The sequence below is a fragment of the Streptomyces sp. NPDC002886 genome (assembly GCF_042888445.1).
Lineage (GTDB): Bacteria > Actinomycetota > Actinomycetes > Streptomycetales > Streptomycetaceae > Streptomyces.
Window position 1 is genome coordinate 500050 of the sequence record NZ_JBIAPV010000002.1, and the last position, 57224, is coordinate 557273.

General features: G+C 72.3%; 48 protein-coding genes (1 of these 48 running past the window's edge). 24 read left to right on the forward strand and 24 right to left on the reverse strand.

From position 1 onward, the window contains the following. From ACFYYB_RS08440 to ACFYYB_RS08450, 3 genes are all read right to left on the reverse strand, one after another. Positions 1–437, reverse strand: the beginning of a protein-coding gene (locus ACFYYB_RS08440; protein WP_389434007.1) for a hypothetical protein. It extends 1216 nt beyond the left edge of the window; the window shows 437 of its 1653 coding nt (coding positions 1–437); the start codon lies at positions 435–437; the stop codon falls past the left edge of the window. Continuing rightward, a complete protein-coding gene (pelF, locus tag ACFYYB_RS08445; RefSeq protein WP_389434009.1) occupies positions 434–1948 on the reverse strand; it encodes a GT4 family glycosyltransferase PelF in 1515 nt (504 codons plus the stop codon). The genes ACFYYB_RS08440 and pelF overlap by 4 nt, the downstream gene beginning before the upstream one ends. Before the next feature lie 199 nt (positions 1949–2147). After that, positions 2148–4172 (reverse strand): hypothetical protein, encoded by a 2025-nt coding sequence (locus tag ACFYYB_RS08450; protein WP_389434010.1) that lies wholly within the window; start codon positions 4170–4172, stop codon positions 2148–2150. Between the two features lie 345 nt (positions 4173–4517). On the opposite strand from ACFYYB_RS08450, the gene ACFYYB_RS08455 reads away from it, so the two are divergent. The 6 genes from ACFYYB_RS08455 (at position 4518) to ACFYYB_RS08480 (ending at position 14017) form a co-directional block, all read left to right on the forward strand. After that, entirely contained in the window at positions 4518–6050 is a 1533-nt protein-coding gene (locus ACFYYB_RS08455) for a leucyl aminopeptidase (RefSeq protein ID WP_327307089.1), read from the forward strand. 296 nt (positions 6051–6346) lie between these two features. Then, entirely contained in the window at positions 6347–7735 is a 1389-nt protein-coding gene (lpdA, locus tag ACFYYB_RS08460) for a dihydrolipoyl dehydrogenase (protein WP_250742547.1), read from the forward strand. Positions 7736–7791: 56 nt separating this feature from the next. Then, positions 7792–9567 carry a 2-oxoglutarate dehydrogenase, E2 component, dihydrolipoamide succinyltransferase gene (sucB, locus tag ACFYYB_RS08465; protein ID WP_389434012.1) on the forward strand — a complete coding sequence of 592 codons (1776 nt, stop codon included), beginning with the start codon at positions 7792–7794 and terminating at the stop codon, positions 9565–9567. Positions 9568–9778: 211 nt separating this feature from the next. Continuing rightward, a complete protein-coding gene (locus ACFYYB_RS08470; protein ID WP_266881726.1) occupies positions 9779–10402 on the forward strand; it encodes a GntR family transcriptional regulator in 624 nt (207 codons plus the stop codon). A gap of 244 nt (positions 10403–10646) precedes the next feature. Beyond that, complete coding sequence (gene aceE, locus ACFYYB_RS08475) at positions 10647–13331, forward strand: pyruvate dehydrogenase (acetyl-transferring), homodimeric type (RefSeq protein ID WP_389434013.1); 2685 nt, start codon at positions 10647–10649, stop codon at positions 13329–13331. A 167-nt stretch (positions 13332–13498) separates the two neighbouring features. Next, on the forward strand, positions 13499–14017 hold the full coding sequence (locus tag ACFYYB_RS08480) for a DUF4240 domain-containing protein (RefSeq protein WP_243330439.1): 519 nt from the start codon (positions 13499–13501) through the stop codon (positions 14015–14017). A 48-nt stretch (positions 14018–14065) separates the two neighbouring features. Here the strand turns inward: ACFYYB_RS08480 and ACFYYB_RS08485 are convergent, their stop codons facing one another. Next, entirely contained in the window at positions 14066–14836 is a 771-nt protein-coding gene (locus ACFYYB_RS08485) for an SDR family NAD(P)-dependent oxidoreductase (protein ID WP_389434015.1), read from the reverse strand. Between the two features lie 87 nt (positions 14837–14923). On the opposite strand from ACFYYB_RS08485, the gene ACFYYB_RS08490 reads away from it, so the two are divergent. Then, on the forward strand, positions 14924–15577 hold the full coding sequence (locus ACFYYB_RS08490; protein WP_389434016.1) for a TetR/AcrR family transcriptional regulator: 654 nt from the start codon (positions 14924–14926) through the stop codon (positions 15575–15577). A gap of 26 nt (positions 15578–15603) precedes the next feature. On the opposite strand, the gene ACFYYB_RS08495 is transcribed toward ACFYYB_RS08490, so the two are convergent. Further along, positions 15604–15921 (reverse strand): MazG-like family protein, encoded by a 318-nt coding sequence (locus tag ACFYYB_RS08495; RefSeq protein WP_389434018.1) that lies wholly within the window; start codon positions 15919–15921, stop codon positions 15604–15606. Between the two features lie 107 nt (positions 15922–16028). Then, complete coding sequence (glnA, locus tag ACFYYB_RS08500; RefSeq protein ID WP_389434020.1) at positions 16029–17438, reverse strand: type I glutamate--ammonia ligase; 1410 nt, start codon at positions 17436–17438, stop codon at positions 16029–16031. A 184-nt stretch (positions 17439–17622) separates the two neighbouring features. Here glnA and ACFYYB_RS08505 point away from each other — a divergent pair, with 184 nt between their 5' ends. After that, positions 17623–18090, forward strand: a complete 468-nt coding sequence (locus tag ACFYYB_RS08505; RefSeq protein ID WP_389434021.1) for an RDD family protein — start codon at positions 17623–17625, stop codon at positions 18088–18090. Between the two features lie 123 nt (positions 18091–18213). Here the strand turns inward: ACFYYB_RS08505 and ACFYYB_RS08510 are convergent, their stop codons facing one another. The 5 genes from ACFYYB_RS08510 to ACFYYB_RS08530 all read right to left on the reverse strand — a co-directional run bounded on the left by ACFYYB_RS08510 (position 18214) and on the right by ACFYYB_RS08530 (position 21662). Next, on the reverse strand, positions 18214–18912 hold the full coding sequence (locus ACFYYB_RS08510; RefSeq protein ID WP_327307081.1) for a DUF4191 domain-containing protein: 699 nt from the start codon (positions 18910–18912) through the stop codon (positions 18214–18216). Positions 18913–18922: 10 nt separating this feature from the next. Continuing rightward, a complete protein-coding gene (locus tag ACFYYB_RS08515; protein WP_243329800.1) occupies positions 18923–19120 on the reverse strand; it encodes a hypothetical protein in 198 nt (65 codons plus the stop codon). 247 nt (positions 19121–19367) lie between these two features. Next, on the reverse strand, positions 19368–20315 hold the full coding sequence (gene lipA, locus ACFYYB_RS08520) for a lipoyl synthase (RefSeq protein ID WP_385377614.1): 948 nt from the start codon (positions 20313–20315) through the stop codon (positions 19368–19370). Between the two features lie 110 nt (positions 20316–20425). Continuing rightward, positions 20426–21223, reverse strand: a complete 798-nt coding sequence (gene lipB / locus ACFYYB_RS08525; protein ID WP_389434024.1) for a lipoyl(octanoyl) transferase LipB — start codon at positions 21221–21223, stop codon at positions 20426–20428. 88 nt (positions 21224–21311) lie between these two features. After that, positions 21312–21662 carry a hypothetical protein gene (locus ACFYYB_RS08530; protein ID WP_389434026.1) on the reverse strand — a complete coding sequence of 117 codons (351 nt, stop codon included), beginning with the start codon at positions 21660–21662 and terminating at the stop codon, positions 21312–21314. Positions 21663–21835: 173 nt separating this feature from the next. Between ACFYYB_RS08530 and ACFYYB_RS08535 the strand changes: the two genes are divergently transcribed. After that, positions 21836–23335, forward strand: a complete 1500-nt coding sequence (locus tag ACFYYB_RS08535) for a regulator (RefSeq protein WP_389434027.1) — start codon at positions 21836–21838, stop codon at positions 23333–23335. Between the two features lie 146 nt (positions 23336–23481). Here the strand turns inward: ACFYYB_RS08535 and ACFYYB_RS08540 are convergent, their stop codons facing one another. From ACFYYB_RS08540 to ACFYYB_RS08550, 3 genes are all read right to left on the reverse strand, one after another. Continuing rightward, on the reverse strand, positions 23482–24732 hold the full coding sequence (locus tag ACFYYB_RS08540; RefSeq protein ID WP_389434028.1) for an FAD-dependent oxidoreductase: 1251 nt from the start codon (positions 24730–24732) through the stop codon (positions 23482–23484). Positions 24733–25044: 312 nt separating this feature from the next. After that, a complete protein-coding gene (locus ACFYYB_RS08545) occupies positions 25045–25962 on the reverse strand; it encodes a TIGR01777 family oxidoreductase (RefSeq protein ID WP_389434029.1) in 918 nt (305 codons plus the stop codon). Positions 25963–26050: 88 nt separating this feature from the next. Continuing rightward, positions 26051–26719: a VIT family protein gene (locus ACFYYB_RS08550; protein ID WP_389434964.1), complete on the reverse strand. Its 669-nt coding sequence runs from the start codon at positions 26717–26719 to the stop codon at positions 26051–26053. 116 nt (positions 26720–26835) lie between these two features. On the opposite strand from ACFYYB_RS08550, the gene ACFYYB_RS08555 reads away from it, so the two are divergent. Next, positions 26836–27951 carry a PP2C family protein-serine/threonine phosphatase gene (locus ACFYYB_RS08555; protein ID WP_389434031.1) on the forward strand — a complete coding sequence of 372 codons (1116 nt, stop codon included), beginning with the start codon at positions 26836–26838 and terminating at the stop codon, positions 27949–27951. Between the two features lie 142 nt (positions 27952–28093). Beyond that, positions 28094–28879 (forward strand): polysaccharide deacetylase family protein, encoded by a 786-nt coding sequence (locus tag ACFYYB_RS08560; RefSeq protein WP_389434033.1) that lies wholly within the window; start codon positions 28094–28096, stop codon positions 28877–28879. A 3-nt stretch (positions 28880–28882) separates the two neighbouring features. Here the strand turns inward: ACFYYB_RS08560 and ACFYYB_RS08565 are convergent, their stop codons facing one another. Continuing rightward, positions 28883–29146 (reverse strand): hypothetical protein, encoded by a 264-nt coding sequence (locus tag ACFYYB_RS08565; protein WP_327307072.1) that lies wholly within the window; start codon positions 29144–29146, stop codon positions 28883–28885. Positions 29147–29252: 106 nt separating this feature from the next. Between ACFYYB_RS08565 and ACFYYB_RS08570 the strand changes: the two genes are divergently transcribed. Then, positions 29253–29636 (forward strand): ArsC/Spx/MgsR family protein, encoded by a 384-nt coding sequence (locus tag ACFYYB_RS08570; protein ID WP_389434035.1) that lies wholly within the window; start codon positions 29253–29255, stop codon positions 29634–29636. Here the strand turns inward: ACFYYB_RS08570 and ACFYYB_RS08575 are convergent. The 3 genes from ACFYYB_RS08575 to ACFYYB_RS08585 form a co-directional block, all read right to left on the reverse strand. Beyond that, complete coding sequence (locus tag ACFYYB_RS08575; protein WP_389434036.1) at positions 29633–30745, reverse strand: serine hydrolase domain-containing protein; 1113 nt, start codon at positions 30743–30745, stop codon at positions 29633–29635. The two genes, ACFYYB_RS08570 and ACFYYB_RS08575, sit on opposite strands and share 4 nt — an antisense overlap. A gap of 171 nt (positions 30746–30916) precedes the next feature. After that, positions 30917–31861 (reverse strand): 2-dehydropantoate 2-reductase, encoded by a 945-nt coding sequence (locus ACFYYB_RS08580; protein ID WP_389434038.1) that lies wholly within the window; start codon positions 31859–31861, stop codon positions 30917–30919. Then, positions 31858–32565: an NADPH-dependent F420 reductase gene (locus tag ACFYYB_RS08585; RefSeq protein ID WP_389434040.1), complete on the reverse strand. Its 708-nt coding sequence runs from the start codon at positions 32563–32565 to the stop codon at positions 31858–31860. The genes ACFYYB_RS08580 and ACFYYB_RS08585 overlap by 4 nt, the downstream gene beginning before the upstream one ends. Positions 32566–32784: 219 nt before the next feature. On the opposite strand from ACFYYB_RS08585, the gene ACFYYB_RS08590 reads away from it, so the two are divergent. Further along, entirely contained in the window at positions 32785–33357 is a 573-nt protein-coding gene (locus ACFYYB_RS08590) for a hypothetical protein (RefSeq protein WP_389434042.1), read from the forward strand. Positions 33358–33432: 75 nt separating this feature from the next. Here ACFYYB_RS08590 and ACFYYB_RS08595 read toward each other — a convergent pair whose 3' ends face one another. Beyond that, a complete protein-coding gene (locus tag ACFYYB_RS08595) occupies positions 33433–34362 on the reverse strand; it encodes a Gfo/Idh/MocA family protein (RefSeq protein WP_389434966.1) in 930 nt (309 codons plus the stop codon). 279 nt (positions 34363–34641) lie between these two features. On the opposite strand from ACFYYB_RS08595, the gene glnII reads away from it, so the two are divergent. The 4 genes from glnII (at position 34642) to ACFYYB_RS08615 (ending at position 39280) form a co-directional block, all read left to right on the forward strand. Beyond that, positions 34642–35661, forward strand: coding sequence for a glutamine synthetase (glnII, locus tag ACFYYB_RS08600; protein ID WP_250743581.1), 1020 nt, complete (start codon positions 34642–34644; stop codon positions 35659–35661). 148 nt (positions 35662–35809) lie between these two features. Beyond that, a complete protein-coding gene (locus ACFYYB_RS08605; RefSeq protein WP_389434044.1) occupies positions 35810–36289 on the forward strand; it encodes a hypothetical protein in 480 nt (159 codons plus the stop codon). Between the two features lie 433 nt (positions 36290–36722). Further along, entirely contained in the window at positions 36723–37313 is a 591-nt protein-coding gene (locus ACFYYB_RS08610; RefSeq protein WP_389434046.1) for a winged helix-turn-helix domain-containing protein, read from the forward strand. A gap of 182 nt (positions 37314–37495) precedes the next feature. Further along, entirely contained in the window at positions 37496–39280 is a 1785-nt protein-coding gene (locus ACFYYB_RS08615) for a serine/threonine-protein kinase (RefSeq protein WP_389434047.1), read from the forward strand. A 48-nt stretch (positions 39281–39328) separates the two neighbouring features. On the opposite strand, the gene ACFYYB_RS08620 is transcribed toward ACFYYB_RS08615, so the two are convergent. Beyond that, positions 39329–40819, reverse strand: a complete 1491-nt coding sequence (locus ACFYYB_RS08620; protein WP_389434048.1) for a PepSY-associated TM helix domain-containing protein — start codon at positions 40817–40819, stop codon at positions 39329–39331. Positions 40820–40900: 81 nt separating this feature from the next. After that, complete coding sequence (locus tag ACFYYB_RS08625) at positions 40901–41683, reverse strand: hypothetical protein (RefSeq protein WP_389434050.1); 783 nt, start codon at positions 41681–41683, stop codon at positions 40901–40903. Between the two features lie 66 nt (positions 41684–41749). Between ACFYYB_RS08625 and ACFYYB_RS08630 the strand changes: the two genes are divergently transcribed. From ACFYYB_RS08630 to ACFYYB_RS08660, 7 genes are all read left to right on the forward strand, one after another. Beyond that, complete coding sequence (locus ACFYYB_RS08630) at positions 41750–42076, forward strand: hypothetical protein (protein WP_389434052.1); 327 nt, start codon at positions 41750–41752, stop codon at positions 42074–42076. A 42-nt stretch (positions 42077–42118) separates the two neighbouring features. Then, on the forward strand, positions 42119–42934 hold the full coding sequence (locus tag ACFYYB_RS08635; protein WP_389434053.1) for a tyrosine-protein phosphatase: 816 nt from the start codon (positions 42119–42121) through the stop codon (positions 42932–42934). Positions 42935–43035: 101 nt separating this feature from the next. Next, the gene (locus ACFYYB_RS08640) at positions 43036–44964 is read left to right on the forward strand and encodes a hypothetical protein (RefSeq protein ID WP_389434055.1); all 1929 of its coding nucleotides are present in this window, start codon (positions 43036–43038) and stop codon (positions 44962–44964) included. A 102-nt stretch (positions 44965–45066) separates the two neighbouring features. Next, positions 45067–46017 carry a metal-dependent hydrolase gene (locus ACFYYB_RS08645; protein ID WP_389434056.1) on the forward strand — a complete coding sequence of 317 codons (951 nt, stop codon included), beginning with the start codon at positions 45067–45069 and terminating at the stop codon, positions 46015–46017. After that, a complete protein-coding gene (locus tag ACFYYB_RS08650; protein ID WP_389434057.1) occupies positions 46014–47066 on the forward strand; it encodes a PDR/VanB family oxidoreductase in 1053 nt (350 codons plus the stop codon). Before ACFYYB_RS08645 ends, ACFYYB_RS08650 begins: the two co-directional genes overlap by 4 nt. 35 nt (positions 47067–47101) lie before the next feature. Then, positions 47102–47845, forward strand: a complete 744-nt coding sequence (locus ACFYYB_RS08655; RefSeq protein WP_389434059.1) for a TetR/AcrR family transcriptional regulator — start codon at positions 47102–47104, stop codon at positions 47843–47845. A 39-nt stretch (positions 47846–47884) separates the two neighbouring features. Further along, positions 47885–48430, forward strand: a complete 546-nt coding sequence (locus ACFYYB_RS08660; RefSeq protein ID WP_389434061.1) for a GNAT family N-acetyltransferase — start codon at positions 47885–47887, stop codon at positions 48428–48430. A gap of 21 nt (positions 48431–48451) precedes the next feature. Here ACFYYB_RS08660 and pulA read toward each other — a convergent pair whose 3' ends face one another. The 3 genes from pulA to alc all read right to left on the reverse strand — a co-directional run bounded on the left by pulA (position 48452) and on the right by alc (position 57146). Next, on the reverse strand, positions 48452–53833 hold the full coding sequence (gene pulA, locus ACFYYB_RS08665) for a pullulanase-type alpha-1,6-glucosidase (protein ID WP_389434063.1): 5382 nt from the start codon (positions 53831–53833) through the stop codon (positions 48452–48454). A 41-nt stretch (positions 53834–53874) separates the two neighbouring features. Further along, positions 53875–55641, reverse strand: a complete 1767-nt coding sequence (locus tag ACFYYB_RS08670; RefSeq protein ID WP_389434065.1) for a carbohydrate-binding module family 20 domain-containing protein — start codon at positions 55639–55641, stop codon at positions 53875–53877. Positions 55642–56006: 365 nt separating this feature from the next. Beyond that, a complete protein-coding gene (alc, locus tag ACFYYB_RS08675; protein WP_389434066.1) occupies positions 56007–57146 on the reverse strand; it encodes an allantoicase in 1140 nt (379 codons plus the stop codon). Positions 57147–57224: the final 78 nt, after the last annotated feature.

Below are 57224 nucleotides of genomic sequence, written 5' to 3' on the forward strand. Positions count from 1 at the left end.
GTGAGGGGCACCTTCCAGGGGTCGAGGACCTCGTCGGGCTCCGGGAAGGAGCGCGGCACCCGGGCGTAGAGCTCCTCGGCGAGGCCGAAGGAGTCCTGGCGCCCGTAGGCGAGGCGGATGTGCTCGTCGGTCATGCCGTCGGATTCCAGGACGGCGGCGATCTCGTCGGGGTGGACGGCGGCGGCGATGAACACGTCGAGGCGCTCGGCGAGTTCGTCCATGGGGTCGGGGGCCGGTCCGTCGCGTCCGTCGCGTCCTTCGCGTCCGTCACGTCCTTCGGGCCCGTCGCGTCCCTCGCGGCGCGGCCGGGGGATGCCGGGCAGGGCGTCGGCCGGGTCGGCGGCGGGCGCCGTGCCGCGCCCGGCGGCCGCGGCGTGGGCGACGGGCACCCAGGTCCCGTCGGGACCGGGCGGTTTGAGCCAGAGGGATCCGCTCACCACAGGCTCCCGTCGGCGGCGAGTTCCTTGTACCAGGGGTCGGCGAGGCGCTGGGTCCACTCGTCGCCCGCGTGGACGGGCAGGACGGGCTGGCCGGCGAGCTCGCGGTAGATGTGGCGGAAGCCGTCCACGGACTGGTGGAGCGTGAACTTCTCCACCACCCGCTTGCGGGACATCCGGCCCAGTTCCGCACGGCGTTCGTCGTCGCGGAGCAGGGCGAGGGTGGCGCGGGCCATGGTCTCGGGCTCGCGCGGCGGGACGACGAGCCCGGTGTCGCCGACGGCCTCGCGGACCCCGCCCACGTCGGTGGAGACGGTGGTGCGGCCGCAGGACATGGCCTCGATGATGGAGAAGGGGAAGCCCTCGCTGATGGAGGAGAGCATCACGATCGAGCCGGCGCCGTAGGCGCGGGCCACGTCCTCGATGCGGCCCTCGTAGGTGATCCCGTCGCTCACCCCCAGTTCGGCGGCCAGTTTCTCCAGCTTGAGCTTGTAGTCCTCGCAGCCCGCCGGGACCGGGCCGAACAGGCGCAGCCGCAGGGCGGGGAGCTCCTCGCGCATGAACGCGTAGGCGCGGACGAGGGTTTCGAGGTCCTTGATGGGGTCGATGCGGCCGCACCAGCTGAGGGTGGGGACCTCCGGTTCGGGACCGGCCTCGGGGAAGGCGTGCGGGTCGACGCCGTTGTAGACGGTGCGGATCCGCTCGGAGTCGGCGCCCCCGCGCTCCTCCCAGCGGCGGTTGTACTGGTTGCACGGGGTGATCAGGTCGGCCTGGCGGTAGCCCTCGGTGTTGAGCTCGCGGTAGAAGCCGAGCATGAGGGCCTTGACGGGCCAGCGCTGTTCGGCGCTGCGGTAGCCGAGGTAGCGCTCGCGGAGGTAGATGCCGTGCTCGGTGAGGAGGAAGGGCACCTCGTCGAGGTACTTGGCGGCGAGCGCGGGGAGGGTGGCCAGTCCGCTGCTGACGGCGTGCGCGACGCTGTCGGGCGGGATCCGCACGGACAGCGGGCGCAGTGCGTGTTCCAGCAGGTCGGTGGCGGTGAGCGCGTCGTGGATGGTGGGCTCGGCGGTGGCGGTGACCAGGCCGGGGCGGGTCCAGACGGTCATCAGCAGGCGCAGCACCGATTCGGAGCGCAGGGCCGCGGCGAGCCGCCCGGAGCGGGCCAGCAGGGCCAGCTCGCGCAGGGATGCGGAGAATCCGCCGCGCGCGGGGTCGAGCAGGGAAAGCAGGAAGGTCTCGTAGGTCTCGGCGAACGCGCGTTTGGCCTTGCCGCGCAGCCCGGAACGGAGTCTGCGGGCGGGCGGAGCGCCCCAGAGGGGAACGCTGGTGTGGCGGTAGACGTTGCGCGGCAGCTCCCAGGTGACCGGCTCGCGTCCGGAGCCGGTCAGGGCTATGACGTTGAAGTCGACCTCCGGCATGCCGCGGACCAGCTGGTCGCACCATGTGCTGACGCCCCCGTGGACGTGCGGGTAGGTGCCTTCGGTGAGCATGGTGACATGGCGCCCATGGCTCATGCGGTGTGTCCCCCCAAGGACGGAAAAGGGGCCGGCGCCCGTGGTTGGCGGAGCGCCGGCGCTAGGTGGTTCGCGTGGCTGTCTTGGTGCGTGCCCGCCCCGCCGGTCGGGGCGGGCCGGGCGCCCGGAGCGTCAGAGTGCGCGGAGCTTCGGAGCGCCCGGGGCTTCGAACGCCCGGAGCTTCAGAACGCCCGGAGCGTCACGGCATGTGCAGCGTGACGGCGCTCTGGAGCAGCTCGGGGGCCGTCCAGGCGGAGCGGGTGCCGGCGTAGGCGGTGCCGAAGTCGGCGGTGCCCAGCAGGAGCTGCTTCTTGGTGCCGGTGGGCGCGGTGAGCGGGGCCACGACTCCGGAGGGCGCCTTGACGGTGACGTCCTTGCCGATGCGGTAGGCGGTGACCTGGTTGGCGGCGACCGCCGCGTTCCAGGCCGCGCGGCGCTGGAGCTCGACGCCGGTGTCCTTCATGCTCTGGTTCACGAGCGGCGCGCTGGGCGCGTAGAGCGCGCGGTAGCCGTCGAGGACCTGGTTGAGCACCGGGTAGAGGGTGCGGTCCTCGGCGAGGTTGGACTGGTGGACGTAGTGCGGGCGCGGGTCGTTGTTCAGGACGTGCCGCATGGCGGTCCTGGCCTCGGCCGGGACGATGTAGTCCAGGTAGCCGTTGGTGGCGTCGAGCGGGGCCGGCAGGCAGGTGGAAGTGCCGGGGTTGTCCTCGCAGATGCCGCTGCCACCGTCGGCGCGGCTGGTGTAGATCCAGTTGTACTCGTCGGCCATCTCGGAGTTGGTGCCCGTGTTGTAGTACACGTTCATCGGGTACCGGGGGACGGTCAGTGCGGCGCCCACGGGCCGCTGCACGGGCTCGCGGGAGTTGTCGCTGCCCGCCCACTTCACGCCGTTGTCGGCGAGCGCGCCGGCCAGGTTGGGGTTGTCCTGGGGCTGCTGCGGGAGGGTCTTGAGGCCGGAGTGCTCACCGGTGACCAGTTCGGTGCGGTCGGTGGTGATGCCCTTGGCGGCGGCCCAGTTGTTGTTGTCCCGGATCTGGGCCGAGATCTCGGCGCGGCTCATGTAGTTGATCGCGCCGGCGCTGTTCTTCGTGCAGGTCCACGGGACGGTGGTGGTGTCCTGGACGCAGCCGAGGAACGGGTGGGTGTAGGTGTGGTTCATCCACCGGTACTTCGCCCGGTCCGCGACCAGCTGGGCCGTCAGGGCGTCGGTGTTGCCGTTCTCGGCCTTCCACTCCTCCCCCGCGCCCGCGTTGAAGAGCATGTCGAGCTTGAAGTTCTTGGACGTCTGCCACTGCGCCGCGTAGACGGCGTCAGCGGCCGTCATCCGGATCGTGGACTCCTTGCCCTCGCCGCCGGCGCAGGCGTAGTCGCCCGGGGTGCAGTTCAGGTCCTTGTTCCAGCGGGCGTCGGGGGCGAAGACGTCGTCGACGTGGACCGCGAAGTAGTTGCGCTCCTGCCCGAGGTGGACGCCCTGGGTGACCCATTCGACGATGCCCCGGGCCAGCAGCCGGAACTGCTGCTGGTACTGGTTGTAGCCGAAGGTGACGACCAGTTCGCTGCGTCCGTCGTGGGTGTACTCGCCGACGAGCGAGGCCCGTCCGGAGCCGACCGGGGCGTCGAGGTAGCTGGTGTAGCCGGTGCGCGGCTTGGCCATAAACCCGTAGCTCTCGGGGATCAGCGCCGAGTTGTCCTCGAAGGCGACCTGCCCCCCGAGATAGCCGAAGGGGCCGGCCTTGCCGGCGGTGGTGACGGCGGCCTGCGTGCCGTCCAGGGTGCCGCTGTAGCCACCGTTGTCGGTGTACTCCAGGCCGACGCCCGGGTGTGCCCAGGTGTACGCGTCGACCTGGCGGATCCCGTACGCCGTCTCGTACGCGGTGAGCGCGGCCATCTCGGCCGAACCCTCCCCGAAGGGGTTCTCGTTGGGCAGCACCACGCCCTGGAACTTGGCGCGCGGCCGGCCGTCGACCGTATCGGCGAGGAACGCCGCGTTGACGACGGGGCGGCTGCCGCTGCCCAGGTCGACACGGGTGTACGGAACCCCCGTGTCGCGGAGTTCCGCCGTGATCGCCTCGACCGAGGACCCGCCGTCGTCGACGACGAGCACCCGCAGGTCGATCCGCGGAGTCACCGCGGCCTGCGCGGACGCTCCGGGTACCGCAACGGATGCTATGGCGGCCGCGAGGCAGACGGCGGCGAGCCTGTTCATCCGGTTCTTGTGGACCATTTCGGCCTTTCCCCCCGCAGATCCTCGACTTCGGTCCGCGGCGTGGGGCCGGACCGGGGAGGCTTCTGTGGAAATGATGCAAAGGAACCCCGCGTCCCCTTGCGAGAGTGGTCCGAGTGTTTCGGACCTCGTCAGGTCCACGGGGCAAACGTGGGACAGAGGCCACAGATGGGTGAACCGCACGGCCGCTTGATCGAACAACTTGCCAAACCTTCGAGTGGCGTGCGGACGAGTACGTGCGCGTAGGCTCGTTTCCGGCGGCCATCGGGCCCGAATACGATCGCTACGGATGGCCGTCCACCCACTCGGCCCACACCACCAAAACGGAAGCGAGAATTCACCACCGTGACTGCTCTGACTCTCAGCACTGCCGGACCGGCGACGCTGCGCGCCGACGCCCTCGTCGTCGGCGTGGCGAAGGGCCCCAAGGGCCCCGTCGTCGCCGCGGGCGCCGAGGCCGTGGACAAGGCGTACGACGGCAAGCTCGCCGCCGTGCTCGACGCGCTCGGTGCCTCGGGCGCCGAAGGCGAGACCACCAAGCTGCCGGCACCGGACGGCCTCAAGGTCCCGGTCGTGCTGGCGGTCGGACTGGGCGCTCTTCCCGACACCGACGAGTCCTACGACGAGGAGGCGCTGCGCCGCGCCGCCGGCGCCGCCGCCCGCGCCCTGCACGGCACCAAGAAGGCCGCCTTCGCGCTCCCCCTCGACGACGCCTCCGCCGTCACCGCCGTGGCCGAGGGCGCGCTGCTGGGCGCGTACGCCTTCACCGCCTACCAGGGCGGCGAGAAGAAGGCCGCCGGCAAGAACGGCGGACCGAAGCAGCCGCTCGCCGAGATCGCCCTGCTCGGCGCCAAGCCGCGCGACAAGGAGCACAAGGCCGCGGCCGAGCGCGCCACGATCCTCGCGACCGAGATCAACATCGCCCGTGACCTGGTCAACACCCCGCCGAACGACCTCACCCCCGAGGCCTTCGCGGCGGTCGCCGGCGCGGCCGCCAAGGAGAACGGGATCAAGGTCCAGGTCCTGGACGAGAAGGCCCTGATCAAGGGTGGCTACGGCGGCATCATGGGCGTCGGCAAGGGTTCCGAGAACCCGCCGCGCCTGGTGAAGCTCACCTACACCCACGCCAAGGCGGAGAAGACCCTCGCCTTCGTCGGCAAGGGCATCACCTACGACTCCGGCGGCATCTCCCTGAAGCCGGCCGGTCACAACGAGACGATGAAGTGCGACATGGCCGGCGCCGCCGCCGTCTTCGCCTCCGTGGTCGCGGCCGCCAAGCTCGGCCTCCAGGTCAACGTCACCGGCTGGCTCGCGCTCGCCGAGAACATGCCCTCCGGCTCGGCCACCAAGCCCGGCGACGTGCTGCGCATGTACAGCGGCAAGACGGTCGAGGTGCTCAACACGGACGCCGAGGGCCGTCTGGTCCTGGGCGACGCGCTGACCAAGGCCTCCGAGGAGAACCCGGACGCGATCGTCGACGTGGCGACCCTGACCGGCGCCATGGTCATGGCCCTGGGTGACCGCACCTTCGGCATCATGGCCAACGACGACGCTTTCCGTACCTCGATCCACGAGATCGCCGAGGAGGTCGGCGAGGCCTCCTGGCCGATGCCGCTCCCCGAGGACCTGCGCAAGTCCATGGACTCCCCCACCGCCGACATCGCCAACATGGGTGTCCGGATGGGCGGCGGCCTGGTGGCCGGCCTCTTCCTCCAGGAGTTCGTCGGCGAGGGCATCACCTGGGCCCACCTCGACATCGCGGGCCCCGCCTTCCACGAGGGCGCCCCGTACGGCTACACCCCCAAGGGCGGCACCGGCTCCGCCGTCCGCACCCTGGTCCGACTGGCCGAGCGCACGGCCACGGGCGACCTGGGCTGACACCCGGAAGCCGAGCTCCACGCGGGCCCCGGCCGTGATCAGATTTTCTGATCGCGGCCGGGGCCTGTTCGCTGCCAACGAAATCCGTAGGTTTCTACGCTGCGGTAACCCCCGGTTCGGGCAGAACGACCTGACCGAGGGCAGGCCCGGCGTCCCGCGTTCCGCCGACAAATGCGAAGATGGGTTCTCGGCAGGACAGGGCCCCCACCACAGGGCCGAAGAAAAAGCGGCCGTATACCAGCCGCCGCCCGGTCACAGAGGACCGGTGCTCGGCGCACATGCATGGAGGACGTGACGTGGCGAACGACGCCAGCACCGTTTTCGACCTAGTGATCCTCGGCGGCGGCAGTGGCGGTTACGCTGCCGCACTGCGCGCATCCCAGCTGGGTCTGGACGTTGCCCTGATCGAGAAGAACAAGCTCGGCGGCACCTGCCTGCACAACGGCTGCATCCCCACGAAGGCTCTGCTGCACGCGGGCGAGATCGCGGACCAGGCCCGCGAGGCCGCCCAGTTCGGTGTCAAGGCCACCTTCGAGGGCATCGACATCGCGGGTGTGCACAAGTACAAGGACGACATCATCGCGGGCCTGTACAAGGGCCTGCAGGGCCTTGTCGCCTCCCGCAAGCTGACCTACATCGAGGGTGAGGGCCGCCTCTCCTCGCCGACGTCCGTCGACGTGAACGGCCAGCGCATCCAGGGCCGCCACGTGCTCCTGGCGACCGGCTCCGTGCCGCGCTCGCTGCCGGGCCTGAACATCGACGGCAACCGCATCATCTCCTCGGACCACGCGCTGGTCCTGGACCGCGTGCCCGAGTCCGCCATCGTCCTGGGCGGCGGCGTCATCGGCGTCGAGTTCGCCTCGGCCTGGAAGTCCTTCGGCACCGACGTCACCATCGTCGAGGGCCTGAAGCACCTCGTGCCGGTCGAGGACGAGAACAGCTCCAAGCTGCTGGAGCGCGCGTTCCGCAAGCGGGGCATCAAGTTCAACCTCGGCACCTTCTTCGACAAGGCCGAGTACACCGAGAACGGCGTGCGCGTCACCCTTGCCGACGGCAAGACCTTCGAGGCGGAGGTGCTGCTGGTCGCGATCGGCCGCGGCCCCGTCTCCCAGGGTCTGGGCTACGAGGAGCAGGGCGTCGCGATGGACCGCGGCTACGTCGTGGTCGACGAGTACATGCAGACCAACGTGCCGACCATCTCGGCCGTCGGCGACCTCGCCCCGACCCTCCAGCTCGCGCACGTCGGCTTCGCCGAGGGCATCCTGGTCGCGGAGCGTCTGGCCGGCCTGAAGGCCGTCCCGATCGACTACGACGGTGTGCCGCGCGTCACGTACTGCCACCCCGAGGTCGCTTCCGTCGGCATCACCGAGGCCAAGGCCAAGGAGATCTACGGCGCGGACAAGGTCGTGGCCCTCAAGTACAACCTGGCGGGCAACGGCAAGAGCAAGATCCTGAAGACCGCGGGCGAGATCAAGCTCGTCCAGGTCAAGGACGGTGCCGTGGTCGGCGTCCACATGGTCGGTGACCGGATGGGCGAGCAGGTCGGCGAGGCCCAGCTGATCTACAACTGGGAAGCCCTGCCGGCCGAGGTCGCGCAGCTCATCCACGCGCACCCCACGCAGAACGAGGCGATGGGCGAGGCGCACCTGGCGCTCGCCGGCAAGCCGCTGCACGCACACGACTAATTCGTCACTGGGCGCGACGACCACTTCCGCACTTTCCGTTAGGAGCAACTGAAACCATGTCGGTTTCCGTAACCCTTCCGGCGCTCGGTGAGAGCGTCACTGAGGGCACTGTCACCCGTTGGCTGAAGGCCGAGGGCGAGCGCGTCGAGGCCGACGAGCCGCTGCTCGAGGTCTCGACCGACAAGGTCGACACCGAGATCCCGTCCCCCGTGTCGGGCATCCTCGCCTCCATCAAGGTCGCCGAGGACGAGACCGTCGAGGTCGGCGCCGAGCTGGCCGTCATCGACGACGGTTCCGGCGCACCGGCCGCTGCCGAGGCTCCGGCCGCCGAGGCCCCCGCGGCCCCTGCCGCCGAGGCTCCGGCCGCCGAGGCCCCGGCCGCTCCGGCTCCCGCCGCCGAGGCCCCCGCGGCTCCGGCCGCAGAGGCTCCGGCGCAGGCCGCCTCCGGCACCGATGTCGTGCTCCCCGCCCTGGGCGAGTCCGTCACCGAGGGCACCGTCACCCGCTGGCTGAAGCAGGTCGGCGAGTCGGTCGAGGCCGACGAGCCGCTGCTGGAGGTCTCGACCGACAAGGTCGACACCGAGATCCCCGCCCCGGTCGCCGGCGTCCTGCTGGAGATCCTGGTCGCCGAGGACGAGAACGCCGAGGTCGGCGCACGTCTGGCCGTCATCGGCGCGGCGGGCGCGGCTCCCGCGGCCGCTCCGGCTCCGGCCGCTCCGGCTCCGGCCGCGGCTCCGGCTCCGGTTGCCGCCCCGGCTCCCGTGGCTGCCCCGGCTCCGGCCGCTCCGGCCCCGGTCGCCGCCCCGGCTCCGGTTGCCGCCCCGGCCCCCGTGGCCGCTCCGGCCCCGGTCGCCGCTCCGGCTCCGGTCGCTCCGGCCGCCCCCGCCGCCCCGGTTTCCGCCGGTGACGAGGGTGCCTACGTGACCCCGCTGGTGCGCAAGCTCGCCACGGAGTCCGGCGTCGACCTGTCCGCGGTCTCGGGCACCGGTGTCGGTGGCCGCATCCGCAAGCAGGACGTCCTGGCCGCCGCCGAGGCCGCCAAGGCCGCCGCCGCCGCCCCGGCTCCGGCCGCCGCTCCCGCCGCGAAGGCTCCGGCCGCCGCGGTGTCCGAGCTGCGTGGCCAGACCGTCAAGATGACCCGCATGCGCAAGGTCATCGGCGACAACATGATGAAGGCCCTGCACTCGCAGGCGCAGCTCAGCTCCGTGGTCGAGGTGGACATCACCAAGATCATGAAGCTGCGCGAGAAGGCCAAGGCCGGCTTCCTCGCCCGCGAGGGCGTCAAGCTGTCCCCGATGCCGTTCTTCGTCAAGGCCGCGGCCCAGGCGCTGAAGGCCCACGCGGTCGTCAACGCCCGGATCAACGAGGACGAGGGCACCATCACCTACTTCGACTCGGAGAACATCGGCATCGCCGTGGACTCCGAGAAGGGCCTGATGACCCCGGTCATCAAGGGTGCCGGTGACCTCAACCTGGCGGGCATCTCCAAGGCGACCGCCGACCTGGCCTCCAAGGTCCGCGGCAACAAGATCACGCCGGACGAACTGTCGGGCGCGACCTTCACCATCAGCAACACCGGCTCGCGCGGTGCGCTGTTCGACACGGTCATCGTGCCCCCGAACCAGGTCGCCATCCTGGGCATCGGCGCGACGGTCAAGCGCCCGGTGGTCATCGAGACCGCCGAGGGCACGAACATCGGTATCCGCGACATGACGTACCTGACCCTGTCCTACGACCACCGCCTGGTGGACGGCGCGGACGCGGCCCGGTACCTCTCGGCCGTCAAGGCGATCCTCGAGGCCGGCGAGTTCGAGGTCGAGCTCGGTCTCTGAGACCCCGTCACGCACGGCGCCCCCGCCCGGATCGCAAGTCCCGGGCGGGGGCGCCGTCGTCGTACCCTGGGGCATTCCGGTTGACGGCTGTAACCAGCCTCACCCTGCGCCTCCGACCAGGAACGCATCGCGACGCGCGGCGCCGCCGTATTGTCTACGCATCAAGGCCCCGCATGCCCCTGCACACCCACCAGGAGATGAAGCCCCGATGATCACCCCACCCGTCGTGCACTCGCTGCGCGAGCAGATCCGCGAGCACATCGTGGAGGGGATCGTCAGCGGGCGCTGGAAGCCCGGTGAGCGCATCGTGGAGCGCCGGATCGCGGTGGAGCTGGAGGTCAGCCAGACCCCCGTGCGCGAGGCCCTGCGGGAGCTGGAGACGCTGCGGCTGATCGAGTCGGCGCCGAACAAGGGCGTGCGCGTACGGAACCTGTCCGCGGCGGACCTGGAGGAGATCTATCCGGTCCGGGCGGGCCTGGAGCAGATCGCGGCCGAGCTGGCGGCGCCCCGGCTGGCCGCCGACTGCGCGGCCCTGGAGCCGCACGTGGCGGCCCTGTGGGAGGCCGACCGCAGCGCGGACGGCACGGCCCAGGTGCGGCACACCGTGGGCTTCCACCGGGAGATGGTGCGGGCCGCCGGGAACAGCGTGCTGCTGCACACCTGGGAGTCCCTGGGCATCGAGGTCTTCACGGCCCTGTCCATCCGCTGGCTGGGAACCGTCCAGAAGTCCTACGCCGAAGAGCACGAAGCCCTTGTGGACGCCTTCCGCAACCAGGACCCCGACATCGGCCTGCTCGTGAAGCGGCACGTTCTGGGCTGCGCGCCCCGGGCGTGAACTAGCCGACACACCCCCGCGAGACCGCCCCTCTTGCCCTGATTTGCCCGGCACCGGGTGCCTGTTTTGATGGCACCCGGTGCCGACTTTCTTCATATGGACATTTCTATGTCACTTTCATTTGATCGATCATCGATCAGCGCCTTACAGTCATCCGCGGACCCCACCCGGGTCCAACGACCCTGTCCTGCCCGTCAGGGATTTCTTCACCACCTCTCCTTTGTCCGGAAGGCGGCGCACACCGATGTCCGACCCCGTAGGAAAGCTTCCGAGCGAGCTCGACCAGCTCCCGGACCGCGACACCGAGGAGACCGCCGAATGGGCGGCCTCCCTCGACGCCGTCGCCAAGGCCGCCGGTACGCGCCGCGCCGAGTACCTGCTCCGTCGTACGCTCCAGCACGCCGAGGCCGCCGGCCTCGCGCTGCCGAAGCTGCTCGAGACGGACTACGTCAACACCATCCCCACCGCCGCCGAGCCGGAGTTCCCCGGTGACGAGGCGATGGAAGCCAAGATCACCGCCTGGAACCGCTGGAACGCGGCCGCCATGGTGACCCGCGGCTCCAAGTACGGCGTCGGCGGCCACATCGCCACCTTCGCCTCGGCCGCATGGCTGTACGAGACCGGCTTCCAGCACTTCTTCCGCGGGAAGGAGGCCGACGGATCGGGCGACCAGCTCTACATCCAGGGCCACGCCTCCCCCGGCATCTACGCCCGCGCCTTCCTCGACGGCCGGATCTCCGAGCAGCAGCTCGACAAGTTCCGCCAGGAAGCCGGCGGCAACGGTCTCCCGTCCTACCCCCACCCGCGGCGCCTGCCGTGGCTGTGGGAGTTCCCGACGGTGTCCATGGGCCTCGGCCCGCTCTCCGCGATCTACCAGGCGCGCTTCAACCGCTACCTGCAGAACCGGAGCATCAAGGACACCGCCAACTCGCACGTCTGGGCTTTCCTGGGCGACGGCGAGATGGACGAGCCCGAGTCGACCGCCGCCCTGGCCCTGGCCTCCCGCGAGCAGCTCGACAACCTGACCTTCGTCATCAACTGCAACCTGCAGCGCCTCGACGGTCCGGTCCGCGCGAACTTCCGCGTGGTGCAGGAGCTGGAAGCCCAGTTCCGCGGCGCCGGCTGGAACGTCATCAAGTCGCTGTGGGGCTCCGCCTGGGACGAGCTGTTCCAGCTCGACACCACGGGCGCCCTGGTACGCCGCCTGCGCGAGGTACCCGACGCGCAGTTCCAGACGTACGCGACCCGCGACGTGGCCTACATCCGCCAGCACTTCTTCGGCGCCAACGCCGAGCTCGTGCAGCTGGCCGGTGTGCTCTCCGACGCGAAGATCGCCGAGTGCTTCCACACCTCCCGCGGCGGCCACGAGCCCCGCAAGGTGTACGCCGCGTACAAGGCCGCCCTGGAGCACAAGGGTGCTCCGACGGTCATCCTCGCGCAGACCGTCAAGGGCTACACGCTGGGCGCCGGGTTCGAGTCGAAGAACGCGAACCACCAGATGAAGAAGCTGACGATCGACGAGTTCAAGGACATGCGTGACCTCCTTGGCCTCCCGATCCCGGACAGCGCCTTCGCCGACGGCCAGGTCCCGTACGGCCACCCGGGCGCGAACAGCCCCGAGGTCCAGTACCTGAACGAGCGCCGCGCGGCGCTCGGCGGTCCGGCCCCGGCCCGCAAGGTCAAGCACGTGGCCCTGCCCGCTCCGGCGGACCGCTCCTTCGCCCCGCTGCTGAAGGGCTCCGGCAAGCAGGAGATGGCCACCACCATGGCCTTCGTCCGGCTCGTCAAGGACCTGATGCGGGACAAGGAGACCGGCAAGCGCTGGGTTCCGATCGTCCCGGACGAGGCCCGTACCTTCGGTATGGAGTCCCTCTTCCCGTCGGCCGGCATCTACTCGCCGCTGGGCCAGACGTACGAGCCGGTCGACCGCGACCAGCTCATGTACTACAAGGAAGCCAAGGACGGCCAGATCCTCAACGAGGGGATCACCGAGGCCGGCGCCATGGCCGACTTCATCGCCGCCTGTACGTCGTACGCGACGCACGGCGAGCCGATGATCCCGTTCTACATCTTCTACTCGATGTTCGGCTGGCAGCGCACCGCCGACCAGATGTGGCAGCTCGCCGACCAGCTCGGCAAGGGCTTCATCGTCGGCGCCACCGCCGGCCGCACCACCCTGACGGGTGAGGGTCTGCAGCACGCGGACGGCCACTCGCACCTGATCGCGTCCACGAACCCGGCGTCGCTCAACTACGACCCGGCCTTCGCGTTCGAGATCGCGGTGATCGTCAAGGACGGTCTGCGCCGGATGTACGGCGAGAAGCCGGAAGACGTCTTCTACTACCTGACGGTCTACAACGAGCCGAAGGTGCAGCCCGCCATGCCGGAGGGCGTGGAGGAAGGCATCCTGCGCGGCCTCTACCGCTTCAACACGGCGGCGGACCTGGCGGAGGCGGCCCCGGCCGCCGATGCCCCGAAGATCCAGCTGATGGCCTCCGGTACGGCCATCCACTGGGCCCTGGACGCGCAGAAGCTGCTCGCCGCCGACTGGAACGTGGCCGCCGACGTCTGGTCCGCCACCTCCTGGGGCGAGCTGCGCCGCGACGCGCTGGAGTGCGACGAGGCCCTCCTGCGTGGAGAGCTGCGCACCCCGTTCGTCACCCGCGCCCTGGAGGGCGTCACCAGCCCGGTGCTCGCCGTCTCCGACTGGATGCGTCAGGTCCCGGACCAGATCAGCCAGTGGGTCGAGCAGGACTACACCTCGCTGGGTACGGACGGCTTCGGCCTCTCCGACACCCGTGAGGGCGCCCGCCGCCACTTCGGTGTCGACGCCCAGTCGATCGTGGTGGCCGCGCTGGCCCAGCTCGCCCGCCGCGGCGAGGTCCCGGCGTCCTCCATCAAGGAGGCCCGGGAGCGCTACGGCCTGTAGGCCCCGGCGGCCCGGACGGCCGGTGTTCTGAACGATCGTGAGGCGGTCCGCTCCTTCGGGAGCGGGCCGTCTTTCGCGTTCGCATGCCGCCGTGCGGGGGCCCGGACCGGCCTTTCGCGGCACGCGCGGTGGCGGCGAGGGGGCGTACCCGTGATGCTTGAGCGGTGATGGACGAGACGGAGTTCTGGGAGATGGTCGACCGTACCCGCGAGGCCGCCGAGGGCGACCCCGAGGAACACGCCGAGCTGCTGGTGGAGCGGCTGGCGCAGCTCGACCCGGACTCCGTCCTGGACTTCGCGCGGCACTTCGAGTCGCGGTACAACCGGGCGTACACGTGGGACCTGTGGGGCGCGGCGTGGGTGCTGCTCGACGGGGCCAGCGACGACGCCTTCGACTATTTCCGGTGCTGGCTGATCGGCCAGGGCCGGGAGGTCTTCGAGGGCGGGGTGCACGATCCGGACCAGCTCGCGGAGCTCCTCGACGAGTTCGACGAGGAGATCGACGGGGACGGCGAGGAGCTGGGGTACGCGGCGGACGAGGCGTACGAGCAGCTGACCGGGTCGGTCGCGCCGGATCTGGGGATCCCGCTGCAGGCGGCGGAGCCGGAGGGCGCTGCGCTGGACTTCGAGAACGAAGCCGTGCTCGCGGAGCGCTTCCCCCGGCTGTGGGACCGCTTCAGGGGCTGACGCCCCCTGGGCCGTCCCTTGGGCCGTCCCTTTTCGGACCTTGCCGCCTCAGGCGTGCGTGCCGCCGTCGATGCGGATCTCCGTACCGGTGATGAAGGCGCCGTCCTCGGAGCCCAGCATCGCGACGACGCCGGCGACCGTCTGCGGGCCGGCGAAGCCCTGGCCGAGGGCCGGGGCGAGCTTGGCGAACAGGCTCCAGTCGGTGTCCTCGGGCAGGCCGGGGCCGCTGCCGGTGGTCATGCCGCTCTCGATGGAGCCCGGCGCGACGGCGACGAAGCGCAGCCCCTGCTTGCTGTACTCGGCGGCGAGCGCGTGCGTCATCGACTGGATGCCGCCCTTGCTGGCCGCGTAGGCGGACATGTAGGGATGGGCGAAGGACGCCGAGGTGGAGCTGAAGTTGACGACGACCGGCTGGTCGCCGCCCAGCAGCGCGGGGAGCGACTCGCGGATGACCAGGAACGTACCGGTCAGGTTCACCGCGATGATCTTGTTCCAGAGTTCGAGCGTGGTCTGGTGGGTGTGCGCGGAGCGCAGGATGCCCGCGGCGTTGACCAGCACGTCGATGCCCGTGAGGGCGTCCACCGCGGCGGCCACGCCCGCCTTGACCGCGGCCTCGTCGGATATGTCGAGGACCGCGGTGGTGAGGCGGTCCGCGTGCCCGTCGGCGGCGGCCTGGTCGGCGGTGGCCTTGAGGCCGGCCTCGTTGACGTCCACGGTGTGGACCCGGCCGCCCTCGGAAAGGATGCGGTGGACGGTGGCCTGGCCGATGCCGGAGCCGCCGCCGGTGATGAGGACGCGACGTCCTTCGTAACGGTTCATGGGGACGAGCGTACTCCCGCGATGACACGTTTTGCCAGCCTGTCAAAACGTGCATTTGCCTCCCCGGGGTCGAGGTATCCTTCCCCGGTGAGATCCCCTCGTCCGTACTCTCCCCAGGCCGGCCCCGGAGCCCAGTCGCTGAACGAGCGCCGCAAGGCGGCCACCCAGCTCGACATCGCCCGCGCCGCCTGCGAACTCTTCGCCGAGCACGGCCCCGACGGCACCACCGCCGAGGACATCGCCCACCGCGCGGGCGTGGCGCTGCGCACGTTCTACCGCTACTTCCGCAACAAGCAGGAGGCCGTCGCCCCCCTGCTCGCGGGCGGCGGCGACGCCTGGCGCGCGCTGCTCGCCGAGGAGGACCCCGGCACCCCGCTCACCGAGGCCCTGGAGCGCGCGGTCACCCGCTCCCTCACGGGCCCCCAGGCGCTCGACGAGGGCCTGGAGGTCACCCGCGGCCTGCTGCGCGCCGCCACGACCGACGAGGCCCTGCGGGCCGTCTGGTACCGGGTCAACCAGGACTCCGAGGAGCGCCTGGTCCCGGTCGTCGCCCGGCTCGCCGGCCCGGACGCCGAACCCCTCGCCGTACGCCTCCTCGCGGCGGCGGCCACGGACGCGATCCGCATCGCCCTGGAACTCTGGTCCACCACGGACACCCCGCCCACGGGCCCCGGCTCCCCCGCGGAACTCGCGATCCGCTGCCTGCGCGACCTCACGGGCGCGATGCCCCTGATGCGCTGACCCGCCGCCTTCCGGCCGCCGACCCGTCACAGGAACCGGGCGGACTTCTCCCTCAGGTGCTCCGCGAAGAAGGCGGGGGCGTCGGGCCGCATCCGGGCCAGCGCGACCATCGCCGTGACGATGACGTCGGCGATCTCCGCCTCCACGTCCCCCCAGGTGTGCGAGTCGCCCTTCCGCGGATTGGTCCCCTTGGCCCCGATCACGGCCTGCGCCGCCTCCCCGAACTCCTCCCCGATCTTCAGGATCTGCAGCGTCACGCTCTCCTCCCGCGCCACCCCGCGCCCCCGGTCGTGCTCGTCGAACCGCGCCCCGAGGGCTGCGATGGTCTTCCAGGTGTCGTCCATCCCCCGACGCTAGCGCCGCGCCGCCGCAACGCAGAAGCCCCGCCCCCCTCTCGGAGAAGGGGGCGGGGCTTCGTTCGATCAGTGCGTCAGCACGACCACGGCACGGCTTAGAGGTCGAAGTAGAGCTCGAACTCGTGCGGGTGCGGGCGCTGCGCGATCGGGGCGATCTCGTGGGTGCGCTTGTAGTCGATCCAGGTCTCGATCAGGTCGGGGGTGAAGACACCGCCGGCCAGGAGGTACTCGTGGTCCTCCTCCAGGGCCTTGAGGACGTCCTCGAGGCTGGTCGGGACCTGCGGGACGCTCGCGTGCTCGTCCGGGGAGAGCTCGTAGAGGTCCTTGTCGATCGGCTCCATCGGCTCGATCTTGTTCTTGATGCCGTCGAGGCCGGCCAGCAGGAGGGCCGAGAACGCCAGGTACGGGTTCGAGGACGGGTCCGGGGCGCGGAACTCGACGCGCTTGGCCTTCGGGTTCGAGCCCGTGATCGGGATGCGCATCGCGGCGGAGCGGTTGCGCTGCGAGTACACCATGTTGACCGGCGCCTCGAAGCCCGGGACCAGGCGGTGGTACGAGTTCACCGTCGGGTTGGTGAAGGCCAGCAGCGACGGGGCGTGCTTGAGGATGCCGCCGATGTAGTAGCGCGCCATGTCCGACAGACCCGCGTAGCCGGTCTCGTCGTAGAACAGCGGGTCGCCGTTCGCCCACAGCGACTGGTGCACGTGCATGCCCGAGCCGTTGTCACCGAAGATCGGCTTCGGCATGAAGGTCGCGGTCTTGCCGTTCTTCCACGCGACGTTCTTCACGATGTACTTGAAGAGCATCAGGTCGTCGGCCGCGGCGAGCAGCGTGTTGAACTTGTAGTTGATCTCGGCCTGGCCACCGGTGCCGACCTCGTGGTGCTGACGCTCGACCTGGAGGCCCTGGGCGTCCAGCTCGAGGGAGATCTCGGCGCGCAGGTCGGCGAAGTGGTCGACCGGGGCTACGGGGAAGTAACCACCCTTGTAGCGGACCTTGTAACCACGGTTGTTCTCCTCGGAACCGGTGTTCCAGGCGCCGGCCTCGGAGTCGATGTGGTAGAAGCTCTCGTTCGCGGTGGTCGCGAAGCGCACGCTGTCGAACACGTAGAACTCGGCCTCGGGGCCGAAGAACGCGGTGTCGGCGATGCCGGTCGAGGCCAGGTACGCCTCGGCCTTCTTCGCGACGTTGCGCGGGTCACGGCTGTAGGCCTCGCCCGTGATCGGGTCGTGGATGAAGAAGTTGATGTTGAGCGTCTTGTCCTTGCGGAACGGGTCCAGGCGCGCGGTGGTGATGTCGGCACGCAGCGCCATGTCGGACTCGTGGATCGCCTGGAAGCCGCGGATCGAGGAGCCGTCGAACGCCAGCTCCTCGTTCGGGTCGAAGACGCGCCCCGGGATGGTGAAGTGCTGCATCACACCAGGCAGGTCGCAGAAGCGGACGTCTACGAACTTGACGTCGTTGTCCTGGATGTACTGCGTCACTTCGTCGGCGTTCTTGAACATCCAACTCCTCCTACTCCCGACCCCGGGGCAGGGCGGGCTTTATAGCTAGTGGTGCGTCAGTGCGGTGCCGCACGCTGACCCGACCATAAGCAGACGGGGTTTCTCAAGCATGACCCATTTGTTTCGCACAAGTTAACCAGGGTCCCGCCCGAAGGGCGCTCGACGGCACGGGTACCGTGTTGGCGTGGACAAGAGGCAAGCAATCGGATCCTGGCTCTCCGGCCCCCGCGAGGCCGCCGAGGGGATGGGTGCCGACTTCGGTTACCCCGGCAAGCAGCTCGGCCTGCCGCAGCAGGGGCCCGGCTCGGTGGCCCGTTTCGGCCGCCGGCTCGGCGCCGTGGCCATCGACTGGCTGGGCTGCCAGCTGATCGCGTACGGCCTGATCACGGGCCGTGACTGGAACGGCTCGGGGAACTGGACCCTGGCCGTCTTCGTCACCCTGGTCATCCTGACGGTCGGCACCGTGGGCTTTACCCCAGGGAAGCGGATGCTTGGCCTCCGGGTCGTCTCGCAGGACGGAGGCCGGCTCGGATTCGGCCGCGTGGTGCTCCGTACCGCCCTCCTCGCCCTGCTGATCCCGGCCCTCGTCTGGGACCGCGACGGCCGCGGGCTGCACGACCGCCTCAGCCGCGCCGTACAGGTCAGGATCTGAGACGCGGATCCGAGAACGAACACGCACGCGGAGAACGCACACGGAAACGAATACAGAGGGGCGCCCCGGGCCATCGGCCCGGGGCGCCCCTCTGTGTCGCACGTGTCGTATACGAAAAGCGGATCAGCGCATCTTTCCGCCGCGCGGCATGCGCATCCCCTTGGGCATCGGGCCCTTCGGGATCGGCATGTTGCTCAGCAAGTCGCCCATGGCCCGCAGCTTGTCGTTGACCTGGGTGATCTGGGGACCGGAGAGCACGCGGGGCAGCTTCATCAGGGTCGTACGGACCTTCTTGAGCGGCACCTCGCCCTCGCCCTTGCCCACGATGAAGTCGTGGACCGGGATGTCGGGCATGATCCGGGCCAGCTTCTTCTTCTCGTTCGCGAGCATCGGCTTCACCCGGTTCGGGTTGCCCTCGGCGATCAGAACCACGCCGGCCTTGCCCACGGCACGGTGCACGATGTCCTGCTGCTTGCTCATCGCGACGGCGGGGGTGGTGGTCCAGCCCCTGCCCACGTTGTCCAGTACGGCCGCGGCCGCGCCGGGCTGTCCCTCCATCTGTCCGAAGGCGGCCGTCTCGGCTCGCCGTCCGAAGATGACCGCCATCGCCAGGAACGCCACCAGGAAGCCCAGGATGCCCAGGTAGACCGGGTGGTCGATCAGGAAGCCGATCGCGAGAAAGACACCAAAGGTGACGATTCCCACGCCCGCGACGATCAGACCGACCTTCGGGTCGGCCTTGCGCGTCATCTTGTACGTCAGGGCGATCTGCTTCAGTCGCCCGGGGTTCGCAGCAGTCTCTGCGTTTGACTTCCTCGCCATGCAGCGAAGTTTACGTGGCCTTCTCGGTCCGGGTCGCCGCGGCCTCGAGTACGTGCTCGGTTTCGACCCGGTCCTGGGCCCTGCGGCGGTCTTCGAGGACGGCCGTCCAGGCGTTCCGGCGGGCGCCGCTCATGAGCAGCGACTCCAGGCCGCGGACGGCGTCGGTGAGGGACGGAATGGCGATGGCGCGTACGGGCGCGGCCTGCATGGTGTCGACCCTTTCACGGTGCTCACGTCGGGGGTTGCCAAGCGTGTGTGCGGTGCGTCGAACAATCGTCACTGACTGGTGTTACCAGGGCGTGACCGACTGGTCAAACAGTGATGAAACCTTGATGCGGCCCACCAGGTCTCTCGCTAAAGAGAGCCTAGGGGCCGCATCGGTGCGGGGTTACCCGTAAGTAAGACTTTGTGCGCGAGTTCACATACCTCCCGCACCACGCGCCTCGGGAGGCGCGTCAGACCGTCGCGCGCTTCTCCATCGCCTGCTGGTAGAGGCGCCCGGCGCGGTACGAGGAGCGGACCAGCGGGCCGGACATGACTCCGGAGAAGCCGATCTCCTCGGCCTCCTGCGCCAGCTCCACGAACTCGGCCGGCTTGACCCAGCGCTCGACGGGGTGGTGCCGCGGCGAGGGCCGCAGGTACTGGGTGATGGTGATGAGCTCGCAGCCCGCCTCGTGGAGGTCCTTCAGCGCCTGGCTGACCTCCTCGCGCTCCTCGCCCATGCCCAGGATCAGGTTGGACTTGGTGACGAGGCCGTAGGCCCGTGCCCGGGTGATGACGTCCATCGAGCGCTCGTAGCGGAAGCCGGGGCGGATGCGCTTGAAGATGCGCGGCACCGTCTCGATGTTGTGGGCGAAGACCTCGGGGCGGGAGGCGAAGACCTCTTCCAGCAGCTCCGGGACCGCGTTGAAGTCCGGGGCGAGCAGCTCGACCTTGGTCTGGCCGCTCTCGCGGCCCGCCGTCTGCTGGTGGATCTGGCGCACGGTCTCCGCGTAGAGCCAGGCGCCGCCGTCCGCCAGGTCGTCGCGCGCGACGCCCGTGATGGTGGCGTAGTTCAGGTCCATCGTGACGACGGACTCGCCGACGCGGCGGGGCTCGTCGCGGTCCAGCGCCTCGGGCTTGCCGGTGTCGATCTGGCAGAAGTCACAGCGCCGGGTGCACTGGTCGCCACCGATGAGGAAGGTGGCCTCGCGGTCCTCCCAGCATTCGTAGATGTTCGGACAGCCGGCCTCCTGGCACACCGTGTGCAGTCCTTCGCCCTTCACCAGGGCCTGCATCTTGGTGTACTCGGGACCCATCTTGGCCCGCGTCTTGATCCACTCGGGCTTGCGCTCGATGGGCGTCTGGGCGTTACGGACCTCTAGGCGCAGCATCTTGCGTCCGTCGGGTGCGACTGCGGACACGACCGGCTCCCTGTGACTTCGATTCTTCGGCGCCCACCAGGGTACGCCCGTAATTTCATACGTTCTTACGTCGGCCAACCTGCGGGCGGCCCGACCCATTCCCGCGCGAACTAGCCCGCGACGGGCTCTATCTCCCTGGGCTTCGGCTCCGCCTGCTCCAGCACGTCCTTCAGGTGCCGTTCGATCACCGGCAGCACCTCGGCGATGGTGATCTCGCGGCCCAGTTCGTACGAGAGCGAGGTCACACCGGCGTCGCGGATCCCGCAGGGGACGATTCGGTCGAACCAGGTGTTGTCGGGGTTCACGTTGATCGCGAAGCCGTGCATCGTTACGCCCTTGGCGACCCGGATGCCGATGGCGGCGAGCTTGCGGTCCTCGCGGCGCTGGCCGGCGTTGGACGGGGCGTACTCGGGGCCGTTCAGCCGGGCGTCGAACTCCTCGTCGTGCAGCCGCGGGTCGAAGTCCAGGGAGAGGCCGCCGATCTTCGGGCGCTCCTCCACCGGGTCGCCGAGCACCCAGACCCCGCTGCGCCCCTCGACGCGGGTGGTCTCCAGGCCGAACTCGGAGGCCGTGCGGATCAGCGCGTCCTCCAGGCGGCGGACGTGGGCGACCACGTCGACCGGGCGGGGCAGCTTCATGATCGGGTAGCCGACCAGCTGGCCCGGGCCGTGCCAGGTGATCTTGCCGCCGCGGTCCACGTCCACGACGGGCGTGCCGTCGAGCGGGCGCTCGCTGTCGGCGGTGCGCCGGCCGGCCGTGTAGACGGGCTGGTGCTCCAGCAGCAGGCAGGTGTCCTCGATCTCGTCCGCGAAGCGGGCCGCGTGCACCCGGCGCTGCTCTTCCCAGGCCACCGTGTACTCGACGGCCTCCGGACCGAAGCCCATGCGGACAAACCCAAGCTCAGCCACCGCGGCGCCTCCTCGTTGAACCTGCCGACGAACTTGCTGTGTGCACCTATCGCACCCAGCAAGGGTACGGCGGCCCCCGCGGGCCCCGTCAGCCACCCGTCCCGGACAGCACCCAGGGCCCGGGATCCGGGGGCGCGGGCGGTCCGGGGAGCTGTTTCGGCCGCCTGCGGCCCTTCGGCGGCCGGTCCGGGTCCTCGTCCGCCCGGGGCAGCCGGCGGTGCCCCTCGGTGTGGTCGTTCACCCAGCCGCAGACCCCGCACGCGTAGCGCCCGTCGAGACCCGCGATGTACGTCCCGCAGCGCCGGCACTCCGCCTCGGTGAGCTCGGGCGCGACCAGGTCGGGCACGAGCGGCGGGGCCGTGGACTCTGCGTGGCTGCCGTCGCCTCCGGGGCGCTCGCAGCTGCCGGGGGAAGGTTCCCCGGTGGGCCGGCGGGTCATGGGGCGCAGCGTACGCGGGTGGAGGGGGTCGGTCCGTAAAGAGACCCACCGGTTCTGCACACGATCGGATGAATGTGGGACAGAGAGGGCGGTACGGGCAAGGTTCGCCGCTACATTCACGCCGTTCACAGGGCCGGGACCCCGGTCCGTCACGTCAGGAGACCGTGGAGCCGATGACGGAACGACCTGCCCAGCGTGTCCCCAACCGGCAGCTCTCGGCGCTGATCGCCGAGGCCGGGTTCTCCAACGCCGGGCTCGCCCGCCGTGTCGACCAGCTCGGTCTGGAGCACGGTCTCGATCTGCGGTACGACAAGACCTCCGTGACCCGCTGGCTGCGCGGACAGCAGCCGCGCGGCACCACCCCGGCGCTGATCGCGGAGGTGTTCACCCGACGCCTCGGGCGGCGGCTGTCCGCCCAGGACCTGGGCCTGGACGCCTGCGCCCCGGTGTACGCGGGGCTGGAGTTCGCGGCCACCCCCGAGGAGGCCGTGGACATCGCCAGCGGGCTGTGGCGCAAGGACTCCGGCTCGCACGCCGAGCTGCGCAAGATCGCCTTCACTCCGGCCGGGCTGGTGGTGCCCAGCCGGGACTGGCTGATCGGGCGCGCCGACGAGCGGGTCGGCCGGGGCGCGGAGCAAGCCGCCGCACGCGTTCCGGAACAGGGCCGCCCCGAAGCGGGCCGCCCCGAGCCGGGCCGCCCGGAGCTGGGCCGCCCGCTGCCCGGACGGGCCTCGGTGCCCCGGCAGCGGCAGATCGACCGCGGGCCCGGGCAGCGGGTGACCGGCGGTGACATCGCGGCGCTCAGATCGGTGGGCGAACTCTTCCGCACCCTGGACCACGCCTACGGGGGCGGTCACGCCCGCCAGGCCCTGGTGCGGTACCTGGAGCACGAGGCCGAGCCGATGCTGCGCGGCACCTACGGGGAGACCACCGGGCGCCGGCTGTTCTCCGCCGCCGCCGACCTGACCCGGCTCGCGGGCTGGACCTCGTACGACATCGCCGCGCACGGGCTCGCCCAGCGGTACTTCGTCCAGGCGCTGCGGCTGGCCCAGGCCGCCGGGGACCGGCCGTACGGGGCGTACGTGCTGATCACGATGAGCCGGCAGGCGGTCTACCTCGGCCACGGCCGGGAGGCGGTGCAGCTGGCCCGGGTGGCCCAGCAGGGCGTGGGCTCCGGGCCGCCGCCGGTGGTGCAGGCGCTGCTGCACTCGGCGGAGGCGCGCGGGCACGCGGTGCTCGGCGAGGTCAGGGCGTCGACGGCCTCGCTGGTGCGGGCCGAGCGGGCCCTGGGGGCGGCCCGGCCGGGGGACGACGTACCGCACTGGGCGCGCGACTACGACGAGGCGCAGCTCGCGGACGAGTTCGGGCACTGCCACCGGGACCTCCAGCAGTACCGGGCGTCGGCGCAGCACGCGGAGCGGTCCCTGCAGCTGCGGGCGCCCTCGTACGCGCGCTCGCGGCTGTTCTGCCGGGTGGTGCTGGCGACCGCGCGGCTGGGGCTGGGCGAGCTGGACCAGGCGTGCGCGCTGGGCGCGGAGGCGGCGCAGCAGGCGATGGAGATGCGGTCGGTGCGGGCGGTGGAGTACGTACGGGACTTCGAGCGGCGGCTGGAGCCGTACCGGGACGCGTCCGCGGTGCGGGGGTATCGGGACCGGGTGGCCGCGCTGTCCTGACCCTGCGGGTCGGCCGGAGTTTCGGGGGCCGCCCCCGGGCCGGGTGCCGATCTTTGTCCGGCGGGGCCGCGTGGGGTGCCCGTCGGGCGGCGTGGGGTGCCCGGCGGGGGCGGGTCGGCCCCGCCGGGCCGCGGTGGGTGGTTGGCTCAGGCGGCCACCGGGAGGGCGGCTCGCGGGGCGGACGGGACGGGGATGCCGAAGTCGCGCAGGACGGCGGCGGCGGCTCGGCGGGCCGAGCGCAGGGCCCCCTCGACGGTGTTGGTGTCCCGGTGGTCGCCGCACACGTACAGCCCGGCCAGGACCCGGACGGTGCGCCGGTGGTCCTGCGGCGGCGGCATCGCGGGGACGGCCTCGGGGGTGTGGTGGACGGTGAGCAGCTCCCAGTCCCGGGTCGCGGTCTCGTAGAGCCGAGCGAGGCGCGAGGCGACCGTCCGGGCGGGCGGTGGCGGGCCGAGCACGGTGGTGGTGACCAGGCTGCGGCCGGCGGGGGCGCGCGTCGGGTCGACCGCGCTCATGACGGCCGTGTGGGCGACGGGCCAGTCCGGGTCGCCGTCCAGGAGCAGCGAGCCGTCCGAGGCGAGCGGGGTGGTGGTGGCGTGGTGCATCACGGTCACCTGGTGGAAGGCGGGCACGCGCAGGCCCGGGAGCAGGTCGGCGGCGGCCCGGGCACCGGTGGCCAGGACGGCGGAGCGGCAGCTGAAGTCGCCGTGTTCCTCGGTGGTGACCAGGTTGGTGGCCACCGAGCGGACCCGGACCCCGGTGCGTACGGTGCCGGGCGGCAGCGCGGCGGCGAGCAGTCCGGGCAGGGTGGCGGCACCGCCCTCGGGTACGGCGAGGCGGCCGCGCGCGAAGGTGCGCAGGGCCAGGTCGGCGACGCGGCTGGAGGTGGTGAGCGCGGGGTCGCGCAGGAGCGCGGCGAGGAGCGGGCGCAGGGTCGTCCCGAGGCTCCTGGAGCTCAGGGCGGCGTGCGCGGTGCGCTCGGGTCGGGCCAGGAGGCGTTCCTCGGGCAGGGCGGCGAGGCGGCCGAGCGCCGCCCCGATCCGGGCTTGGTCGAGGGAGCCGCTGGTCAGGGCGCGGGCGGGGGTGAGGGCCCCGGCGCGCAGCGTCCTGCCCTCGCTGTGCACGAGGGCGCCGGGCGCGAAGGGTTTGAGGACCAGGCCTTCCAGGCCCGGGGTGCGGGCCGGTTCGGTGTAGGCGGTGTTCAGGATCTGGCCGATCCGGTCGAGCCGGAAGCCGTCCACGGTCTCGGTGGCCATCCGGCCGCCCGCGTCGTCCGCGCCCTCCAGGACGATGACCGTGACCCCGGCCGCGATCAGGTGGTGCGCTGCCGCGAGTCCGGAGACTCCGGCTCCTACGATGACCACGTCCGCATGATGTGCGTGTGCGCTGTTGAGCACGTGCCCCTCCCCGAGGTCGGCCCGGCTGTGTGGGGAACCTCCTTCCCCCAACGGGCTCGAGCGGAACCCGAGTCGGGCGGGCCATTACGGGTAATGCGGTCAACTCCGGTCGCACGACGGTCGCATTCGGCTCACATGCGGTCGCACGCGTGCGCCGGGGCGCTCCCTCGGAGCCCCCGGAGCACCGTGGCTTTCAGGCCGGGAGCCGCGGGTGCTTCCGGCCGGGGGCCGGGGGCGCTTCAGGCCCGGGGGCCGGAGGGCGTTCCAGGCCCGGGAGCCGGGCGTGCTTCAGGCCCGGGAGCCGGAGGCGCTTCAGGACTCCAGCGCGGCCCTGATCGACTCCTCGATCCCCGGGTACCGGAAGACGAACCCGGACTCCAGCAGCCGGGTCGGGCGCACCCGCTGACTGCCCAGCACGTCCTGGGCGAACTCCCCGAGCACCACGCGCATGACCGGCGCGGGCACGGCGAACACCGCCGGACGGTGCAGCACCCGGCCCATCGCGGCGGTCACCTCGCGGTTGGTCAGGGGCTCGGGGGCGGTCAGGTTCACCGGCCCGGCCAGGGCCGGGGTGTCGATGATGTGGCGCAGGGCGGCGATCTCGTCGTGCATCGAGATGTGCGACCAGTACTGCCGGCCGGTGCCGAGGCGGCCGCCGATGCCGGCCTTGAAGATCGGGAACAGCTTCCCCCAGGCCCCGCCCTCGGCGGCGACGACCAGTCCGGTACGGGCGAACACGGTCCGGATCCCGGCCTCCCGGGCGGGCGCGGCGGCGGCCTCCCACTCCACGCAGACCTCGGGCAGGAAGCCTTCCCCGGCCGGGGCGTCCTCGTCGACCGTCCGGTCGCCAGTGTCCCCGTAGTACCCGATGGCGGAGCCGCAGACGAGCGTCGCGGGCGGCTCGTCCATCGCGGCGACGGCCGCGGCGACGGCCGCGGCGACGGCCGCGGCGACGGCCGCCGTGCCCTTGACCCGGCTGTCGCGGATCTCCCGCTTGTAGGCGGCCGTCCAGCGGTGGTCCCCGACGCCGGCCCCCGCGAGGTGCACGACGGCCCCGCACCCGGCGAGCCCGGCCGGGTCCACGTACCCCCGCGCGGGATCCCACCGCGCCTCGCCGGGCCCGGCCGGCTCCCGCCGCACGAACCGGACGAGCTCGTGCCCGTCGGCCTTCAGTGACCGCCCGAGGGCGCTGCCGATGAGTCCGGTGGCCCCGGTGACCGCGATGCGCATGCCCCCATCTTGGCAGCGCTCCCGCCTCCGCGTGCCGTACGCCCCGGGAATCCCGGGGATCTGGGGGTTCCGGGGGGGGAGCCGGTTCTCAGGTGGCCGTGCCCAGCCAGGTGCCCACCGCGTAGGTCACCGCCATCGCCAGGGCGCCGCCGGTGACGTTGCGCAGGATCGCCCGGGTGGCGGGCGCCCCGCCCAGGCGGGCGCTGAGCACCCCGCACAGGGTCAGGGAGAGCAGGACCGCGACCACGGTCACCGGGACCCGCTGCGAGGCGCCCGGCAGGACGATCGCCAGCAGGGGCAGCAGCGCCCCCACCGTGAACGCCACCAGGCTCGCCAGCGCCGCGTGCCAGGGGTTGGCCAGCTCGTCGGGGTTGATCCCCAGCTCGACCCGCGCGTGCGCCCGCAGCGCGTCCCGCTCCGTCAGCTGCTCCGCCGCCTCCCGTGCCACCGACTCGCTCAGCCCCCTGCCGACCAGCAGCCCCGTCAGTTCCTCCAGCTCCTCCTGCGGCGACTCCGCCAGCTCCCGCCGCTCCAGGTCCAGCGCCGCCTTCTCCGAGTCCCGCTGGGAGCTGACCGACACGTACTCCCCCGCCGCCATCGACAGCGCGCCCGCCAGCAGCCCGGCGACGCCCGCCGCCAGGATCGCCGTGCGCGAGGTCGTGGCCCCGGCGACGCCGACGACCAGGCCCGCCGTGGAGATGATCCCGTCGTTCGCGCCGAGCACACCCGCGCGCAGCCAGTTCAGCCGTGTGCTCATCGCCGCGCTCTGTCCCGCCGCACCATCCGCATCCGTCACGCCCCCCACTGTCGCGGGCGCCGCCGGAAGGAGCCACCCGGCGTGCGCGCCTTCGGCGTCGGGATCAGGGTGGAGGGGTGAGACGCCGACGCGAGGAGCCGGGCTGGCTGCGCGGGGCGCCGCCGCCGCGCTGGGCCCGCCTCGCGCCCGCGGTGGCCCTCGTCGTGCTGGTGCTCGTGCAGCGCATCACCCCCGGCGACGTCGAGCTGGGCTACTTCCTGGCCGGGCTCCCCCCGGTGGCGGCCTTCGCCTACGGGGCCACCGGGACGGCCGTCTTCGCCGCGGTGGTGCTGGTCCTCATCGGCCTGCCCTCGCTCGGGATCGCCCACGCCCAGGGCTCCGACCTCGGGACCGTCGCGGTGATCGGGCTGCTCAGCGTGGTGGTCGCCTGGGTCCGAAAACGCCGCGACGCCCAGCTGGTGAGCGTGCGCACCGTCGCGGAGGCGGCGCAGCTCGCGGTCCTGCCGCCCGTCCCCGAACGGGTCGGCGCGGTCGGCTGCGCGGGCCTCTACCGGGCCGCGCAGCACGGCACCCTGGTCGGCGGCGACCTGTACGACGTACGGGTGGGCCCCTACGGCGTGCGCGCGCTGATCGGCGACGTCCAAGGCCACGGCCTGGCCGCCGTCGGCACCGTGGCCTCGCTGCTCGGCGCCTTCCGGGAGGGGGTGCTGGACGACGCGGAGCTCACGACGGTGGCGGCCCGGCTGGACCGGCGGCTGCTCGCGGACTCGGCGGCCGAGTCGGTGGATCACGCGGAGCTCTTCGCGACGGCGGTGCTGCTGGAGTTCCCGCCCGGGCTGGCCCTCGTACGGATCGTGTCGTGCGGGCATCCTCCGCCCCTGCTGCTACGGGGTCGCACGGTCTCGGAAGTCGACGTGGACCCGGGGCCCCCGCTGGGCCTGGGCCTGGCCGGTCCCACCCCGGCGGCGCCGGCCGAGCTCCGGATCGTCCCCGGGGACCGGCTGGTGATGTACACGGACGGGGTGACGGAGGCCCGCGACGTCGCCGGGAACTTCTACCCGCTGGCCGCGCGCGTGCCCGTTCTGGCGAACGATCCGGCGGGGCTGGCCCCGGCGGTGTGGCGGGACTTGAGGTCCTTCACCCGGGGCGGGCCGCGCGACGACGTGGCCCTGCTGGTGCTGTCCCTGGACCCGAAGCGGGTCGCCGACGTGCCGACTCCGGGCGCGGGCTGAGGCGGGGGGCGCGCGGGATGACCGCGCCGTACTGATCACATGACCAAACGATGACAAGCGCCAACAAGCGCCCATTTGGGTTAATTTCCGTGTTTTGCTCGGCTCTTCCAGCCCTTCGAGCACGGAAACCGAGGCCCATTCGATGCGCGCACCGTACAAGCACAACCAGCGGATCACGGCGGTGATCGCGGCGGCCGGCGCCGTCGCCCTGATCACCGGCTCGATCGTGGTCGGCCTCGCCGGGGAAGACGCGGCGGCGGAACCGGATTCGGCGAAGAACCAGCAGATCGAGGCCCCCGCCCCGCTCCAGGTGGGCTCGGCCCTGACGCGCACGGCCGCGGACGGGGGCAAGGTCGTCAACCTCACCCTCGACGACGGCCCGGACCCGAGGTGGACCCCGAAGGCACTGGAACTCCTCAAGGCCCACGAGGCGAAGGCCACCTTCTGCCTGACCGGGCCGAACGCGAAGAAGCACCCGGACCTGGTGAAGGAGATCGTGTCGGCCGGCCACCGGCTGTGCAACCACGCGGTCAGCCACGACACGGCCATGGACAAGAAGGACGTGGCGTACCAGGAGAAGGAGATCATGGACGCGAAGCGGATGATCGACGAAGCGAGCGGCTCCGCCCGCGTCTGGTACTACCGCGCCCCCGGCGGCGCCTTCACCCCCGAGAGCCGAGAGATCGCCGCCCGCGACGGGATGGCCAACCTCGGCTGGAATGTCGACCCCGGCGACTTCAACCGGCCCGGCGCGGACAAGATCGTCAGTGCCGTGCAGGACCAGCTGAAGACCAAGGGGCCGACGATCCTCATGCACGACGGGGGCGGCGACCGCTCCCAGTCCGTCGAGGCCCTCGAAAAGCTGCTGCCGTGGCTCAAGGAGCAGGGCTACGGCTTCAGCTTCCCGAAGGTCCCCGAGGCGGGCTGAGGGCTACCCGGCGTCGCGGATGAAGGAGCGGACCATCTTGCAGGTGACGTTCGACGGCCGGCGGATGCCCGTCCGGACGGCCATCGTGCGGATCTTGCGGTTGGTGGCGCGCTGTACGTCATACGTGCCGGAGTCGAGCAGCGATATCGCGAGCCGCATCGCCTTCAGCCGCCGGTTGTGGCTCTCGTACCACTCCCGGGGCAGCCCCGCCGGCAGCGGCTTCTTCTTGACGGGCTCGATGGTGTGCAGGGTCATGGCAGTGGCCATCTACAGCCTCCCAAAGGCAAGTTGGCGTCCTGTCCTTCTCCTTGAATTTTACCGGCGACCACTGACAAAGGACCTGGCCAGACGCCGCCTGGCTAAGATTTCGGGCATGGAGATCTGGATCAATCCCGCCTGCTCGAAGTGCCGTAGCGCGCTGACCCTGCTGGACGCGGAGGGCGCCGAGTACACCGTCCGCCGCTACCTGGAGGACGTGCCCTCCGAGGCCGAGATCCGCGAGGTCCTGGGCCGGTTGGGCCTGGAGCCCTGGGACATCACCCGCACCTCGGACCCACTGGCCAAGGAGACGGGCGTACGGGAACTCCCGCGCGAGGAGACCGAGCAGTCCCGCGGAGCCTGGATCAGCCACCTGGCGGCGCACCCGAAGCTGATCCAGCGCCCGATCATCACGGCCGAGGACGGCACGGCACTGGTGGCCCGCTCGGACGAAACCGTCCGCGAAGCCCTCTCCCGGACGTCCGGCCCCCGCGCCTAGAGCGCCCGGCCGGCCCCGCCCGCGAAGCCCGCGTTCACGAACTGCACGACGCGCCCGATCTGCTCGTCCCTGGACGCGTCGGGCTTCGGGTTGAAGGCGTAGACGAGCCGGCGGCCGGCCCGTTCGGTGGCGAAGACGCCGGTCGACCAGCCGGGGCCGGAGCCCGTCTTGCCCCAGACCACGGTGTCGCCCGTCTCGTGGCGCATCAGGCCGGCCGCGCTGAAGCAGGCCTTCGCCGACAGGCAGTTCTTCCCCTGGCCGTAGGGCACGTCCGGGACCTCGTACAGGTGGCGCTGCTGCGCGGGCGGCAGCAGCCGGCCGCCCAGCAGCGCGGCCATGAAGCGGTCCAGGTCGGCCGCGGTGGAGTCCAGGCCGCCCTCCGCCCAGAACCTGGCCATCCGCGGATCCGCCGACATCCGGGTCTGGCGCAGCCCCAGGGGGCGCACGATGCCGCGCCGCAGTTCCTCCTCGTAGGTCCGGCCGGATATCCGCTCCACGAGCAGGCCGGCGACGAAGGAGTTCGTCCCGTTGTACTGCTGGACCGTGCCCGGGGCGGGCCTGCGGCCCGGGCGGACCACCGCGTCCGCCGCGAACGTGTCGAGCACCATGGTGCTCGGATCGGCGGACCCGCTGGTGAACATCGGCAGGTCGGCGGTGTGGTCCATGAGCTGCCGTACGGTCACCGCCGCATAGGCGCCCGGTATCAGGTCGGGCAGGTAGCGGCGCACGGGTGCGTCGATCTCGATCCGGCGCTCCGCGACGAGCCGCAGCACCAGGGCGTTCGTGAACAGCTTGGTGACACTGCCGATCGGGATGTCCGCGTCCGCGGCGACCGGCCCGGCGGTACCCGTCCACGGTGTGCGCTGCCCCGCGCCGGACAGCCGCACCAGGGCCCCCGTGGAGACGTTGTCGGGCAGGGACGCCAGCAGGGCCCGCAGCGCGGCGGGGTCATGGGCGGCCGCCCCCCGGCCGTGGACCGTGGCCGACGCGGAGCCTTCGGACCCACCGGGCGCGGCCAGTGCGGCCGGAGCGCCCGCGACGACGGTGAGGGCCGCCAGGACGATGCCGGTGACGGCGATCCGGCGGAGGGTGCGGGGGCGTGCGTTCATCGGTGGCTCCTGGCGAAGGCGACTCTGTGTCTGTGGCTCTGATACCAACACTCCGCCACCCAGCGCGCGTTGCCCATCGGTGATCGCCCTGACCGGACCCCCAGGCCACCCTGAAGGGGTCCGTGCGACCGGCCCTGAGGCCGGCCGCGCGGACGGCGCACGTCGGCCGCTCTAATCCCCGGCCGTCACCCGCTTCTGATGGACACGGAGTTGGAGTGCGGCGAGGTCCAGGAGCGGGGTGGGGACGGCGAGGCCGCGGGCCCGGGCGGACAGGTCGCCGAGCACGTGCTCGACCTCGGTCGGGTGACCGGCGAGCACGTCCCGGTACAGCGACGGGGTCAGCGACGAGTCCGGGACGGCCAGCGTCCGCGCGGTGAAGGCGAGTTCCGGCTCCGGGACCGGGTACCCGGCGGCGGCCGACACCGCGGCCGCCTCGGCGAGCACCGCGAGGCCGAACCCGGTCCCACCGGGCACGGCGTTGATCTCGCCGACGGCTCCGCGCGCCAGGGAGGTCACCGCCACCAGGGTGGTGATGAAGACCCACTTGTGCCACATGGCGCCGACGATGTCGGGCACTTCGGGACTGTCGATCCCGGCACCGGTCAGCACGGCGCGGATGGCGTCCACCCGCGCCGAGGGACGGCCGTCGCGTTCGCCGGTGAGCACCACGGTGGGCGGGGCCATCCGGACGATGTCGCCGTGCTCGTTCAGGGTGGTGACCACCTTGGCCACTCCGCCGAGCACCGCCGCGTCCCCGAACCGGTCCGCGAGGTGGTCGAGGTGCGCCATTCCGTTGAGCAGCGGCAGGATCGCCGTCCCGGGACCGACCGCCGGCGCGAGGTCCCGAACGGCCGCTTCGAGGGAGGTGGACTTCACGGACAGCAGGACGAGGTCGTACGTCCCCTCCCGCGCACCCGTCCCCTCCAGCGCGTCGGCGGTGACGAGTCGCGGGGCGAAGGCGATCTCCTCCCCCGGCCCGCTCACCCGCAGTCCGCGCGCCCGCAGGACCTCGGCCCGCCGGGGGCGGACCAGGAAGGTGACGTCCTCCCCCGCCCGGGCGAGGCGCGCACCGAAGTAGCCGCCCGCGGCGCCGGCTCCGACCGTCAGGATCCTCATCCGGCGGAGCCCGCCGGCCGGACCGCCTTCGCCAGGGCGGCGCGGACGGCCGCCGCGTCGGCGACGGCCCCCGGGTCCTCGGGAAGGCCGCCCGGACGGGACAGGTCCTCGGCGTACGGGAGCACGTAGACGGGCGTGTCGCGCTGGAGGCGCCAGCTCTCCGCGAGTTCCCCCGCGTCGACCGCGTCGTAGCCGAGCAGGTCGAGAAGGCGGGTGGCGGACGCGCGGGCGGCCGGGTCCTCGCCGGCGATCGGCAGGGCCGAGCGGTCCGGGGAGCCGGCCGGACGGGCGAGGGCCAGCAGGTGCTTGAAGTAGATGTTGTTGAACGCCTTGACGACCTGCGCCCCGGCCAGGTGTTCCTGGACGAGCGCGCTGGTGGTGGTCTCCTCCGCCTCCAGGGCGGGGAAGACCCCGTCCCGCTGGGGGTAGTAGTTGAGCGTGTCGAGGACGACCTTGCCCGCCAGCGCGTCGGCGGGCAGCTCGCGGTAGTGCCCCAGCGGGATGGTCGCCACGACCCAGTCGCCGGCCGCGGCCGCCTCTGCCGGGGTGGCGGCCCGGGCCCGCGGGCCGAGCTCGGCGACCAGGGCGTCCAGCGTCTGCGGCCCTCTGGAGTTGCTGAGGACCACGTCCAGCCCCGCGTCCACGGCGAGCCGCGCGAGGGTGCTTCCGATGTTGCCGCTTCCGATGAGTCCAAGAGTTGCCATGCGGGGTTCAAGTCGCCCGCGATCCACCGTATTCCGCCGCTACGCCGCCGGAGTGGGGCCTCGCTCCGGCAGGTCGCGGTCCCGCACCCGTCGCGGCCGTCACGGCTCCCCCGTCGCGGCCGTCACGGCTCCCCCGCCGCGGTCTTCACACCGGCCCCATCCCGCGCCTCGTAGGGTGAGGCCGGCACAAAGGGGATGTACCGCACCAAAGGATCCGTCGTGAACGAGCAGCAGCACCCGCGGCCCACCACACCCGGCGAGCCTCCGGCGCCACCGGCGGCGCCGGGCCTCCCGGGGTCCGCGCTCCCCCCGCCCCGGCGCGGCGCCGACTGGATGTTCGGCGGGGTGTACGGGACCGTGCTCGCGTCCGGGCTGCTGGCGGCGCTCGACCAGAAGGGCGGGGAGTACACCCCCTTCTACGACGCCAGCTGGGTGCTCGTCACCGCCGCCACGGCCGGGCTCGCGCACGGCTACTCGCACCACATGAGCACCCATCAGGCCGGCTCCGCCGGTCACCGGTGGAAAATCCTCGGGCGGGCGCTGTGGAACGAGTGGCCCATGATCGCGGCCACCCTGCCCACGGTCCTGCTCCTGCTCGTCGCCGGACTCGCCGACTGGGACTCCCACGCGGTCACCGCCGTCGGGCTGGGCGTGAACACCGCGATGCTGTTCGCCTGGGGCGCCTTCGTGGCCCTCAGGGTCGGCTACAAACTCGCCTCGGCGCTGCTCATCGGGGTCGCCGACGCCACGATCGGGCTGGCCATCATCGCGGCCAACGCGGTCATCAAATAGCGGCGCGCGACGACGGCGGCGGTCCCGCCGCCCGGGCGGCGGGACCCCGAGGCGGCGGGCCCCGCCGAGGCGGTCTCACTCCGGCAGCTGCGCCTCCGCCTCCGCCAGGATCTCCGTCAGCCGGGCTCCGAACTCAGCCCCCCGTACGTCCGGCACCCCGGTACGGGCCGAGGCGAGGAGCGCGTCCAGGGCGCGGCCGTACGCCCCCGGGACGTTGCTCCAGTCCGGCAGGCCGAAGACGCCGGCGGCCCCGCGCAGTTCCAGCCCCACCCCGGCGGCCGCGCGCGGGGAGCTGAGGCTGAGCACGGCGGTACTGGCCGCGCCGGAGGTGTGCCGCAGGGCCAGCTGCACCACGTCGGCGGGGCCGCGGGTGGCGCTGACCCCGGTGACGTCGCCGAGGACCGGGATGAGTACGGACAGGGCGTGCGGGCCCACGTCCCACAGCCCGCCCTTGGCCTTGCGCCAGGGCGAGTCCGCGTAGGCGCTGGGCTCGCCGTCGGGCGGGAAGACCGCGCCGAGCCAGTGCGCGGCGGCGGTGAACCAGCCCGTGCGCTCCGCCTGCTCCTCGACCCAGCCGGCGGTCGGCTCGGCGAAGCGCAGGGTGAGGAAGACGACGGAGGCTACCCGGTGCTCGGCCACGGCCGCGGCGACCGCGCGGGCGTCGGCCGGGGTCGTGGCGACCGGCTTGTCGAGAAGGAGATGGCAGCCGGCGGCGGCCGCGCGCACGGCGAGCGGGGCCTGCACGTCGGGCGGGAGGGCGAAGGCCACGACGTCACAGTCGGCGAACAGCGCGTCGGGGTCTTCGTACACCTTCACCCCGTACTCGCGCGCCAGCTCGGCCGCGGCTTCGGGGCGCCGGCCCCAGACTCCGACGAACTCGGAGCCGGGATGCGCGGCGAGGGCGGGGGCGTGCGTGCGGTGGGCCCATGGGCCGGTGCCCAGGAGCCCGACCCGGGGGCGGGGCCCGGAAGCGGCCTCTGCGGCGGCATCTCCGGCGGACGTCAAATCGTACGAAATGCTCACCCGCTCAGTCTGCCCCACCCGGACGGGTGCCCGAACGCCAACCCTCTCGACCACGCCCACCTGCGGCGCAAACCTCGGTAACACGGGGTTCACACACGGGCAACGGAAGAGAAATCGCGAGCGGGCACTCTGCGGTCAACACCGCAGAACGAATTCGCAGTACGCGAGCCACAGGGACGTGAACCGCCGTACGCGATCCGCAGGACGCAGCGCAGCACCCGCAGAGTCTGCGCCGGAGCGACGCACCGAAGGATGGGGCCCGTGAGCTACAAGGCTGAGTACATCTGGATCGACGGAACCGAGCCGACGGCGAAGCTGCGCTCCAAGACCAAGATCATGGCGGACGGCGACGCGCTGCCGATCTGGGGCTTCGACGGTTCGAGCACCAACCAGGCCGAGGGCCACGCCTCCGACCGCGTACTCCAGCCGGTGTTCACCTGCCCGGACCCGATCCGCGGCGGCGACAACGTCCTCGTCCTGTGCGAGGTCCTGAACATCGACATGACCCCGCACGAGTCGAACACCCGCGCGCTGCTGCGTCCGATCGCCGAGAAGTTCGCCGCTCAGGCGCCGATCTACGGCATCGAGCAGGAGTACACCTTCTTCGACGGCACCCGCCCGCTCGGCTTCCCGGTCAACGGCTTCCCGGCCGCGCAGGGCGGCTACTACTGCGGCGTCGGCTCGGACGAGATCTTCGGCCGCGACATCGTCGAGAAGCACCTGGACCACTGCCTCGCGGCGGGCCTGGCCATCTCCGGCATCAACGCCGAGGTCATGCCCGGCCAGTGGGAGTTCCAGGTCGGCCCGGTCGGCCCGCTGGAGGTCTCCGACCAGCTGTGGATCGCGCGCTGGCTGCTCTACCGCACCGCCGAGGACTTCAACGTCTCCGCGACGCTGAACCCGAAGCCGGTCAAGGGCGACTGGAACGGCGCGGGCGCGCACACCAACTTCTCCACGAAGGCGATGCGCGAGGACTACCGCGCGATCATCTGCGCCGCCGAGTCGCTGGGCGAGGGCAGCAAGCCGCTGGACCACGTCAAGAACTACGGCGCGGGCATCGACGAGCGTCTGACGGGCCTGCACGAGACCGCCCCGTGGAACGAGTACAGCTACGGCGTCTCGGACCGCGGCGCCTCGGTCCGCATCCCGTGGCAGGTCGAGAAGGACGGCAAGGGCTACATCGAGGACCGCCGCCCGAACGCGAACGTGGACCCGTACGTGGTGACCCGCCTCATCACGGACACCTGCTGCACCGCCCTGGAGAAGGACGGCCTGGTCTGACCCCGGCCGGCCACCCCTGACACCACCACGGCGCCCGTCCTCCCTCAGGGGAGGGCGGGCGCCGTGCTGTCGGGGGGTGGAGAGGCACCTGGGTTCGTGCGCGCCGCGTCAGGGAGGATGGGGCTCCGATCGTCCTGGGGGGCTCCGAGTGGGTTACGCATTGCAAGCGGTGATCGCCGGCGACGAGGTGCTGCACGCCGCATCGCGGGAGGTCCCCGGGTCCCGAGTGGTACCGCTCGGCCAGGGCCTGTCGCTCATGCCGATGACCGATGAGGTCTTCGATGCCGTCACGGACGGGAGCGAGGTCGCAGACCTGGGGTTCTGGAAGCTGCCGGGAGGCTTCGACACGCTGCTGGCTCAGTGGTCGGCCGCAGGGGCGGTCGCCTACGTGGAGGCCGAATACTTCGGCGGAATCGGCGAGCAGCGAGCGGCCGTCTGGGCTGACGGCTCACTCGCGCTGGGGCCGCTGGACGAGCCGACGAGGAAGCGGTTCGCGCGAGCCGTCAGTCCCATCTCCCAGGCCCTGCGTCGGCTGGGGGCGCGAAGGAGCCTGGGCGAGGACGAGTTCGACGCCGTGGGGCTGAGCCGCCACCGCGACACCTCGGACTGGCTCTCGGACGGCTTCTAGGCCAGGGCCCGTGGGACGGATCCGCTCACGATGCGATACCGGTCGACCGGAATGGAGTGGCGCAGCCCCCGGGACGGGTGACGGTTTGTCGGGATTGCAATGGTCCGTTCATGCCATGATCACGGAATATGGGATTCCGCTCCATAGAGTGAGACGGGGTCTGCCCCGGGGCCCTCACATCTGCTTGAATGGGGCCATGGCCAGCTACTCGCACACCTCGACCGGTCGCAGCGACCTCGAGCCGTTCTGGCCTTCCCGTCAGGACCACGATTTCGACCGGGTGTGTTGCCGCGCGAAGAACGCGCCGGCCCTCTAAAGCCTCCGGGACCTCGAAACCGACCTCCCCCAGGCCTTCGGTCTGCGCGGTACGACACAAGACGACGCTCTCCGTACGTCTCCTGCCGACCACTCCGCGTGAAAGAGCTGACCACTCATGGCGAACACCCGTTCCTTCGCTTCTGCCGCCTCCGCTGCGACCTCTCCCCTGACCTACCCGAGCTTCCCGCCCAGTCCGCGCCACCGCCTTCGGGCCGTGGACCGCGACGAGGTGGCGCGCGTCGTGGACTTCCTGCCGCCCGGCGCCACCTGGCTGCCCGCCCCCGCGCACACCCTGCCCAGCCTCCCCGGCCAGCCGCCGATGGTCGGCTACCTGGTGCTCGTACCGGCCGACCAGCAGCCGATCGCCTTCTCCCCGCAGTCCGTTCCCGCCGCCCCGGCTCCGGGTGCGGCGGCCGTCACCGGGGACGCCCTGGTCCGCATCGACCCGGCGCAGCGCACAGCCGAGGTGGACGGCGAGGTCCTGGACCTGACCTACCTGGAGTTCGAGCTGCTGGCCCACCTGGTCGCGCACCCGCACCGGGTCCACAGCCGCGACCAGCTCGTGACGACCGTCTGGGGCTACGGCCACGTCGGCGACGGCCGTACGGTCGACGTCCACGTCGCGCGGCTGCGCCGCAAGCTGGGCGCCGCCCACCGCGGCGCGATCCAGACCGTGCGCCGGGTGGGGTACAAGTACGCGCCCTGATCGGTACGGCGGCCCGACCACGGACATCGCGGCGGACATCGCGCTGACATCGCGGCGGGCCCGTACTCACGAGGGGGAGTACGGGCCCGCACGGCCGGCCGCTCAACTCGGGCCACCGTGAAGGGGACTTCCTCGTACATCTGTGCTGATCAGCCGCGGTCCCTGCCGTAGTCTTTTCCGTCGTGACCACCGGAACCGGCAGCGTACTCGCGCCACTTGAGCCCCAGGACCCCCGCGAGACCGCCGGCTACCGGCTGATCGCCCGGATCGGCGAGGGCGGCATGGGCACCGTCTACCTGTCCCACACGCGCGGCGGGCAGCCGGTGGCACTGAAGCTGATCCGCCGGGAGTTCGGGCAGGACCCGGACTTCCGGAGCCGGTTCGAGCAGGAGGTGCGGGCCGCGCGCCGGGTGCAGGGCTACCACCTCGTACCGGTCCTCGATCACGACACCACGGGCGCCTCGCCCTGGCTCGCCTCGGTGTTCGTGCCCGGACTGTCGCTGCACGACGCCCTGAGCGCCCACGGCCCGCTGCCGCTCCCCGCCGTCTTCCAGCTCATCGGCTGCACGGCGCGTGCCCTCGGCTCCATCCACGCCGCGGGGGTCGTGCACCGCGACCTGAAGCCCGCCAACCTGCTGCTCGGCGCGGCCGGGCCGTACGTCATCGACTTCGGGATCGCCCGGGCCGCCGACGGCACGCAGCTCACCCGCACCGGCGGGGTCATCGGCACCCCGCAGTACATGTCCCCCGAACACGCGCTGGGCGCCGAGGTCACCCCCGCGAGCGACCTGTTCGCGGTCGGGCTCATCGCCGCGGTCGCGGCCACCGGGCGGCATCCGTACGGGGAGGGCGGGGCCACGGCCATCGGCGTGCGGATCGCCAACACCGACCGGCTGCCCCCGGACCTGAACGGCTACCCGGCGGAACTGCGGCCGCTGCTGGAGCGCTGCCTGACGGCGGATCCGGCGGCGAGGATCGGGACGGACGAGCTCGCCGCGATGTGCGAACTGTTCGCCGGGCGGCCGCTGAACGATTTCGACGGCTGGCTCCCGGAGCCGGTCGGGCAGGAGATCACCCGGCGGGTGCGCGCCGCGGAGAACCCGCCGGCGGCGACGGTGGCGGACCGGGGCGCGGGTGCGGGTGCCGGAGGCGGCGCCGGCGGGTTCGGCCCGGCCGGTACGGGCCCGGGCGCCGGGGCCTCCGGCGGGATCCACTCCGCCGACACGGCCTTCGCGCCGCCCCGGCCCGCCGGGCCGCCACGGCCGGGGCACCCGACGCCCGCGCCCAAGGCGCCGCCGGCTCCGGCCCCGAAGGGGTTCCGTGGCGGGCTCGTCGCCGCCTCCCTCGTCGCGGCCGTCCTCGCGGGAGCGGGCACGGTCTGGTTGCTGGACGGGGACGACTCCAAGGACGACGCGAAGACGCCCGCCGCCCGGCAGGAGACCCCGGCCGCGCCCGCGTCCGGATCACCGGACCCGGCCAAGGCCTCCTCCTCGCCGAAGGCCTCGGCCTCTGCCTCCTCCTCGCCGAAGTCCGCGTACACGCCGGTCTTCCAGGACAAGCCCCTGACCCTGCGCGCGCCCTCCTCCAGCACCGGGACCCACGTCGACCTGGACGCCCCGCAGATCTTCCCGAACGGAGGCATCGGCAAGACCCAGGGCATGGAGCTCACCTACCAGGACTGGGGCGACGCCGATCTGCGCTTCCTGACGGCCATGGGCAAGAGCACCGGCACCACGCCGGAGGAGTGCCGGGACGCCGTCGCCACCAACACCTTGACCTCCAGGGTGGGCAAGGACGAGCTGAAGGCGGGCAAGACGCTCACCAAGGGAACGGTGCTGTGCACCGTCACCGGTGACGACAACCTGGCGATGCTCCGCATCACCGAGGTCGTGCTCGACACGAGCAAGGGGTCCATCGGCCCCATGCCGGACTACGTCACCGCACTCACCCTCTGGAAGATCGGCTGACGCCATGGGCCGGGGCTCCCGGGGAAGCCCCGGCCCACGGACGCTGCCCTAGACGCCGGCGCCGGCCCCGGCCCCCCGCCTCGACGCGACGAAGCCCAGCACCAGGTCCCCCGCGAGGAACACCAGCAGGCTGATGCCCAGCATCGGGACGAACCAGCCGACCACGGCCGTCGCCGCGGCCAGTGGGAGCAGCACCGTCACCGGCAGCTTCCGCCAGGCCCCGCGCGGCTGGGGGCGGCCGGCCGAGAGCGTGCGTTCCTTGGTCGGGCGGCGCAGCCACCACATGCGGTAGCCCCAGACGACCATGAACATCACCAGGACCGCCAGCGCGGCCAGGGCCAGCTGGTTGGCGAGCCCGAAGGTCAGGCCCATGTGCAGGTCGATGCCGAAGCGGGTCAGCTGCGCGAGCAGCGGGTGGTCGGCGAAGCGGAGTTCGTCCATGATCCGGCCGTCGGCGGGGTCCACGGCGACCGCGTCCAGGTGCACCGGCACCTGCTTGTCCTGCTCCTTGACCACGTACCCCTTGCCCTCGGCGGGCAGGGTGATCCGCAGCGACTCGGTGACCCCGGCGGACCGGGCCGCCGCGACCGCTCCGTCGATGCCTATGGCATCCACCGGCGCCGACGGGGCGGGCGCCGCCGCCTGGTCGCCGCCGGCCGCGCCGTGCCCGGCGTGCTCGCCGCCCGCGTCGGCGGCCGGGGCACCGGGAAGCTTGGCGGCCACGGCCGGGGTGGTCCCGCCGAGGCCGTCCTTGAGCACCTCGATGTTCTCCCCGGCGTACCGCGACCAGGTCAGGCCGGTGACGGAGAGGCCCACGAGTCCGACGACGATCCAGACGCCGACGGAGCCGTGCCAGGACAGGGTCTTGCGGCGGCCGGTCGCCGCGCGGTCGGGCAGGACGAGCGCGGCCCGGCCGGCCTTGCGGGCCCGCCCGCGGCCGATCCACAGCGCGAGCCCGCCGAGGGCGACCACCCACAGCCAGCTCGCGGCGAGCTCGCTGTAGTTCCGGCCGAACTCCCCCAGGTGGAGGCTGGCGTGGAACTCGCTCAGCCAGGCCCGCAGGGGCAGCGCGTCACCGACGGTGGTGAGCTTTCCGCGGACCTCGGCCGTATACGGATCGACGAACACGGTGAGGGTCTCGCCCTCGGCGAGTCCCGGGCTCTCCATGATCACCCGGGTGGTGGCATCGGCCTCGGGCGCGGGCCAGACGGCCGTCACCGTGCCCTGGGGGGCGGCGTTCTTGGCCGCGGCGACCTGGGCGCCGAGCGGCTGCGCGCTCGCGCCGACCCGGTCGACCGTCAGCTGGTCGGCGTAGAGGATCTTCTCGGCCTGCCAGGAACCGGCGTAGAGCAGCCCGGTGGTGGCGGCGACGAGCAGGAGCGGGGCGATCAGCACCCCGGCGTAGAAGTGCAGGCGCAGCAGCAGCGGCCGCAGGGCGGCCCAGGTGCCGGGCTTGCGGGTGGGGGCGGACTCGGCGGCAGCGGGTTCGGGTGCGTCGGGGTCCGCTGCGCGGAGTTGCCCGACCTCGTCGAGAGACATGGGTGTCCTAGGTGTTGGCGAAGACATGGGTGAGCGGCCCCAGGTCTCGCCCCCTCCTCACCGGGAGGGTGCGCCGTCAGGTCAGGCGCGGGCAGGACGGCCGGGGGCCGTGATGCGGATCCGGGCGCGCGCGGGCGGCCCGCGCCGCTCGGCGGTGTGCGCGTGCACGGCCCCGCGCAGGGTCCGCGGCCGCGGGTACCCGGTGGGCCGCGGCGACCGCGCCGGCGGTACGGGGAGCACGCGCGCCCGGAGCAGTGCGAGGACCCGGGAGAGCGGCCGGGCGGCGAGCAGCGCCCCGGCCGCGAGGGTGGCGGCGAGCCGGAAGACGGCGGCCTCGCCCCAGGCCAGCCAGAGCGCGCAGAACAGCCCGGCGAGGGCGTGCGCGGCGATCATGCCGAGCCCGTCGTGGGCGTGGCCCGCGGCCATGTCCCCCATGCCGGCCATCCCGCTCATGGCGTCCATGCCACTCATGCCGGCCGTCCCGCTCATGGCGTCCATGCCGCTCATGGCGTCCATGCCGTCCGTGGAGGGCGCGCCCCGCATGCCGTGCGCGGCGTCCGCCCCGCTGTCCGTACCCGCACCCATGTCCATGCCCGCCCGATGCCCGCCGCCCACCGAGGCGGAGAAGACGAGGTGCAGGACCGCCTGTACGGCGAGCAGTGCGGCGGCGATGGGGAGCGGTCCGCGCCGGCGCCCGGCGGAGAGCCAGGCGAGAGCGCCGGTCAGCCCGAATGCGGACAGAAGTCCCAGCGCGGGAAGGTCCGTACCGGACATGTACGAATGCCCCGCCGCACCCAGTGCGACGGCCACCGCCGCGAAGAGCGCGGCCCGCGTGGCGCGCATCGGCGCGGGGCTGTGTGACATGACCAGCGAATATTTGCACGCTTCCCCGCCTCGCCGGAGGGCGCCCCCGTGGCCGATCATGGTGCGATGAGCCTCCTGTCCTTGACGGTCCCGCCGAGCGCGGTGTACACGGGCACGGTCCACCTCGGGGCGCCGGCCTCGGTGCCGCCGCGCGGGCCGGTGCGCGGCATCGCCCGGGCCGGTCTACCGGCGCTCGTCGTCCGGCCGGCGCCGCGGCGGGAGCGGACCTTCACCGGTGCCCGGCGCCTGGGGGCCCTGGAGCTCGGGCTCGGCTTCTCCCTGGCCGCCGATTACCTTTCCGGAGCGAAATCTCCGAAAATCGTACGGATGACACGCGTCACCCAGCGCGCTTCGTCCCGAGCCATCCGTTTCTCTGATCATTCGATTCTCTGATCACGCTTCTCACGCCTCTCTGATCACGTTGGAGCCGCCACGATGACCGACACTCCCGCCAAGACCGTCGCCAACCTCCGGGACCTCGGCGGCACCCCGCTCTCCGGGGGCCGCACCGTCCGCCCGGGGCTCGTCCTGCGCTCCGGCCAGCTCGACCGGCTCGACCTCGACGTCGACACGGCGGTGGCCGCGCTGGGCATCGGCACCGTCATCGACTTCCGTACCGACGTGGAGCGCGGCGAACACCCCGACCAGGTGCCGGCCGGTGCCCGGCTGCTCATAGCCGACGCCCTGGCGGACAAGCTGGCGGCCGACAACGGGGGCGACGGCGGCCCCGGGAAGATTCCCGCCGCCCAGCTCAAGGAGCTCCTGTCCGACCCGGTGATCGCGGAGGAGCACCTGGGCGGCGGCAAGGCGCAGGCCCTGTTCACCAGCCTCTACCGCTCCCTGGTCAGCTCCGCGTCCGCGCAGGCCGCGTACCGGCTGCTGCTCACCGAGCTCGCCGACCCGCGGTCGGGGCCGCTGCTCTTCCACTGCACGGCGGGCAAGGACCGCACGGGCTGGGGCGCGACCGTGATCCTGTCGCTGCTCGGCGCGGACGACGAGACGGTGATGAGCGAGTACCTGTCGGTCAACCCGGCGGTGCGGATCGCCTTCGCCCCGATGATCGAGGGCTTCACGGCGGCCGGCGGCGACCCGGACATCGCGCTGGCGCTGATCGGCGTCTTCCCCTCCTACCTGGAGGCCGCGCTGGACGAGGTGAACACGCGCTACGGCTCGATGGAGAAGTACGTGCGCGAGGGCCTCGGCGTCTCCGACGCGACGGTCGAGGCGCTGCGGGCCCGCCTGACCGTCTGAGTCCCCCGGCGAGCCCCCGTCTGAGCCCCCCGGCGGGATCCGGTCCGAACACGCGCGCTGGGACCCGGTGACCATCCGACCATTCGCTCGTTCTGCTGAACGTGACTGCGCCGGATACCGCCACCCGCCCCCTCTCCCCCGATGTCGAGCAGGCCGAGGCCGCCATCGTCGAGCACTACCCCCGGCTGGTCCGGCTGGCCTACCTGGTGCTGCCGCCCGCCCTCGGCCGCAACCGGCGGGTGCTCACCGCCCACTCGCTGGCCCAGCGCGCCCTGCCGCGCGGGCGGCGGGACGGGACGGCCGCCGCGCAGGCGGCGGTGCAGGGCGGGGTGCCGGGGCAGCGGGGCGGGGCGGGTCCCGAGTCCGGGTACGCGTACGTACGGCTGCGGGTGCTGCGGGCCGCGCTGGAAGCGGGGATCCCGCTGACGTTCCGCGCGCTGCCCCGGCGGGCCCAACTGCCGCCGGTGCTGCCCCAGGTGTGGGGGCTGCGGCTGTTCCCGCGCTCGGGCGGGGCCGAGGAGCTGGCGCTCGACCAGTGGCTGGCCACCCTCGACGGGCCGGGCCGGGCCGCCTGCGTCCTGCGGGCGCTGGAGCGGCTGCCCGAGCCGGAGGTGCTGCGGGTGCTGGCCGAGGCGGGGGTGGTCAACCCGGCCGCCGCCGTCGCGGAGTCCGGGGATCCGTCGACCGACGAGCTGTTCGCCTCCCCCGAGTTCGACCCCTGCGTGCTCCAGGCCCGGCCCACCGACCTGCTGCGCCGCCGACGGCTGGTGCGGGCCGGGATCGCCGCCGGGATCGCGCTGGCCGTGGGCGGGGTGCTGCTCTCGCTGCCCGGCGGCGGGTGGGGGGCCGACGGGGCCGCCGCCCCGCTCTACGCGAGGAACGCCGCCGCGGAACAGGCCCTGGACCCCGGGCAGCTGGTCCGGGTCGCGCCCACGGTCTGGCGCACGTCCTCCCGTACCGACTACTCCGGCTGGCCCGCGCGCGGGGACCGCGTCGACGATGCCGCGCTGCTGCGGCGGGCCCTGGCCGTCTGGGCCCGGCCGGGCCGCACGGTCGTGGTCTCGGCGACCCCCGGCACCCCGTCCGGACCGCCGATGGGGCCCCCGCAGCTGCTGTTCGCGGGGACCGTCGACCAGGCCGTCGTGGTCCTGCTCTACGACGGCCTGCGCGTGGCCCGGTACGCCGAACCGCGCTCCGGCACCGAGATCGCCGCCCTCGACTTCGCCCGGACCGACGGCGCCTCGGCGGACACGGCGGCGGCCCTGGTGCTCAGCCGGGTCGACGGCAACGTCCGCTACCTGACGGCCCCTTGGGTGACGGCCGCGACGCAGCGGGACCTGCTGAAGCCGGGAGACGCCCCGACGGGACTGGAGCTGACGGCGGACGGGGTCACCCCGCCGGTGCCGAGCCCCGCACCGGAGGGCACCTGTACGAGCTGGAACGCGCTCGCGGTGACCGGTGACGGCGCGACCCGGCTCTTCACCGACCTGGGCGAACTGACCCCGGCCCGGCTGACCTCGGGGGCGCCGGGCGCCGAGCGGAACGTGACGGAGGGCGCGGAGCTGGGCGACTGGTCGCGGATCGCGTGCCTGCTGCCCTCGGTGCGCTCGCACGGGGTGCGCACGGTCAACGCGTGGACGTACGCGAAGCAGCCGCTGCCGGAGGGCGACGGCGCGGCGACCTGGCTGTGCACCAGGGCGGAGACCTGGCAGGGCACGGCGGACCGGGTGCAGGCACAGTTCCTGGCCCCCGGCGCCCCGCTGGCGGCCCAGGCGGCGAAGGCGGAGGGCTCGCCGGCGTGCGGGCCGCGGGAGCCGCGGGTGCTGGCCGGGGTGCTGTGGAAGTCGAAGGCCGGGCAGTGGTACGTCCTGGCGGCGGGCAGTGCGCAGTTCGCCTCGCTGACCGTGGGCGGCGGCCAGGTGAGCGGGGTCGCGGTGGGCAACCGGCTGGCGGTGAAGGCTCCGGCGGGGGCTCAGGTGGAACTGACGGGCAAGCTCACGGACGGTTCCAAGGCGGGGGTGTTGAAGTAGTCCCGGCCCGGCCGCTCCCTTCGGGCCCGGGTCCGGCCGGGGCCCGAAGGAAGTGGCGGTAGAGGGGTTTCCCTCCCCTCTACCCATCAGTACATTGACGCCATGTCTAATACGCCGCCCGCGTCGCCCGCCCCCGTGGCGTCGGAACACATAGAGCTGAAGGCCCGCAACGTGTCCTTCTCCTGGGAGGACACCCCGCTCCACTGGCTGCCCGGCGACCCCTTCGCGAACCACACCATCAACGTGCTGCACCTGCTGCTCCCGGCGGGCGAGCGCTGGTTCGTGCACGTCTACAAGCAGGTGCTCCCGTACATCACGGACGAGCGGCTGCGCGAGGACGTCGTCGGGTTCATCGGCCAGGAGGCCATGCACGCGAGCGCGCACGACGACGTGCTCCCCCACCTCAAGCGGCTGGGCCTGGACCCGACGCCCTACACGGCGCAGATCGACTGGCTCTTCGAGAAGCTGCTCGGCGACCGGACGCTGCCGCCGGGCGCGCCCCGCAGGTGGTGGCTGATGGAGCGCGTGGCGATGATCGCCGCGATCGAGCACTACACGGCCTTCCTGGGCAACTGGGTGCTCAACGCCGAGGAGCTGGACCGGCGCGGCGCGGACCCGGTGATGCTGGACCTGCTGCGCTGGCACGGGGCGGAGGAGGTCGAGCACCGGTCGGTGGCCTTCGATCTGTTCATGCACCTGGACGGCAACTACCGCCGCCGGGCGCGCACCTGGGCCACGGCCTTCACCGCGCTGGTCTTCCTGTGGCAGCGTGGATCGCGCTACTTCATGGAGCACGACCCCGGCCTCCCGCCCGGGTCCAAGGCCTCCGTGGGCCAGTTCTACCGCTCGGGCCGCAAGGGGACCCTGCCGTCCACGGGCGCGATGCTGAAGTCGATCCCGACGTACCTCTCGCGCACCTACCACCCCTCGCAGGAGGGTTCCACGGCGCAGGCCGTCGCCTACCTGGCCTCCTCCCCCGGCGCGAACGGCGGCTTCCCCGGCGGCCCGAACGGCGGCTTCCAGGGCGGCGCGAACGGCGGTGGCCGCGGATGAGGCGCGCCCTCACGGTGACCGCGCTCGCGGGCGCCGCCTGGCTGGCGAAGCGGGCGATCGGCCGGCGCATCGACTCCGGATCGCCGCTCTGGCCGCTGCCCGCGCTGGAGACCCCGGTCTCGGGGTACTCGCCGCGCCGGTGGATCTCCGCACTGATCGTCTCCCGTACCGAGCCCGCGGAGGGGGTGCTGTCCCTGACCCTGGAATCGGCGGAACTCCCGGAGTGGGCCCCGGGCGCACACCTGGACGTGCAGCTCCCCTCCGGACTGGTGCGCCAGTACTCCCTGTGCGGCGACCCCGCCGACCGGGGCCGCCTCACGATCGCGGTCCGGCTCGTCGAGGACGGCCGCGGCGGCTCGCGCGAGGCGCACGCCCAGCTGGTGGAGGGGGCGGAGCTCCCGGTCCGCCCGCCGCGCAACCGCTTCCCGCTGGTCCCGGCCCCGTCGTACGCGTTCGTCGCGGGCGGGATCGGCATCACCCCCATCCTCCCGATGCTCCGGGCGGCCACGGCGGCGGGCGCGGACTGGACCCTGCTCTACGGGGGCCGCTCGCGGGCCTCGATGCCCTTCCTGGACGAACTCGCGCGGTACGGGGACCGGGTCACGGTCGTTCCCGAGGACGAGGCGGGCCTCCCCGACCTGAGCGCGCTCGGCGCCTCGCTCGGCCCGGACACCCTGGTGTACTGCTGCGGCCCGGCCCCGCTGATGGCGGCGGTCGAGGCGGCCGCGCCCGTGGGCGTCCCGGTCCACCTGGAGCGGTTCGCTCCGGTGGCCGCGGGCGGGGACGCGAAGCCCTTCACCGTGGAACTGCACCGCTCGGGCCGGGTCGTGGAGGTGGCGGCGACGGAATCCGCCCTGACCGCCGTCCGCCGGGAGCTCCCCAACACCCCGTACTCCTGCGAGCAGGGCTTCTGCGGCACCTGCCAACACCGGGTGCTGGCAGGGGACATCGACCACCGTGACACCCTGCTCACGGACGGCGAACGCGAGGACTCCATGCTGCTGTGCGTGTCCCGCGCCGCCTCGGACCGGCTGGTCCTGGACCTGTAGGGGGTCCCCGCGGGGGTGCGCAGTAGGGTGTCCGCATGACAACCGGGGTGCGGCGCAGGATGGGTGTCGAGGAGCGGCGGCAGCAGCTGATCGGGGTGGCGCTGGAGCTGTTCAGCCACCGGTCGCCCGACGATGTGTCCATCGACGAGATCGCGGCGGCCGCGGGGATATCGCGGCCGCTGGTCTACCACTACTTTCCCGGCAAGCTGAGCCTCTACGAGGCTGCGCTGCGGCGGGCGGCCGACGAGCTCGCGCTGCGGTTCGTGGAGCCCCGGGAAGGCCCGCTCGGGGCGCGGTTGCTCCGGGTCATGGGGCGGTTCTTCGCCTTCGTCGACGATCACGGGCCCGGTTTCTCGGCGCTGATGCGGGGCGGTCCGGCGGTCGGCAGCAGCCGGGCCAACGCGATGATCGACGAGGTCCGCCAGGCGGCGTACGAGCAGATCCTCTCGCACCTGGGCGTCGACCGGCAGGCTCCGCCCGCGCGGCTGGAGCTCGTGGTGCGCTCGTGGGTGTCGCTGGCCGAGTCGACGGCCCTGATCTGGCTGGACGGCCGGCGGATCCCGCGCGCCGAGCTGGAGTTGCAGCTGGTGCACGATTTCGCGGCGCTGGCCGCGGTGAGCGCCGCCTACGACAAGGAGATGGCGGGAATCCTCGTACGGATCCTCGTGGACGAGCCGGCCGACGGGCCGTTCGGGGAACTGGTGGGGCGGCTGGTGGCCCTCGTCCCCACGGGGTCCGGCCCCACGGGGTCCAACCCCACGGTGCCCGGTCCGCGTTGATGGACCGTTCTTGATCGAATAGCGCGCAATAATGCCCGCGTGATCATTGACGACGGGATCGTGTTCCGCCAGGCCGAGGAGAAGGACGCCGGCACGCTGGTGGCGCTGTACGACCAGGCCGCCCGCTGGATGGCCGCGCACGGGATCGAGCAGTGGAAGCCCGGGGAGAAGGACCCCGCGCACTTCCTGGCGGTCATGCGCGAGGGCGAGGTGTGGCTCGCCTCGGACGGCAACGGGCACGCCGTCGGGGCGTACGAGCTGTGGTGGTCCGACGAGGAGGCCTGGGGCATCCAGCCGCCCGTGGCCGGCTACGTGCACCGGCTCATGGTCGAACGCGAGGCCGCGCCCGCCGGGGCCGGCCGGCGGCTGCTCGAACACTTCGAGCGGCGCATCGCCAGGACCGGCCGCGAGCGGGCGCGGCTGGACTGCGTCTCCACCAACCCCCGACTGGTCGCGTACTACCAGTCCGCGGGCTACCGGGTGGTCGGGGAGTTCCCCTACAAGGAGGGCAAGGACGGGCGGGTGTACGGGGTGATCCTGCTGGAGAAGCGGCTGGACCGGCTCACTCTGGTCAACCCCGCCTGACCCGCACACCCGCCTGACAGGTCACCCCCGCTTGAAGACCGCCGCCGTGCGGGCCGGGACGGCGAACTCCCCCTTCACAGCGTCGTACGCCGCCCGCCGGACCACCGGGTCCGCGCCGGAGGCCTGGACCGGGTGCAGGGCGTACGCCGTGCCCGCGAGTGCCGGGACCCGCTGGGTCAGGGCGGTGGGGGCGGCGTTGAAGACCACCACCAGGTCGCCCAGGGCCATCGTGATCACACCCGGGGTCTCCTCGGGCCCCGAGAGGGGGAAGGCCAGCTTCGCCTGGACCGCCTCGGCGGTGGTGAGGGCGAAGGCGGGTTCCGTCGTACGGATCTTCAGCAGGTCCCGGTACGCGGACGAGGCGCCGCCGATCTCCGCGCAGCCGGGTGCGGGCGCTGCCAGCAGGGGCTTCGCGTAGGTCCACTTCGGGCGGTTGTCGGCCGCCGGGGGCAGGCCGCGGCCGAAGCCGTTGCCGTCCTCGCAGTCCCAGTGGATGGCGTTGAACCAGTCCCCGCTGTCGTAGGAGTTGCGGTCCAGGGACTTGGAGCGGAGCAGGTCGGTGCCCGCCTGGGAGAGGGCCGGGCCCTGCGAGAGGGCGGCGACGGACATCGCCAGGACCTGGGCGCGGGAGCGGTCGGCGGTGGAGGTGCCTTCCGGGAGCTTGAAGGCCAGGGCGTCGAAGAGCGTCTCGTTGTCGTGGGCGTCGACGTACGCGAGGGCGTCGCCGGGGGCCGCCGCGTACCCGGCCGGGGCTCCGTTGTAGTCCACCTCGGCCCCCTTGACCGCGCGGCCGGTGGAGTCCGTGAAGGCGTACCCGGCGAGATTGCCGGTCAGCCCGACCTTGATCAGGTCCTGGTCGTGGAGGAGCCGGGCGCGCTGCTGCTCCGCGGTGCCGTTCGCCGGGGAGGCGTTGGGCGCGGTGAACAGGCCGGAGGCGAAGCCCTGGACGCGCGGGTCCTCGTCGAAGGGGCCGCCGCCCCGGACCGCGTCGCGGGCCCGGTCGGAGAAGGTGGCGATGCCGGTGCCGGCCATGTTCTGCTGCGTGGCCTGCACGAACCGGGCGTCGTCGGCGACCTCCCCGAAGTTCCAGCCCTCGCCGTAGAGGACGATCTTCTTGCCGTCGACCCCGTCCTTGGCGGGGGTCAGCGCGTCGAGGGCGGCGCGCACGGCCAGGATGTTGGCCTTCGGGTGGTGGCCCATGAGGTCGAAGCGGAAGCCGTCGACCTTGTACTGCTTGGCCCAGGTGACCACCGAGTCCACGACGAGGCGACCCATCATGGCGTTCTCGGGAGCGGTGTTGGCGCAGCAGGTGGAGGTGGCGACGGAGCCGTCGGCCAGCAACCGCTGGTAGTAGCCGGGGACGATGCGGTCGAGCACCGACTTGTCGGACTGGCCGGCGGCCACCGTGTGGTTGTAGACCACGTCCATGACCGTGCGCAGGCCCGCGCCGTTCAGGGACTGCACCATGCGGCGGAACTCCACCGTGCGGGCGGTGCCGTTCGGATCGCTCGCGTACGAGCCCTCGGGGACGGTGTAGTGCAGCGGGTCGTAGCCCCAGTTGTACGCGTCCTTCGCGGCCGCGGCGGCCACGCAGGCCTGCTGCTCCTCGGAGTCGGGGGCGTAGACCTTCAGGTCGCAGGCGGGTTCGGTGCGGTCCCCGGGCTTCTCGGGGATGGTGCCGATGTCGAAGGCGGGCAGGAGGTGGACGTACGAGGTGCCGGCGGCGGCCAGGTCGCGCAGGTGGCGCATGCCCGCCGAGGCGGTGTCCGTGAAGGCCAGGTACTGGCCGGGGTGGGTGGTGGTGCGGTCGGCGACCGAGAAGTCGCGGACGTGCAGCTCCTGGATCTGCGCGGAGGCGAAGGGGACGGGCGCGGGCTTCTTCAGCTCGCGCCAGCCGGCCGGGGCGAGCTTCGGGTCGGCGAGGTCCACGGCCAGGCTGTACGCGGAGTCCGTGGTCAGGGCGGTGGAGTACGGGTCGGTGACCAGGTTGCGGACCACCTGTCCGGTGCTGGGGGCCCAGACGGTGACGGCGTAACGGTAGCGCTTGCCGGTCCAGTCGCGGTCGCCGCGCACCGACCAGACGCCGGTGGCGTCGTCGCGGCGCAGGGGGACGGTGCGGCCGCCGTCGAGTTCGAGGGCGACCTGCTGGGCGGTCGGGGCCCACACGGAGAGGGTGGGGCGGCCGTCCTTGAAGACGGGGCCGAGGGCGGCCTTCTCCGCACCGGTCGCGTAGAGGTCGTCGAGGACCCCGGCGAGCTGGACTCCGGTGGCGGCGAGGACGGCGCCGTTGGCGGCGCGGGCACTGGCGACGAGCTGGCCGCGCAGGGCTTCGCGGACGCGGTCACGGTCGCGCGGGTCGATCGTGTAGGCGGCGTACGCGGCCAGGTGCGGGTACTTCTGCTTCTGGGCGGCGGTCAGCTCGGTCTTGCCCAGGCGGAGCCACTGGGCGCGGCCGGTCAGGGTGCCGTTCTCGGCCTTGACGGCGCCTTCGCGGGAGGCGAGGAGCTGGAGGGAGGCGGCGGCGGGCGGGGCGTTCCAGGCGACCGTGTCGCGGTCGATCCAGACGGCCTGGGCCTTGGTGAGGTCCAGGGCGGCGGCGCTGCCTGCGGGCTGCGGGAGGAGGTACTTCTCCTTGCCGCCCAGCATCCACACCTCGTGCCCGTTGGCCTTCAGGTCGAGGGACTGGTCGGACGGGAGGTCCTTGGCGTCGCCGTTGTGAAGGATGTAGCTGAGGCTGGTGGCTCCGGCGGCGAGGGGCACCTCGTAGACGGCGCCGTAGGAGTCGGTGCGGGCGGGGAGGATCGGCTTGGACCAGTCGGTGGGCGTCGCCGCTCCGGTCCAGACGTGCAGGCCCCAGCCCTCGTAGGCCCCGTCGGGGCGCTGGTAGTGCAGGACGGCCTTCGCCGTGTCCTGCGGCGGGTAGGCGGGGCGGTCGGTACGGGCGGGCTCCTTGCCCTGCTCCAGCCAGATCTCGCCGGTCTTCGTCACGTCGATGGTGCGGTCGGCGGCGACGTCCTTGGTGCCGTCCTTGTCGATGACGAGGTAACCGACGCTGCTCGCGCCGGGCTTCAGCTTGACGTAGGCGAAGGCGCCGTAGGCGTCGCGGCCGGTGAAGTCGTGGCCGGCGGGCCAGGGGGTGGTCTCGCCCTCGGCGAGGTCGCCCCAGGCGAAGAGGCGCCAGTTCGTGTAGTCGCCGTCGGGGCGGTTGTAGTGGACGATCGCGTAGTCGCGCTGGGTGGCGGTGGGGACCTCGGCGGGCGGGGTCTGACCGGTGGCCGATGCGGCGAGGGCGCTCGCGGTGCGGCCCGCCGAGTCGACGACCACGGCCTTGTAGCGCAGCGGGGTGCCGGCGGCGGTGGCCCGGTCGATGAACTGGGTGACCTTGTACGGGGCGTGGTCGGCGGAGCCGAGGACCTGCCACTTGTCCGTGCCGGTCTGGGCGGCGAAGACGACCCGGCTCAGGGGGTCGCCGCTGACCTCGGCCGAGAGCTCCACGGTGCCGGTGGCGCCGGGGGCCGGGGCCTTGAGGGTGAGGGCGGGCTTGGTGGTGGGCTTGGCGGCGGGGGTGGTGGCCTGGAGGACCACGGAGCCGAGGGCCGGGAGGGTGACGGTGAGCTTGCCGCCCGCGGAGGAGCGGATCAGCGTGGCCGTGCCGCCGTAGAGGGCGGCGTACTGGACTCCGGCCGGGGCGTCGAGCTCGATGGTGCGGGGCGCGGTGGCGTTGTTGGCCGCGACCAGGTACTCGGTGCGGGTGCGGGGGTCGGTGCGGGCGAAGGCGTAGGCCGAGCCGTCGGAAAAACGCTCGCTCTGGACGCCGTCCCGGAGGGCCGGGTGGTCCTTCGTCAGCTTCGCGAGAGCACTGATCTGCTTGTAGAGCGGGTGCTCCGGATCGTAAGCATCGCTCGCATGTGTGCGCGCCGTTCCGAGCTGGTCGTCGTCCAGGTAGTCGGCCGCGCGGGAGGCGAAGAGGGGCTGGCGGGCGTCCTTGTCCCCGCCCGCGCCGGTGAAGCCCTGCTCGTCGCCGGAGTAGATCACCGGGTTGCCCCGGGAGAGGAACATCAGCTCGTTGGCCAGCCGGTAGCGGTCCAGCAGCTCCTGCTCCCCCGCCCCCGGCCGGTCCTGCTTCAGGAAGGTCCCGAAGCGGCCCATGTCGTGGTTGCCGAGGAAGGTGACCTGCTCGTAGGCGTTCGCCTTGTCCGTGGTGTACCGGTAGTCGTCACCGAAGACGGCTGCCAGCCGCCCGGCCTCCGCGCCCTGGGCGGCGTACGAGCGGATCGCCTCCTGGAGCGGGAAGTCGAGCGTGGCGTCCAGCCGGCCACGGGTCACGTACGGGGAGGTGATCGCGGTGTCGGCGGAGTAGACCTCGCCGAACATGAAGAAGTCCTTGCGCCCGTGGCGGGCGGCGTACGCGTCGAGGGCGGTGGCCCACTGCGTCCAGAAGCCGGTGTCGACGTGCTTGACGGTGTCGATGCGGAAGCCGTCGACGTCGAACTCCTCGACCCACTTCTCGTAGATCTCCTCCATCCCCTCCACGACCTCGGGACGCTCGGTCCACAGGTCGTCGAGGCCGAAGAAGTCGCCCTGGTCGGAGGATTCGCCGGCGAAGGTGGAGTCGCCCCGGTTGTGGTACATCGTCGGGTCGTTGAGCCAGGCCGGGGACTTCAGGTTCTTCTTCGCCGCGGGGACGAAGGGGGTGCGGGGGAAGGAGTCGCCGTCGGTCTTCGGGAACTTCCCCGCCCCTCCCGCGTAGTCGGCGTCCTCGAACGGCTCCCCGTCCTTGGTCAGGTACGGGAAGGCGCCCTTGGAGAGGTACCCGTAGGACGCCTCCCGGTAGTCGACGACGTCGGCGGTGTGGTTGGTGATGACGTCGAAGAAGACCTTCATCCCCTTCTTGTGCGCCTTGTCGATCAGCCGCTCCAGATCGGCGTTGGTCCCGAAGTGCGGGTCGACCTGGGTGAAGTCGGTGATCCAGTACCCGTGGTAGCCGGCCGAGACGTCCTTGCCCGTCCCCTGCACCGGCTGGTTCTTGAAGATCGGCGCCATCCAGATGGCCGTGGTGCCGAGCCCCTTGATGTAGTCCAGCCGGTCGGCGATCCCCTTGAGGTCGCCGCCCTGGTAGAAGCCCTTGTCCGTCGGGTCCAGCCCGGTCTCCAGCCGGGAACCGGTCAGGCCGCCCCGGTCGTTGCGCGGGTCGCCGTTCGCGAACCGGTCCGGGAGCACGAAGTAGAACTGCTCCCGGGTCAGGTCGTGCCGCGCGGACTCGGCCGCCAGCCTGGCGTCCGAGGGCGGGGCCGGTGGCGCTTTGGCGGCGTCCGCCGCGGCGGCGGGCAGGGCGGGCAGGAGCGTCACGGCCAGGGTGGCGGCGAGCGCTCCGGCGGCGCCGGCGAGGGCGGGGCGTATCAAGGCGGATCTCCTCGGATGCGGGACGGGGGTGGGACGGGAGGTCAGTTGCGCCAGGTGTCGGTCAGCGTGACCTTGCCGTTGGCGGGGACGGTGGCGGAGCGATTGGCTCCGCTCTCCCAGGTGACGTTCCCGGCGGCGTCCTTGCGGACGTACTTGTACGCGAAGACCGTGCCGGGCGGGAGCGCGACGTCGAGCTTCCAGACGGGGTAGGCGGCCGGGTCGAGCTTGAGCGCGGCGCCGGTGTTCCAGCTGCCGAGCTCGGCGCGGTCACCGGTGACGTAGATGTTCTGGCCGACGACGGTGGTGGCGTTCACGGAGAAGGAGGCACCGGCGGCGGCGGTCGGGGTGGCCGTGGGAGTGGCCGTCGGGGTCGGCGTCGGGCTCGGGGTGGACGTGGCTCCGCATCCGCGGGCGCCCACGTGGAGGGCGACGGCCGTCCCGGCCCCGAGGGTGGCCGTGAACCGTCCGCCGGAGTCCACGCTCACCGTGCGGCCGCTCTGCACGTCGCAGTAGTCGCCGCCCGCGAGGGAGGTCTGGAAGGTCCGGGTCAGGGCCGAGCCCTCGTGGTTGATCGCCACGTACGCCTTGGCGCCCCGGCCGAAGGCGATCTGGTCGGCGCCGTTGTCCCACCAGTCGGTGACGGCCTGGCCGCGCGCGGAGTTGCGGAAGCCGACCATGGAGGAGATCTCCCGCCAGGCGTGCTGGCACGTCCATCCGTCGGTGTAACAGGCGTTCACCGTACCGCCGTTGGGCGGGCCGGCGTCGCGGTCGGTCCAGTCGTAGCCGGAGTGCACGTCGGGCGAGCCGTAGGGCCAGGCCAGCATGAAGACGCTGGCGAGCGTGTAGGCGGAGCCGTTCTTGTAGCTGAGGGTGTCGCCGCCGCGCTCGGTGTCGTGGTTGTCGACGAAGACGGCGGACTGCCCGGAGGGCATGTACCCCCAGGCCTCCCCGAAGTTCTTCAGGTAGGCGAGGTTCTCGTTCTGGAAGACCCGCTTGAGGTCCCGCGCGTACCGGAACTCCTGCACGTCGCCGCTGCCGAGGTACTCGCTCGGCGAGACCGCCTCGCCCGCGCCGTGGATCGCCTCCTGCTTCCAGTAGGCGTTCGGGTTCGTCATCCGCGACTTGATGTTGGCGAGGTCGGCGGCCGGCATGTGCTTGGCGGCGTCGATCCGGAAGCCGTCGACACCGAGGGAGAGCAGGTCGTTCAGGTAGCCGGCGATGCGGCCGCGCACGTAGTCCTCGCTCGTGTCCAGGTCGGCGAGCTGGACGAGTTCGCAGTTCTGGACGTTCGCGCGGTCCTGGTAGTTCGATATCGAGGACCGGCAGTCGTCCATGTCACCGCCGGAGTAGACGCCCGGGTAGTTGTACTTCGTGTACGAACTGCCGCCCGTTCCGGTCCCGTTCCCCGCCGCCATGTGGTTGATGACGGAGTCGGCGACGACCTTCACACCGGCCGCGTGACAGGCGTCGACCATGGCCTTGAAGGCCGTACGGTCACCCAGCCGGCCGGCGATCTTGTAGCTGACGGGCTGGTACGAGGTCCACCACTGGCCCCCCTGGATGTGCTCCTGCGGGGGCGACACCTGGACGTAGCCGTACCCGGCCGGTCCGAGGCTCTCCCCGCAGGCCTTCCCGACGGAGTCGAACCGCCACTCGAACATGACGGCGGTGACGTCCTTCTCACCAGGGGCGGCGGCGAGCGCCCGCGGAGCGCTCCCCCCGACGACGGCGAGGGCGGCCACGGCGGTGACGGCGGACACGGACAGCAGCGCGGCGGCGGCTCTGGCGGCGCGGGTACGGGTGGGCATGGGGTGTTCCTCCTGGCGGAGAGGCGCAGGACCGGGTGGGGACCGGTCACGGCCGAGTTGGGGATTGGAGCGACCGTAGGTCCCAGGAGGAGGCGCTGCAAGACCTTGCGCAAGAGATTGCAGAATTGTTTCCGACGGGGGTCGGGGGTGGGGGCGTGCGAACGCCCACCAGCCCCTCGGGGGTGGTGGGCGCATCGGGCCGGGCTGAGCACGCTGCCGGGCCAGCGGTCCGGGCCGACCTGGGTGGCGCACCGGCCGGCCGGCGCCTGGCAGCCGGTGCCGCGGACGGCAAGGCCCTGCTCCGGGACGTGGCCGGACCAATGACCCCCACCGTCCTCACCGCCCGGAGCGGTCCGCGGACTCCTTCAGTTCCGGTGTGCCGCTCGGGTCGCGCGGGCGGTCAGGGCGGCCGCGCCGGCCTGGGTGAGGTGGCCGTGGAGGCGCAGGCGGGCCAGGCCTCCGTCGGGGTAGACGTCCAGGCGGGCGTGGGTGGCCGTGGCGGGGACCGCCAGGGGGAGGCGGTGCAGGGTGTCGGGCTGGAGGGCGGTCCGGGACAGCACCTCGGTCCATTCGGCGGCCTCGCCGTCCTTGACCGACAGGGACACCCAGCCGGCGGCGTTGCCCTTCAGGTACGCCGTGTCGACCTCCACCGCACGGATCTCGCTCTGCGCGGCGAGCCGGTACTCGATCCAGTCGTTGCCCTTGTCGCGGCGGCGCCGGGTCTCCCAGCCGTCGTCCTGCTTCTGCGAGAGTCCCGGCATGATCGTGTTGCCCGGCGAGGAGTAGAAGCCGTCCGACGCGTCCGTCACGCTGCCGCCGTTGGCGACGCAGGCCACGTCGAAGGCCCCGAGCAGTCCCAGCCACTCCGGGTCGGGGACGACCTCGCCGTGGACGCGCAGGCGGGCGATGCCGCCGTCGGGGTGCTGGTTGATCCGCAGGTGGGTCCAGCGGCGGTCGGAGTCGATGGGGAACGCGTTGGCGGCGTGGCCGCGGACGGGGGTGCGGGGCAGGATGACCTCCCACGCGCCGTCGTTCTCCCGGAGTTCGGCGACGGAGGGCGTGCCGTCGAACGCGGCGGCCTCGATGCTGACCTGCTGGGGGAAGTTGCCCCGGAAGTGCGCGGTGTCCACGACGATGCCGCGGATGACGCCGGCGGCGCCGAGGCGGACCAGGGCCCAGTCGTGGTCGGCGTCGGCGGGGAAGGGGTTGGCGGCGTCGGCTCCGCGGCGGCGGCGGGTCTCCCAGCCGTCCATGACCTTGCCCTTGTTCCCGTAGTCGTGGACGTCGAAGACGGCGGGGGTGCGGGAGAGGAGCTTCTCCCGGTCCGCGAAGAACTCGTCGTTGGCCGCGACGACGCCCGCGCCGAGCCGGCGGTCGGCGAGGTCGGTCAGCCGGGTGAAGGCGGCGTCGGTGCCGCGGTAGTCGGCGTACGGGTCACCCGAGACGTACGGAGCGGCGTAGGCGGACTCGGCGGGAACGGGCTGCGGGGTGGAGGAAGGACGCATGGGTGAGGGACGCCTTTCAGCTGTGGTTTCAAGGGAGTTGGGGTGACACCGACAACTCTCACAGCCCGCGATCACTCA

Bases quoted from the DNA above. Each gene is read 5' to 3' on its own strand.
- pelF (WP_389434009.1), bottom strand. From the start codon at position 1,948: ATGAGCCATGGGCGCCATGTCACCATGCTCACCGAAGGCACCTACCCG.
- ACFYYB_RS08450 (WP_389434010.1), bottom strand. From the start codon at position 4,172: ATGGTCCACAAGAACCGGATGAACAGGCTCGCCGCCGTCTGCCTCGCG.
- sucB (WP_389434012.1), top strand. From the start codon at position 7,792: ATGTCGGTTTCCGTAACCCTTCCGGCGCTCGGTGAGAGCGTCACTGAG.
- aceE (WP_389434013.1), top strand. From the start codon at position 10,647: ATGTCCGACCCCGTAGGAAAGCTTCCGAGCGAGCTCGACCAGCTCCCG.
- ACFYYB_RS08480 (WP_243330439.1), top strand. From the start codon at position 13,499: ATGGACGAGACGGAGTTCTGGGAGATGGTCGACCGTACCCGCGAGGCC.
- ACFYYB_RS08485 (WP_389434015.1), bottom strand. From the start codon at position 14,836: ATGAACCGTTACGAAGGACGTCGCGTCCTCATCACCGGCGGCGGCTCC.
- ACFYYB_RS08495 (WP_389434018.1), bottom strand. From the start codon at position 15,921: ATGGACGACACCTGGAAGACCATCGCAGCCCTCGGGGCGCGGTTCGAC.
- glnA (WP_389434020.1), bottom strand. From the start codon at position 17,438: ATGTTCAAGAACGCCGACGAAGTGACGCAGTACATCCAGGACAACGAC.
- ACFYYB_RS08510 (WP_327307081.1), bottom strand. From the start codon at position 18,912: ATGGCGAGGAAGTCAAACGCAGAGACTGCTGCGAACCCCGGGCGACTG.
- ACFYYB_RS08515 (WP_243329800.1), bottom strand. From the start codon at position 19,120: ATGCAGGCCGCGCCCGTACGCGCCATCGCCATTCCGTCCCTCACCGAC.
- ACFYYB_RS08530 (WP_389434026.1), bottom strand. From the start codon at position 21,662: ATGACCCGCCGGCCCACCGGGGAACCTTCCCCCGGCAGCTGCGAGCGC.
- ACFYYB_RS08535 (WP_389434027.1), top strand. From the start codon at position 21,836: ATGACGGAACGACCTGCCCAGCGTGTCCCCAACCGGCAGCTCTCGGCG.
- ACFYYB_RS08545 (WP_389434029.1), bottom strand. From the start codon at position 25,962: ATGCGCATCGCGGTCACCGGGGCCACCGGACTCATCGGCAGCGCCCTC.
- ACFYYB_RS08550 (WP_389434964.1), bottom strand. From the start codon at position 26,719: ATGAGCACACGGCTGAACTGGCTGCGCGCGGGTGTGCTCGGCGCGAAC.
- ACFYYB_RS08560 (WP_389434033.1), top strand. From the start codon at position 28,094: ATGCGCGCACCGTACAAGCACAACCAGCGGATCACGGCGGTGATCGCG.
- ACFYYB_RS08565 (WP_327307072.1), bottom strand. From the start codon at position 29,146: ATGGCCACTGCCATGACCCTGCACACCATCGAGCCCGTCAAGAAGAAG.
- ACFYYB_RS08570 (WP_389434035.1), top strand. From the start codon at position 29,253: ATGGAGATCTGGATCAATCCCGCCTGCTCGAAGTGCCGTAGCGCGCTG.
- ACFYYB_RS08575 (WP_389434036.1), bottom strand. From the start codon at position 30,745: ATGAACGCACGCCCCCGCACCCTCCGCCGGATCGCCGTCACCGGCATC.
- ACFYYB_RS08580 (WP_389434038.1), bottom strand. From the start codon at position 31,861: ATGAGGATCCTGACGGTCGGAGCCGGCGCCGCGGGCGGCTACTTCGGT.
- ACFYYB_RS08585 (WP_389434040.1), bottom strand. From the start codon at position 32,565: ATGGCAACTCTTGGACTCATCGGAAGCGGCAACATCGGAAGCACCCTC.
- ACFYYB_RS08610 (WP_389434046.1), top strand. From the start codon at position 36,723: ATGGCGAACACCCGTTCCTTCGCTTCTGCCGCCTCCGCTGCGACCTCT.
- ACFYYB_RS08620 (WP_389434048.1), bottom strand. From the start codon at position 40,819: ATGTCTCTCGACGAGGTCGGGCAACTCCGCGCAGCGGACCCCGACGCA.
- ACFYYB_RS08625 (WP_389434050.1), bottom strand. From the start codon at position 41,683: ATGTCACACAGCCCCGCGCCGATGCGCGCCACGCGGGCCGCGCTCTTC.
- ACFYYB_RS08630 (WP_389434052.1), top strand. From the start codon at position 41,750: ATGAGCCTCCTGTCCTTGACGGTCCCGCCGAGCGCGGTGTACACGGGC.
- ACFYYB_RS08635 (WP_389434053.1), top strand. From the start codon at position 42,119: ATGACCGACACTCCCGCCAAGACCGTCGCCAACCTCCGGGACCTCGGC.
- ACFYYB_RS08645 (WP_389434056.1), top strand. From the start codon at position 45,067: ATGTCTAATACGCCGCCCGCGTCGCCCGCCCCCGTGGCGTCGGAACAC.
- ACFYYB_RS08650 (WP_389434057.1), top strand. From the start codon at position 46,014: ATGAGGCGCGCCCTCACGGTGACCGCGCTCGCGGGCGCCGCCTGGCTG.
- ACFYYB_RS08655 (WP_389434059.1), top strand. From the start codon at position 47,102: ATGACAACCGGGGTGCGGCGCAGGATGGGTGTCGAGGAGCGGCGGCAG.
- ACFYYB_RS08670 (WP_389434065.1), bottom strand. From the start codon at position 55,641: ATGCCCACCCGTACCCGCGCCGCCAGAGCCGCCGCCGCGCTGCTGTCC.
- alc (WP_389434066.1), bottom strand. From the start codon at position 57,146: ATGCGTCCTTCCTCCACCCCGCAGCCCGTTCCCGCCGAGTCCGCCTAC.